The 54,516-nt window shown below is 71.6% G+C and carries 51 protein-coding genes; 32 read left to right on the top strand and 19 right to left on the bottom strand.

Annotated features, from left to right (window positions below; translation table 11 throughout):
* On the top strand, window positions 1–658 hold a 658-nt coding region (locus JGS39_RS04065; protein ID WP_219567297.1), incomplete at its 5' end, for a dioxygenase family protein.
* Between the two features lie 145 nt (window positions 659–803).
* On the opposite strand, the gene JGS39_RS04070 is transcribed toward JGS39_RS04065, so the two are convergent.
* Complete coding sequence (locus tag JGS39_RS04070; RefSeq protein ID WP_219567298.1) at window positions 804–2,513, bottom strand: bifunctional 3'-5' exonuclease/DNA polymerase; 1,710 nt, start codon at window positions 2,511–2,513, stop codon at window positions 804–806.
* A 146-nt stretch (window positions 2,514–2,659) separates the two neighbouring features.
* Between JGS39_RS04070 and JGS39_RS04075 the strand changes: the two genes are divergently transcribed.
* From JGS39_RS04075 to JGS39_RS04085, 3 genes are all read left to right on the top strand, one after another.
* Window positions 2,660–3,571 carry an NADP-dependent oxidoreductase gene (locus tag JGS39_RS04075; protein ID WP_219567299.1) on the top strand — a complete coding sequence of 304 codons (912 nt, stop codon included), beginning with the start codon at window positions 2,660–2,662 and terminating at the stop codon, window positions 3,569–3,571.
* A gap of 83 nt (window positions 3,572–3,654) precedes the next feature.
* A complete protein-coding gene (locus JGS39_RS04080) occupies window positions 3,655–4,830 on the top strand; it encodes a DUF2786 domain-containing protein (protein ID WP_219567300.1) in 1,176 nt (391 codons plus the stop codon).
* Between the two features lie 126 nt (window positions 4,831–4,956).
* Complete coding sequence (locus JGS39_RS04085) at window positions 4,957–7,104, top strand: FUSC family protein (protein ID WP_219567302.1); 2,148 nt, start codon at window positions 4,957–4,959, stop codon at window positions 7,102–7,104.
* Window positions 7,105–7,132: 28 nt separating this feature from the next.
* Here the strand turns inward: JGS39_RS04085 and JGS39_RS04090 are convergent, their stop codons facing one another.
* Window positions 7,133–7,624 (bottom strand): hypothetical protein, encoded by a 492-nt coding sequence (locus JGS39_RS04090; RefSeq protein WP_219567303.1) that lies wholly within the window; start codon window positions 7,622–7,624, stop codon window positions 7,133–7,135.
* Between the two features lie 251 nt (window positions 7,625–7,875).
* Between JGS39_RS04090 and JGS39_RS04095 the strand changes: the two genes are divergently transcribed.
* Entirely contained in the window at window positions 7,876–8,118 is a 243-nt protein-coding gene (locus JGS39_RS04095) for a DUF397 domain-containing protein (protein WP_219567305.1), read from the top strand.
* Window positions 8,119–8,321: 203 nt separating this feature from the next.
* Here JGS39_RS04095 and JGS39_RS04100 read toward each other — a convergent pair whose 3' ends face one another.
* A complete protein-coding gene (locus tag JGS39_RS04100) occupies window positions 8,322–8,822 on the bottom strand; it encodes an ATP-binding protein (RefSeq protein WP_219567307.1) in 501 nt (166 codons plus the stop codon).
* Between the two features lie 332 nt (window positions 8,823–9,154).
* Here JGS39_RS04100 and JGS39_RS04105 point away from each other — a divergent pair, with 332 nt between their 5' ends.
* From JGS39_RS04105 to JGS39_RS04125, 5 genes are all read left to right on the top strand, one after another.
* Complete coding sequence (locus JGS39_RS04105) at window positions 9,155–10,036, top strand: Sco1979 family transcriptional regulator (RefSeq protein ID WP_219567309.1); 882 nt, start codon at window positions 9,155–9,157, stop codon at window positions 10,034–10,036.
* Between the two features lie 54 nt (window positions 10,037–10,090).
* The gene (locus JGS39_RS04110) at window positions 10,091–11,548 is read left to right on the top strand and encodes an aldehyde dehydrogenase family protein (RefSeq protein ID WP_219567310.1); all 1,458 of its coding nucleotides are present in this window, start codon (window positions 10,091–10,093) and stop codon (window positions 11,546–11,548) included.
* A gap of 73 nt (window positions 11,549–11,621) precedes the next feature.
* Window positions 11,622–12,263, top strand: coding sequence for a PadR family transcriptional regulator (locus tag JGS39_RS04115; RefSeq protein WP_219567312.1), 642 nt, complete (start codon window positions 11,622–11,624; stop codon window positions 12,261–12,263).
* Window positions 12,264–12,337: 74 nt separating this feature from the next.
* On the top strand, window positions 12,338–13,288 hold the full coding sequence (locus tag JGS39_RS04120; RefSeq protein WP_236064398.1) for an ATP-binding cassette domain-containing protein: 951 nt from the start codon (window positions 12,338–12,340) through the stop codon (window positions 13,286–13,288).
* The gene (locus JGS39_RS04125) at window positions 13,285–14,070 is read left to right on the top strand and encodes an ABC transporter permease (protein WP_219567314.1); all 786 of its coding nucleotides are present in this window, start codon (window positions 13,285–13,287) and stop codon (window positions 14,068–14,070) included. Before JGS39_RS04120 ends, JGS39_RS04125 begins: the two co-directional genes overlap by 4 nt.
* Window positions 14,071–14,145: 75 nt before the next feature.
* Here JGS39_RS04125 and gad read toward each other — a convergent pair whose 3' ends face one another.
* Together gad and JGS39_RS04135 are read right to left on the bottom strand one after the other, a co-directional pair.
* Window positions 14,146–15,570 (bottom strand): glutamate decarboxylase, encoded by a 1,425-nt coding sequence (gene gad / locus JGS39_RS04130; protein ID WP_219567315.1) that lies wholly within the window; start codon window positions 15,568–15,570, stop codon window positions 14,146–14,148.
* Between the two features lie 172 nt (window positions 15,571–15,742).
* The gene (locus JGS39_RS04135) at window positions 15,743–17,029 is read right to left on the bottom strand and encodes an ion channel protein (RefSeq protein ID WP_219567317.1); all 1,287 of its coding nucleotides are present in this window, start codon (window positions 17,027–17,029) and stop codon (window positions 15,743–15,745) included.
* A gap of 136 nt (window positions 17,030–17,165) precedes the next feature.
* On the opposite strand from JGS39_RS04135, the gene JGS39_RS04140 reads away from it, so the two are divergent.
* Complete coding sequence (locus JGS39_RS04140) at window positions 17,166–17,924, top strand: MerR family transcriptional regulator (protein WP_219567318.1); 759 nt, start codon at window positions 17,166–17,168, stop codon at window positions 17,922–17,924.
* A 47-nt stretch (window positions 17,925–17,971) separates the two neighbouring features.
* On the opposite strand, the gene JGS39_RS04145 is transcribed toward JGS39_RS04140, so the two are convergent.
* Window positions 17,972–18,337 carry a YbjQ family protein gene (locus JGS39_RS04145; protein ID WP_219567320.1) on the bottom strand — a complete coding sequence of 122 codons (366 nt, stop codon included), beginning with the start codon at window positions 18,335–18,337 and terminating at the stop codon, window positions 17,972–17,974.
* 148 nt (window positions 18,338–18,485) lie between these two features.
* On the opposite strand from JGS39_RS04145, the gene JGS39_RS04150 reads away from it, so the two are divergent.
* Window positions 18,486–19,184, top strand: a complete 699-nt coding sequence (locus JGS39_RS04150; RefSeq protein ID WP_219567322.1) for a DedA family protein — start codon at window positions 18,486–18,488, stop codon at window positions 19,182–19,184.
* A gap of 27 nt (window positions 19,185–19,211) precedes the next feature.
* Here JGS39_RS04150 and JGS39_RS04155 read toward each other — a convergent pair whose 3' ends face one another.
* Both JGS39_RS04155 and JGS39_RS04160 read right to left on the bottom strand, forming a co-directional pair.
* Entirely contained in the window at window positions 19,212–20,906 is a 1,695-nt protein-coding gene (locus JGS39_RS04155; RefSeq protein ID WP_219567324.1) for a threonine/serine exporter family protein, read from the bottom strand.
* 144 nt (window positions 20,907–21,050) lie between these two features.
* A complete protein-coding gene (locus tag JGS39_RS04160; protein ID WP_123525235.1) occupies window positions 21,051–21,545 on the bottom strand; it encodes an inorganic diphosphatase in 495 nt (164 codons plus the stop codon).
* Window positions 21,546–21,631: 86 nt separating this feature from the next.
* Here JGS39_RS04160 and dacB point away from each other — a divergent pair, with 86 nt between their 5' ends.
* The 6 genes from dacB (at window position 21,632) to folE (ending at window position 29,228) form a co-directional block, all read left to right on the top strand.
* Complete coding sequence (dacB, locus tag JGS39_RS04165) at window positions 21,632–23,137, top strand: D-alanyl-D-alanine carboxypeptidase/D-alanyl-D-alanine endopeptidase (protein ID WP_219567325.1); 1,506 nt, start codon at window positions 21,632–21,634, stop codon at window positions 23,135–23,137.
* A 49-nt stretch (window positions 23,138–23,186) separates the two neighbouring features.
* Window positions 23,187–24,320 carry an Rv3626c family coenzyme F420 biosynthesis-associated protein gene (locus JGS39_RS04170; RefSeq protein WP_219567327.1) on the top strand — a complete coding sequence of 378 codons (1,134 nt, stop codon included), beginning with the start codon at window positions 23,187–23,189 and terminating at the stop codon, window positions 24,318–24,320.
* 201 nt (window positions 24,321–24,521) lie between these two features.
* Complete coding sequence (gene tilS / locus JGS39_RS04175) at window positions 24,522–25,613, top strand: tRNA lysidine(34) synthetase TilS (protein WP_219567330.1); 1,092 nt, start codon at window positions 24,522–24,524, stop codon at window positions 25,611–25,613.
* 98 nt (window positions 25,614–25,711) lie between these two features.
* On the top strand, window positions 25,712–26,251 hold the full coding sequence (gene hpt / locus JGS39_RS04180) for a hypoxanthine phosphoribosyltransferase (protein WP_037777945.1): 540 nt from the start codon (window positions 25,712–25,714) through the stop codon (window positions 26,249–26,251).
* 196 nt (window positions 26,252–26,447) lie between these two features.
* Window positions 26,448–28,472 (top strand): ATP-dependent zinc metalloprotease FtsH, encoded by a 2,025-nt coding sequence (gene ftsH, locus JGS39_RS04185; protein ID WP_219567331.1) that lies wholly within the window; start codon window positions 26,448–26,450, stop codon window positions 28,470–28,472.
* 150 nt (window positions 28,473–28,622) lie between these two features.
* Window positions 28,623–29,228, top strand: a complete 606-nt coding sequence (gene folE / locus JGS39_RS04190; RefSeq protein ID WP_219567333.1) for a GTP cyclohydrolase I FolE — start codon at window positions 28,623–28,625, stop codon at window positions 29,226–29,228.
* A 28-nt stretch (window positions 29,229–29,256) separates the two neighbouring features.
* Here the strand turns inward: folE and JGS39_RS04195 are convergent, their stop codons facing one another.
* The 6 genes from JGS39_RS04195 to JGS39_RS04220 all read right to left on the bottom strand — a co-directional run bounded on the left by JGS39_RS04195 (window position 29,257) and on the right by JGS39_RS04220 (window position 34,233).
* A complete protein-coding gene (locus JGS39_RS04195; RefSeq protein ID WP_219567335.1) occupies window positions 29,257–29,739 on the bottom strand; it encodes a DUF3180 domain-containing protein in 483 nt (160 codons plus the stop codon).
* A 103-nt stretch (window positions 29,740–29,842) separates the two neighbouring features.
* Window positions 29,843–30,454, bottom strand: a complete 612-nt coding sequence (folK, locus tag JGS39_RS04200; protein ID WP_219567336.1) for a 2-amino-4-hydroxy-6-hydroxymethyldihydropteridine diphosphokinase — start codon at window positions 30,452–30,454, stop codon at window positions 29,843–29,845.
* Window positions 30,451–30,810 (bottom strand): dihydroneopterin aldolase, encoded by a 360-nt coding sequence (folB, locus tag JGS39_RS04205; RefSeq protein WP_148020000.1) that lies wholly within the window; start codon window positions 30,808–30,810, stop codon window positions 30,451–30,453. The genes folK and folB overlap by 4 nt, the downstream gene beginning before the upstream one ends.
* 211 nt (window positions 30,811–31,021) lie before the next feature.
* The gene (locus JGS39_RS04210) at window positions 31,022–31,504 is read right to left on the bottom strand and encodes a nuclear transport factor 2 family protein (RefSeq protein WP_219567338.1); all 483 of its coding nucleotides are present in this window, start codon (window positions 31,502–31,504) and stop codon (window positions 31,022–31,024) included.
* On the bottom strand, window positions 31,501–32,361 hold the full coding sequence (folP, locus tag JGS39_RS04215) for a dihydropteroate synthase (RefSeq protein ID WP_443052818.1): 861 nt from the start codon (window positions 32,359–32,361) through the stop codon (window positions 31,501–31,503). Before folP ends, JGS39_RS04210 begins: the two co-directional genes overlap by 4 nt.
* Before the next feature lie 30 nt (window positions 32,362–32,391).
* A complete protein-coding gene (locus tag JGS39_RS04220; protein WP_219567340.1) occupies window positions 32,392–34,233 on the bottom strand; it encodes a phosphatidylglycerol lysyltransferase domain-containing protein in 1,842 nt (613 codons plus the stop codon).
* A gap of 140 nt (window positions 34,234–34,373) precedes the next feature.
* Here JGS39_RS04220 and JGS39_RS04225 point away from each other — a divergent pair, with 140 nt between their 5' ends.
* Complete coding sequence (locus JGS39_RS04225) at window positions 34,374–35,495, top strand: alpha/beta hydrolase (RefSeq protein ID WP_219567342.1); 1,122 nt, start codon at window positions 34,374–34,376, stop codon at window positions 35,493–35,495.
* A gap of 308 nt (window positions 35,496–35,803) precedes the next feature.
* Here the strand turns inward: JGS39_RS04225 and JGS39_RS04230 are convergent, their stop codons facing one another.
* Entirely contained in the window at window positions 35,804–36,991 is a 1,188-nt protein-coding gene (locus JGS39_RS04230) for a betaine/proline/choline family ABC transporter ATP-binding protein (protein WP_219567344.1), read from the bottom strand.
* Window positions 36,992–37,119: 128 nt separating this feature from the next.
* Between JGS39_RS04230 and JGS39_RS04235 the strand changes: the two genes are divergently transcribed.
* The 4 genes from JGS39_RS04235 to JGS39_RS04250 all read left to right on the top strand — a co-directional run bounded on the left by JGS39_RS04235 (window position 37,120) and on the right by JGS39_RS04250 (window position 40,700).
* Window positions 37,120–37,839, top strand: a complete 720-nt coding sequence (locus JGS39_RS04235) for an ABC transporter permease (protein ID WP_219567346.1) — start codon at window positions 37,120–37,122, stop codon at window positions 37,837–37,839.
* 2 nt (window positions 37,840–37,841) lie between these two features.
* Window positions 37,842–38,516 carry an ABC transporter permease gene (locus tag JGS39_RS04240; protein ID WP_219567347.1) on the top strand — a complete coding sequence of 225 codons (675 nt, stop codon included), beginning with the start codon at window positions 37,842–37,844 and terminating at the stop codon, window positions 38,514–38,516.
* A 70-nt stretch (window positions 38,517–38,586) separates the two neighbouring features.
* Window positions 38,587–39,564: an ABC transporter substrate-binding protein gene (locus JGS39_RS04245; protein WP_219567348.1), complete on the top strand. Its 978-nt coding sequence runs from the start codon at window positions 38,587–38,589 to the stop codon at window positions 39,562–39,564.
* 101 nt (window positions 39,565–39,665) lie between these two features.
* On the top strand, window positions 39,666–40,700 hold the full coding sequence (locus JGS39_RS04250; protein ID WP_219567350.1) for a hypothetical protein: 1,035 nt from the start codon (window positions 39,666–39,668) through the stop codon (window positions 40,698–40,700).
* Between the two features lie 83 nt (window positions 40,701–40,783).
* Here JGS39_RS04250 and JGS39_RS04255 read toward each other — a convergent pair whose 3' ends face one another.
* Window positions 40,784–41,926: an NADH-quinone oxidoreductase subunit D gene (locus JGS39_RS04255; RefSeq protein WP_219567351.1), complete on the bottom strand. Its 1,143-nt coding sequence runs from the start codon at window positions 41,924–41,926 to the stop codon at window positions 40,784–40,786.
* 56 nt (window positions 41,927–41,982) lie between these two features.
* Window positions 41,983–42,978 carry an SAM-dependent methyltransferase gene (locus JGS39_RS04260; RefSeq protein ID WP_219567353.1) on the bottom strand — a complete coding sequence of 332 codons (996 nt, stop codon included), beginning with the start codon at window positions 42,976–42,978 and terminating at the stop codon, window positions 41,983–41,985.
* Window positions 42,979–43,073: 95 nt separating this feature from the next.
* Here JGS39_RS04260 and JGS39_RS04265 point away from each other — a divergent pair, with 95 nt between their 5' ends.
* The 3 genes from JGS39_RS04265 to JGS39_RS04275 all read left to right on the top strand — a co-directional run bounded on the left by JGS39_RS04265 (window position 43,074) and on the right by JGS39_RS04275 (window position 45,663).
* Entirely contained in the window at window positions 43,074–44,288 is a 1,215-nt protein-coding gene (locus JGS39_RS04265) for a sensor histidine kinase (protein ID WP_219567355.1), read from the top strand.
* Window positions 44,289–44,376: 88 nt separating this feature from the next.
* On the top strand, window positions 44,377–45,051 hold the full coding sequence (locus JGS39_RS04270) for a response regulator (RefSeq protein WP_148020011.1): 675 nt from the start codon (window positions 44,377–44,379) through the stop codon (window positions 45,049–45,051).
* A 3-nt stretch (window positions 45,052–45,054) separates the two neighbouring features.
* Window positions 45,055–45,663: an AAA family ATPase gene (locus JGS39_RS04275; protein ID WP_219567357.1), complete on the top strand. Its 609-nt coding sequence runs from the start codon at window positions 45,055–45,057 to the stop codon at window positions 45,661–45,663.
* Between the two features lie 26 nt (window positions 45,664–45,689).
* Here the strand turns inward: JGS39_RS04275 and JGS39_RS04280 are convergent, their stop codons facing one another.
* Window positions 45,690–46,808: a DUF5937 family protein gene (locus JGS39_RS04280; RefSeq protein ID WP_219567358.1), complete on the bottom strand. Its 1,119-nt coding sequence runs from the start codon at window positions 46,806–46,808 to the stop codon at window positions 45,690–45,692.
* Between the two features lie 80 nt (window positions 46,809–46,888).
* A complete protein-coding gene (locus tag JGS39_RS04285; RefSeq protein ID WP_219567359.1) occupies window positions 46,889–48,106 on the bottom strand; it encodes a threonine aldolase family protein in 1,218 nt (405 codons plus the stop codon).
* Window positions 48,107–48,291: 185 nt separating this feature from the next.
* Between JGS39_RS04285 and JGS39_RS04290 the strand changes: the two genes are divergently transcribed.
* From JGS39_RS04290 to JGS39_RS04315, 6 genes are all read left to right on the top strand, one after another.
* Window positions 48,292–49,239, top strand: a complete 948-nt coding sequence (locus JGS39_RS04290) for a Rossmann-like and DUF2520 domain-containing protein (RefSeq protein ID WP_236063279.1) — start codon at window positions 48,292–48,294, stop codon at window positions 49,237–49,239.
* Window positions 49,236–50,252 carry a pantoate--beta-alanine ligase gene (gene panC / locus JGS39_RS04295; RefSeq protein WP_219567361.1) on the top strand — a complete coding sequence of 339 codons (1,017 nt, stop codon included), beginning with the start codon at window positions 49,236–49,238 and terminating at the stop codon, window positions 50,250–50,252. The genes JGS39_RS04290 and panC overlap by 4 nt, the downstream gene beginning before the upstream one ends.
* On the top strand, window positions 50,249–51,991 hold the full coding sequence (locus JGS39_RS04300; protein ID WP_219567362.1) for an L-aspartate oxidase: 1,743 nt from the start codon (window positions 50,249–50,251) through the stop codon (window positions 51,989–51,991). The genes panC and JGS39_RS04300 overlap by 4 nt, the downstream gene beginning before the upstream one ends.
* A gap of 2 nt (window positions 51,992–51,993) precedes the next feature.
* Complete coding sequence (nadC, locus tag JGS39_RS04305) at window positions 51,994–53,037, top strand: carboxylating nicotinate-nucleotide diphosphorylase (protein WP_219567363.1); 1,044 nt, start codon at window positions 51,994–51,996, stop codon at window positions 53,035–53,037.
* Entirely contained in the window at window positions 53,037–53,834 is a 798-nt protein-coding gene (locus tag JGS39_RS04310) for a type III pantothenate kinase (protein WP_219567364.1), read from the top strand. Before nadC ends, JGS39_RS04310 begins: the two co-directional genes overlap by 1 nt.
* 169 nt (window positions 53,835–54,003) lie before the next feature.
* Window positions 54,004–54,516: hypothetical protein (locus JGS39_RS04315; protein ID WP_219567366.1), on the top strand; the 513-nt coding region annotated here is incomplete at its 3' end.

Below are 54,516 nucleotides of genomic sequence, written 5' to 3' on the forward strand. Positions count from 1 at the left end.
CGACGGCGACGAGCCCACGCACGACCAGATGGAGGGCCCGTACTTCAAGCCCAACTCCCCGCTGCGCACCAGCCTGGTGACCGCCGGCACTCCCGGAGTTCCGCTGACGGTCAGCGGATACGTCTTCGGCCGTGAGTGCCGGCCCGTGCCCGGCGTGCTGCTGGACTTCTGGCAGGCAGACACCAACGGTGCGTACGACATGAGCGGATACGCCTTCCGCGGCCACCAGTTCACCGACCGGTCCGGCGCGTTCACGCTCACGACGATCGTGGCGGGGCTGTATCCCGGCCGCGCCCGGCACATCCATGTGAAGGCCCAGGCGCCCGGTTCGGGCATCCTCACGACCCAGCTGTACTTCCCGGGCGAACCGCGCAACAGCACCGACGCCCTGTACGACCCGGCGCTCCTGATGAACGTCCGGTCCGTGGGGTCCGGCAGGCAGGGGACCTTCGACTTCGTCCTCGACGTCGCCCAGGACCCGATCGATCCGCCGACCGATCCGCCGACCGATCCGGGCGGACGGTGGCGGGCCGGAACGCTCTACAACGCGGGCGACCGCGTCACGTACGGCGGGGTCACCTACCGCTGTCTGCAGGCTCACACCGCCCTGACCGGCTGGGAGCCGTCGAACGTCCCCGCGCTGTGGGAGCGCGGGTAGACGGGCAGACCGGCGGGGTAACACCGCCGCGCGCGCACGCCCCGGGCCTCTTCCCGGGGTGTGCGGCGCGCCGGGCCCGGGCCGGAGCCTTCCGGCCCGGGCCGCTTCCCTTTCACGCGCGAACCCCGCTGCGGGCCGGTCCGGTTCACTTCGCGTCCGAATACCGTTCCACCACCGCCGTGGTGAACGGGAAGCGGACCGGCGTGTCACCGAAGGCGGTCCGCCCGGCCAGTTCACCTGCCGCCCGGATCGCCTCCACCACGGTCCCGGCCTCCTCCAGGGGGCAGTGCACGATCACCTCGTCGTGCTGGAAGAAGACCAGCTCCGCCCGGAGCCCGGCCGCCGCGATCGACTGACGCAGCGCGGCCAGGAGCAGCAGTGCCCAGTCGGCCGCACTGCCCTGCACCACGAAGTTGCGGGTGAAGCGGCCCCGCGCACGGGCGTTGGAGGAGGCGTAACCCGGAGTGAATCCGCCGTCCGCCGCCTCAGGTCCGTCCGGCGGCGGTTCGTCGCTCTCCTGCGGGATGCCGGCCTCTCCGTCGTCCCCGCTGCCCGCGGCGGGCGGGCTGGTCCGGCCCAGCCAGGTTCGTACGAGACGGCCCTCCTCGCCCGCCTTCGCCGCGTCGTCCACATAGGCGACCGCGTGCGGGAACCTCCGGCGCAGGGCGGCCAGGTTCTTCAGCCCGTCCCCGGACGTCTGGCCGTAGACCGCGCCGAGCAGCGCGATCTTGGCGTGGTCGCGGTCGCCGTGGAAGGCACGGTCGGACAGGGCGGTGTACAGGTCGCCGTCATGGCCGGCCACCTCCATCAGGCCCCGGTCGCGGGAGATCGCGGCCAGCACCCTCGGCTCCATCTGGTCGGCGTCCGCGACGACGAGGCGCCAGCCCTCGTCGGCGACCACGGCCCGCCGGATCACCTTCGGGATCTGCAGCGCCCCGCCGCCGTTGGTCGTCCAGCGGCCGCTGACCGTGCCGCCGGGCTGGTACTCGGGGCGGAAGCGGCCGTCGCGGACCCAGTCCTGGAGCCAGCTCCAGCCGTGTGCCGTCCAGATCCGGTACAGCTTCTTGTACTGGACGAGCGGACGCACCGCCGGATGGTCCAGCTCCTCCAGCTCCCAGCGGCGGGTCGACCGCACCTTGATGCCCGCCTGGGCGAAGGCCTTCACCACATCGGCGGGAAGGTCCGGGCGGACCCTGCGGCCGAACGCGGCGGACACCTCGTCCGCGAGCTCGGCCAGCTTCCGGGGCTCGCCGCCGCCCGCGTACCGCTCGCCCAGGAGCTCGTGCAGCACCTCGCGGTGGACGTCGGCCCGCCAGGGCAGGCCCGAGCGGTTCATCTCGGCGGCGACCAGCATGCCGGCGGACTCGGCGGCCGTCAGCAGACTCATCCGGCCCGGCCGGTCCGTGGCGTCGTGCCGGGCGAGTTGGTCCGCGTACACCTGGAGCAGGGCGTCGAAGGGCAGTTCGGTCCCCGACTGGGGCTCGAACAGGGAGGACTGGGAGCCCGGTACGGCGGAGCGCGGCGGCGGATCGGGCGGCACCGGGCCGCGCAGCAGACGGGCGTGGGCGGCTGCGGCGGAGCGGGGCTCGCCGAGCCGTCCCTCGTGCCCCAGCAGGAGGGATTCGGCGACCTCGATGTCGTAACAGCGCGCGACCGGGACCCCGGCGGCCAGCAGCCGTGGGTAGACCTCGGCCGACGAACGCCACACCCAGCGGGTGACACCGGGCCGCGAGCGGACGGCTTCGGCGAGGTCCGGTTCGGTGACGGCCGGGGCGGTGGGACGGCCGGTGCGGTCCAGCGGGGCGAGGCGCGCGCCACCGCTCTCCGTGACGGCCACTGCCCAGCGTTCGGTCATGGATTCGAGTCTGGCACCCGGCACTGACAGCGAGGCGGAGCGCGCGCGGGCGGGGACGCTGGAAGGATGGGCCGGGCCCGGGCAGGAAGGATTTTTCGGGACACGTCCCGGTCCGGATCCGTTGCGACGAGGAGGCAGACGACACGATGGAAGCGATCGTTTTCGAGGAGTTCGGCGGACCCGAGGTACTGCACCCCGCCCGGGTCGAGGACCCGCATCCCGGTCCCGGGCAGGTGCGGGTGAAGGTCCGGGCCGCCGCGGTCAACCCGATGGACTACAAGATCCGGCGCGGCTGGATGGAGGACGTGTTCCCGACCTCGCTCCCGGCGATTCCCGGCGTCGAGTTCGCCGGTGTGGTCGACGTGACCGGTGAAGGAGTCACCGACGTCGCGGTGGGCGACGAGGTGTTGGGCTGGAGCGCAACCGGTTCCTACGCCGAGTACGCCCTGGCCGACGCCGCTCTCGTCGCCCCCAAGCCCCCGGAGCTGAGCTGGCCGGACGCGGCCGCCCTGACCATCGCGACGAACACCGCCCAGCGCGTCCTGGACGAACTCGGCGTGGAGGCGGGGGAGACCCTGCTGCTGCACGGGGCCGCCGGAGCCGTCGGATCGGCCGCGGTCCAGCTGGCGGCGGCCCGCGGCGCGACGGTGATCGGCACGGCGTCCACGGCCAACCACGACTACCTGCGGGTGCTCGGTGCTACCCCGGTGGAGTACGGGGACGGGCTGGTCGGCCGGGTGCGCGCACTCGCCCCCCAGGGGGTGGACGCGGTCTTCGACGCGGCGGGACGCGGGGCGCTCCCGGACTCCATCGAGCTGCGCGGCGGCACCACGGACCGGATCGTCACCATCGCCGATCCGGAAGCGGGCACGTACGGCGTGGCCTTCTCCGGCGGTGGCTCGCGGTCCGGGAAACAGCTGGCCGAGCACGCCCGCCGCGCGGCCGCGGGCGAGCTGAGGGTGCCCGTCGCCGAGACGTTCCCGCTCGACGAGGCGGTCAGGGCGCAGGAGCTGAGCGAGGCGGGGCACGTGCGCGGAAAGGTCGTGCTGCTGCCGTGAGGAGGGCGGGCGCGGCGCTCGGAAAAAGTTGTCCACAGGGTGTGGATGAATTCCGGTGAGTCCGCCATGCCTACCCTGACCTCATGGAACCGGTGATCGACCAGGCCTTCGCGGCAGCCCTGTACTCGGACGACGACTCCGGCCTCGACACCGGCGCATCCCTCCTCGCCGCCGACCCGGCCTCCGACGCGGAGCTGCTGCGCCGGGGCGAGGAGTTCGTCCGGCGCGCCTGGGACCGCGGCTGGCTGCCCGCCGACCTCGTGCGCCTGGTCCGCCGCGAACTGGACGAGCACGCGGCCGGCCTGGCCGCCGGGCTGATCGGCTCGGAGGTCCGGCGCTACGAGGTGCTCCCGCCCCGCTGGCAGGCCCAGCTGGACGAGCTGCCCGCCCCGCCGCCGACGGGGCGGCCGGACCGCTTCTCGTACGCCTCCGCACTCCTGGCGCTCCACCGGCTGCTGCTCCGGCTGCCCGCGATCGAACCCGTCGGGCCGCCGCCCGGCGCGTTGCGCGACGCCCTGCACCTGCCGCCCGCGCACGACGAACCGCGCATGCTGACCCGGATCCGGGCGCTGCTGGCCAAGGCCGAGGCGACGGGCTTTCCCGAGGAGGCGGAGGCGCTCACCACCAAGGCGCAGGAGCTGATGGCCCGGCACAGCATCGACGAGGCCCTGCTGGCGGCCCGTACGCACAGCGGCAGTGCGCCCGGCGCCTGCCGGATCGGGCTGGACGCCCCGTACGAGACGGCCAAGGCGATCCTGCTCGACGCCGTCGCCTCGGCGAACCGCTGCCGGGCCGTGTGGAACAGCGACCTCGGCTTCTCGACGGTGGTCGGCTTCGAGCCGGACCTGGAGGCCGTGGAACTGCTCCACACCTCGCTGCTGGTGCAGGGCACGGCGGCGATGACCCGCGCCGAAGCGGGCCAGCGGGCCGGCGGCCGCAAACGGACCAAGACCTTCCGGCAGTCCTTCCTGATGGCCTACGCGCAGCGGCTGGGTGCCCGGCTGGCCGACGGCACCGCCCGCGCCACCGCCGAGGCCGCAGCCGAGGGCGCGGTCCCCGGCGCGTCGGCCCCCGGGGCCGGTCTGCTGCCGGTGCTGGCCGCCCGGGACGTGGCGGTCACCGGCGCCGCCGAGAAGATGTTCCCCGAGACGACGACCACCCGGGTCCGCGGCGCCACGGACCTGGACGGCTGGACCCACGGGACGGCCGCGGCGGACCGGGCCCGGATGGGCGGGAGTACCCCGGAGATCCCCGGCTGACGGCGGCCCCGGCGACCCGGCCGCCTCTCGGCGGTGCTGCCCCGGCGGCGCCTCCGGCCGGTCCGCGAGCCGGAAATCGGAACCCGGCAACTCGGGCATATCGGGAAATCCGGTTAGGCTCTGGGCATGAGCTGGCTCCGGGCGCTGAGGGAGACCGCGCGCTCGGGGCTGACGATCGAGAGGACGCGTCTCGAACCGCTGATCGCCATCCGTGGCGCGGCCGGTCTCGCCCTGGTGATCGGGGTGAGCCTCGCGCTCTTCGGTCCCGTGGTCGCCGCCAGCTCCGCGTTCGGCGCCTACCAGGCGGCGATCGCCACCTTCCAGCGCAGCTGGAGGCCCCGGCCGGTACTCGCCCTGGTCTCCGGCTTCAGCCTCGGCGTGTCGACGTTCCTCGGCTATGTCACCGGCTCCCATCTCCCGCTCTTCCTGGTCCTGCTGGTGCTCTGGACCTTCCTGGCCGGGCTGGCCTGGGCGGCGGGACCGACGGGCGGCATCATCGCCGCGTCCAACGTCGCGATCATGCTGGTGACGGTCACGCTGCCCACTTCCGTCGCCGAGGCGGCCCTCCACGCCCTGATGATCACCTTCGGCGGGGTGGTCCAGGCGGCGCTCATCGTGATGTTCCCGGTCCGCAGATGGGGCGCCCAGCGCGACGCCCTGGCCGACGCGCTGGCCGCCGAGGCCGACTACGCCCGCAGACTGCGCCACGACCCGGTCGCCCACTTTGACCCGGTCCCCCTGATGGAGGCACGCAGAGCCGCCGCCGTCACCGCCCGCCAGGCCCGGCGCCGCCCCGCCGAACTGCACGGCTCACGCGGCGCCGCCGAGCGGATCAGGCCCGTCCTCGCCTCACTCGCGGACCCGGCGATGGGCGTCCCGTCCGAGGGCCCCGAACGCGACCGGGTCCGCGAGCTCCTCGCCGCCGCCGGCTCCCTGCTCGACGCGGCCGCGCGGGCCATCCGCCACGGCGACCCGGTACGCCTGCCCGCCCCCGCCGTCGCCGCGCTGAAGACCCCCGACACCGGCGCGCTGCTCACCGGGCCCCCGCTCCGCGCCGCCGACCGGCTGGCCGCCCTGCTCTCCCACGTCATCGAGGCCGCCGAGGGCGACGGTACGAAGGAGGAACGGGCCGGGGCCGCGGAGGCCGCCGACGCTATCGAGGCCGGGCGGGGCGGCCGGCTTCCCGCCGAGCACCACCGGCGGCCCACCCTGCTGCGGCTGGTCCCGGTCGTGATCGCTTCGATGCGCCGCGAGCTGTACCGCGGCTCCCCGATCCTGCGGCACGCGATCCGGATCTCCGTCGTCGCCGCCGCCGGCTACCTGCTGGGTCTGGTGCTGCCGTACGGCCACGGCTACTGGGTGCCGATGGCTGCCGTCATGGTGATGCGGCCGGAGTTCTCCCGGACGTACGAACGGTCCGTGGCGCGCTTCGGCGGCACCGTCGTAGGGGTGTTCGTCGCCAGCGTGATCGTCCAGGCGTCCCACCCCCGCGCCGGGCTGTCCGCCGTGCTCGCCGTGGTCTGCGCCCTGCTGATGTACCTGCTGATGCGCACCGGCTACGCCGTCGGCCAGGCCTGCGTCGCCGCGTACGTGGTCTTCCTGCTCGGCATGGCGGGCGACGACCTCTCGCAGACCGTGCTCGAACGGGTCCTGCTGACCCTTCTCGGCGGTGTCCTGGCGATGATCTCGTACGCCGTCTACCCGGCATGGGAGACCCCGCGGCTGCGCGGCCGACTCGGCGACTGGCTGAAGGAGGACGGCCGGTACGCCGCCTCGGTCGTCGACCAGTACGCGGATCCGGCCGACCGCGGCCATGACGACGTCCGCCAGGCCCTGCTGGCCACCCGGAACGCCCGCGTCGCCTGGCAGGAGGCGGTGGCCACCGCCCAGCACGAACCGGTGCGCCACCGCGGCCTCTCGCACGCCGCGGCCGACGACACCCAGCACGCGCTGGCCCAGCTCGGCCGGGTCGCGATGCTGATGGAGGCGCACCTGCCGGAAGGCGGTGCCACTCCCGTACCGGCGGCCGCTCCGCTGGCCGACGCGCTGCGCCGGGCCACCGAACAGGGTGCCAAGGCGGTGCGGGAGCGGCGGGTGCCGGACTGGACGGCGGTGCGGGAGGCGCTGGCGCAGTGGGACGAGGAGGAGCGGCTGCGCGAAGGAGGGTCGGACCCGGTCGTGCGGAACGGGGCCGACCTCCTGCTCAAAGCCCTGGAGGAGTTCTCCGAGGGCCTGGAGAGCGGCTCGTCGAGTTCCCGCGCCTCCCGCGACTGAGTGAAGGCCGGGCCCCGGCGCCCGCGGGTCAGGGGGTCGGCAGGTCGGGCAGGCCTTCCAGCGAGTCGGCGTCGGTCTTGGCGAGCTTGTCCTTGGTGCCGCCGTCCCACGAGACGACGACGGTCCTGCCGTCGTTGGACTCGATGGCTCCCATGGTCCGGTCGGTGTTGCCGTCGGCGCACGTCAGCGCCAGCATCGGCTTGCCCATGTCCTTGGCGGTCCCCGAGCAGACGTGGGAGTCGGCGACGACCACGGCCTTCCCGGATGCGACGGACAGCACCACGGCCTTGCCGTCCGTCTGCCCGGCCCAGGCGCCCTCCAGCGCCTTGAGGCCGCCGGTGGTGTCGTCGGTTCCGGCGGTGGCGTCGTCGCCGGCGCTGCCGGCGGGTGCGGGGGTGGCGGTGGAACCGGAGCTCTTGTCCGCGCCCTCCTTGTCGCTGTCGCTGCTGCACCCGGTCAGGGCGAGAGCGGTCAGAAGTCCGGTGGCGACGACGGCGCCGGTACGTACGCGTTTGTACATGCTGAATTCCCCCTGGTAGACGAATGACCGTCCAAGCTACCAGCCGGTCACCATCGCGGCGGAGCGGTCAACTCCCGGAATCGGGAGCGGAACAGCTCTCTCGTTCGTCTTTCTTCTGCAGAGAGCTGTAACCGAGGGAACACCGCGCGTGCACGTGCATCTGCCCATGCATCCGCTCATGCACCAGAAATTGAACACAGCTATGATCCGAGACAGTTGACACTTGCACTTTGCAACTCGGGGAGCGTCCTGTGCACCACGTGTACAACGGCATGGCGGCCACAGAGCTTCGCGGAGTCGTCTGGCAGAAGAGCAGGCACAGCAACTCCCAGGGTTCCTGCGTGGAGTTCGCGAAGCTGCCCGACGGCGATGTGGCGATGCGCAATTCGCGCCACCCCGACGGGCCGGCGCTGGTCTATACGCCCGCGGAGATAGAGGCTCTGCTGCTCGGCGTGAAGGACGGCGAGTTCGACCACCTCATAGCGGAGGTGTGAGCGCTTTCTGCGGAGCGGAGGCCTGAGTGCCCTCTGTGCCGCGGGCACCCGAGTTTCTGTTCGAGCGCCTTCTGCGCTGCGGACGCCCGAGTGCTTCCTGTTCCGGTGCCCGCTGTGACGCGGACGCCCGAATGCCTTCTGCCGGCGCGTCATGCGGGTTTCGCGCGCGGTGTTTTCGCCCGTACGCCGTACCTGTTCCGGTGTCAGGCGGGTTCGGACAGCCGGAAGAGCGCCCAGACGACCTTTCCGCGCGGCGCCGGTCCGGTGGCGGCACTCCCCGTCGTCAGTACGGGTGAAGGGTGCCAGCCCCAGCAGTCGCTGAAGGAGTCCACCAGGAAGAGCCCGCGGCCCGACTCCGCGGAGTCCTCCGCCTCGGACGCGACGGGGCTTGCCTGGCTGGGATCGCGCACCGCGCACACCAGCCGCGAGGTCCAGCGCATCAGGTGCAGGCGGACCGGCGGGTCCTGGGGCTCGCGCGGCGCGTCGGTGGGCAGGGCGTGCCGCAGGGCGTTGGTGACCAGCTCGGACACGACCAGGGCGACATCGTCAAAGCGCTCGTTCAGGCCCCAGCAGCTCAGGGTCGCCCGGGTGAACTGCCTTGCCCCGCCGACGGCTTCGTAGCGGGCGGGCAGGGCGCAGGTGGCTGATCCGGAGACGTCGGAGGGGTCGATTGGGGGAAGCCCCTGCCGTAACGGCTCGAGCATCGTCGATCCATTCGTCCCCATGCGAGGCACTCCCGGGAATCGCGGCTGTATCGGTACTGCGGGTACGCGGGTACAGCGGCACAACACGAACGAGCACGCAGGTGCGCGAGGCCCATGGTTCCGAATGCGCAGAGCAGATGCAAGGGCAGATGCACGTGCACGCGCCTGACCTGTCCGATACCGTGCCGGTTCTTGCTCATTTCTTCCTGTGTGCAGTTTCGGGACCTTCGGGAAGTCTTCTCATTTCCGTAATCGAATGAGTACGGGCTGAAGCGTTTTGATGGCAGAATCCGGCTCTTGGGGTTCGGGGGGACCCCGATGCCCAGGAAGCGATGGGGAGGGTTGGACCGGTGGCGGCAGGCGAGTCGAGTGGATCCGTGGTGCGGCGCATCCTGCTGGGCTCGCAGCTGAGGCGGCTGCGGGACTCACGCGGCATCACGCGCGAGGCGGCCGGCTACTCCATCCGGGCTTCCGAATCGAAGATCAGCCGCATGGAGTTGGGACGGGTGAGCTTCAAGGCCAGGGACGTCGAGGACCTGCTCACGCTCTACGGAGTCACGGACGAGGCGGAGCGCGACTCCCTGCTCGGCCTGGCGCGTGAGGCCAACGTGGCAGGCTGGTGGCACAGTTACGGGGATGTGCTGCCCGGCTGGTTCCAGACGTACATCGGTCTGGAAGGCGCCGCCTCGGACATCCGGATCTATGAAGTCCAGTTCGTGCACGGCCTGTTGCAGACCGAGGATTATGCGCACGCGGTCGTCTCGCGGGGTATGCGAGGTGCTCCCGCCGCCGAGATCGACCGCCGGGTCGCGCTCCGGCTGGAACGCCAGAAGGCCCTCGTGTCCGAACGGGCCCCCAGCTTCCACGCCGTACTGGACGAGGCCGCGCTGCGCCGCCCGTACGGCGGGCGGGAAGTGATGCGCACCCAATTGCGCCATCTGATCGAAATGTCGGAACGGCCCAACATCACGCTCCAGGTGATGCCTTTCAGTTTCGGCGGGCACGCGGGTGAGAGCGGTTCCTTTACGATGCTGCGATTCCCGGAATCCGATCTGTCGGACATTGTCTATTTGGAGCAGCTGACAAGTGCGCTCTATCTGGACAAGGCCGAAGAAGTCGCCCAGTACGAAAAGGCGATGGTCCGGCTCCACGACGAGAGCCCGGGGCCGGAGGAGAGCCGGGATCTGCTGCGTGGTCTTCTCCAACTCTCCTGACATTTCAGTACCATGACGTACCGACAGGAGTCTGCACCTGCAGTAAGGGATCGCATGTCCTTCTTCCACGAGCTGGCTGCCCAGTACATCGACGGTGAATGGCGCACCGGCACCGGCTCGTGGGACATCATCGATTTCAATCCCTACAACGGGGAGAAGCTCGCCGCCATCACCGTCGCCACCGCGGACGAGGTCGATGCCGCCTACCGCGCCGCCGAGCGCGCCCAGCGGGAGTGGGCCGACACAAGTCCGTACGAACGCCGGGGCGTTCTGGAGCGGGCCGTGCGGATCACCGAGGAGCTGGCCGACGACATCGTCGAGGCGGTCATCGACGAACTGGGCGGCACCCGGGCCAAGGCGCTGTACGAGCTGAGCGCCGCCCAGGACTTCCTGCGCGAGGCGGCCCATCAGGCGCTGCATCCCGAGGGCCGGATCCTGCCTTCCCCGGTGGACGGCAAGGAGAACCGCCTCTACCGGCTCCCGGTGGGCGTCATCGGCGTCATCAGCCCCTTCAACTTCCCCTTCCTGGTGACGATGAAGTCCGTAGCCCCGGCCCTGGCGCTCGGCAACGCGGTCGTCATCAAGCCCAACCAGAACGCGCCGGTGACCGGCGGCGGGCTGATCGCGCGGATCTTCGAGCGGGCCGGGCTTCCGCCCGGGCTGCTCAACGTCGTCGTCACCGACATAGCCGAGATAGGCGACGCGTTCATCGAGCACCCCGTCCCCAAGGTGATCTCGTTCGCCGGGTCGGACCGCGTGGGCCGTCATGTCGCCGCCACGGCGGGCGCGCTCTTCAAGCGCACCATCCTCGAACTCAGCGGCAACAGCGCCCTGGTGGTGCTCGACGACGCGGACATCGACTACGCCGTCGACTCCGCCGTCTTCAGCCGCTTCGTCTACCAGGGCCAGGTCTGCATGGCCGCCAACCGGATCCTGGTGGACCGCGCCGTCGCCCCCGAGTTCACCGAGAAGTTCGTCGCCCGGGTGGCCGCGCTCCGGGCCGGCGACCCGCGCGACCCGGAGACGCAGATCGGCCCGGTCATCAACACCTTCCAGGCCGACGCGCTGACCGCCCTCGTCGACCAGGCGCTCGCGGAGGGAGCCACGGCGCCGGTCCGGGGCCGCACCCGCGGCAACCTCGTCGAGCCCACCGTGCTCACCGGGCTTCCGGACGGCTCGCCGCTGCTCTCCCAGGAGATCTTCGGCCCGGTGGCGCTGCTGATCGAGTTCGACGGCGAGGAGGAGGCCGTACGGATCGCCGACGACAGCCCCTACGGGCTCAGCGGCGCCGTGCACACCGCCGACGCCGAGCGCGGAGTGCGCTTCGCCCAGCGGATCGACAGCGGCATGTTCCACGTCAATGACGCGACCGTCCAGGACGATCCGCTGGTCGCCTTCGGCGGCGAGAAGGACTCCGGCAACGGCCGGCTGAACGGCGAGGCGACGATCGAGGCCTTCACCACCCAGAAGTGGATATCGATCCAGCACGGCCGGAGCCACTTCCCGCTCTGACGCCGGAGCCCTGACCCGTTTCCCGGCCACCGCACCGATACTCTCGTCAAAGTTGAGTAGAGAGGTGGGTGGGATGTCAGCGATCCGGTTGTTGGTCCTGTGCGCCGTGCGGCAGCACGGCCGGGCACACGGCTATCAGATCCGCAACGACCTGGAGTACTGGGGCGCGCACGAGTGGTCCAACGCCAAGCCGGGGTCGATCTACCACGCACTGAAGCAGATGGCGAAGCAGGGCGTTCTGCTCGCCCACGAGGTCGCACCGAGCACGGTGGGCGGCCCGCCGCGCACCGAGTACGAGATCACCGAGCAGGGCGACGAGGAGTACTTCACGCTGCTGCGTGCGGCGCTGACCTCGTACGACCAGAAGCTGGACGTGCTGTCGGCCGGCCTGGGCGGGATCGTCGACCTGGAACGGGCCGAGGCGGTGGCCCTGCTCAAGGAGCGGGTGGCGGGCCTCACCCGGTGGCGGACCTCGGTCACCGAGTACTACACGCCCGAGGAGGGGCCCGAGTCGATCGGGCACATCGGCGAGATCATGAACATGTGGGTGCACTCGGCGGACTCGGGCGCGCAATGGACCCGGGGGCTGATCGAGCGCATCGAGGGCGGGGCGTACACCTTCGCGGGTGAGGGTGATCCGTTCGTCGGCGTGCTGGCCGAGGGCGAGGAGAACCCGTACGCGACCGGGGTCGCCGACCCGGGGGACACCCACTAATCAAGTTTGACGAATGCGAGACGGTCCGCTAACTTTCCCGTTCTAGTCAAGTTTGACTAATAGGGGGTGTGGCGATGTCCGACGACGCGATCGTCGTCGAAGGAGTGCACAAGCGCTACGGCACGAAGCGCGTGCTGGACGGCCTCGACCTCACGGTCGCCCGCTCCGGCGTGCACGCGGTGCTCGGTCCCAACGGGGCGGGAAAGACCACGGCGGTCCGCATCCTGTCGACGCTGTTGCGGTACGACGAGGGCCGTGTCGAGGTGGCGGGGCACGATGTGCGGCAGCGGCCGGGCGATGTCCGGCGCCGGATCGGACTGCTCGGCCAGAACGCGGCGGTGGACGAGCAGCTCGGCGGGCGGCAGAACCTGGAGATGTTCGGGCGGCTGTACCACCTGGGCGCACGCCGGGCGGGAGCCAGGGCGGACGAGCTGCTGGACCGGTTCGGCCTCGCGGACACCGGCCGCAAGGCGGTCGCGGAGTACAGCGGCGGCATGCGGCGGCGGCTCGACCTGGCCGCCTCGCTGATCACGGATCCGGAGGTGCTCTTCCTCGACGAGCCGACGACCGGTCTCGACCCGCGCGGCCGGGCCGAGGTGTGGGCGGCGGTGCGGGCCCTGGTGGGCGGCGGCACGACCGTACTGCTGACCACCCAGTACCTGGAGGAGGCCGACCGGCTCGCGGACCGGATCTCGCTGATCGACGGCGGGCGGGTCGCCGCCGAGGGCACGGCCGACGAACTGAAGGCGCGGGTGGGCGGCGACCGGATCGACATCGTCGTCCGCGACGGCGCGCAACTGGAGCGGGCGGCCGCCCTGCTCACGGGCGGAACGGTGACGGACCCGGACCGGCGGCTGATCGGCGCACCCGCGGGGGACCGGATGGCGACGCTCTCGCGGACCGTACGGGTCCTGGAGGAGGCCGGTATCGAGGCGGAGGACATCGTGGTGCGCCGGCCGACGCTGGACGAGGTGTTCCTGTCCCTGACGGGGAGCAGGCAGGACGACGTGGAGGTGGCGGTATGAGTACGGCGGGCTGGGCGGCAGTCGATTCCTGGACCATGACCCGGCGCGAACTGGCGCACTGGGCACGGCAGCCGGTGCAGGTCGTCGTGGGGCTGGTCTTCCCCGTGATGCTGCTGCTGATGTTCAACTACCTGGTCGGCGGCGGCCGGGGGGTCGACGGTGACACCACCGAGTATCTGGTGCCCGGGATGCTCGCCCTCACCATGGCCTTCGGCCTGGAGTCGACGATGCTCGCGGTCACCCAGGACCTCAACAAGGGGGTCGTCGACCGGTTCCGCTCGATGCCGATGGCCTCCGGCGCGGTACTGGTCGGGCGGGCCGTCGCGGACATGCTCCAGTCGGTGGCCGCGCTGGCCGTCATGACCGGTGTGGGGTACGCGATCGGCTGGCGCCCGCACCACGGGCCGCTCGCCGCGCTGGGGGCCCTGGGGCTGCTCCTGCTGCTGCGGTTCGCGATGCTGTGGCTCGGCATCCTTCTTGCGCTGGTGGCGGGGCGGCCGGAGATGGTGCAGGCGGTGCAGATCCTCGTCTGGCCGGTCGGCTTCCTGTCGAACGTCTTCGCGGTGCCGGAGTCGATGCCGGGATGGCTGGGCGCGGTCGTCGAATGGAACCCGATGTCGGCGACGGCCACGGCGGTGCGCGATCTGTTCGGCAACCCGGGCGGGGGTGCGGGCTCCTGGGCCGCCGACCATGCCGGACTGCTGGCGGTCGTGTGGCCGTTGGCGCTGCTGGCGGTGTTCTTCCCGCTGGCGGTACGGCGGTTCGCGCGGCTCGGCCGCTGACGGCGGCGTACGGCTCCGGCCCCCGTCCGGTGTTCACGGGCGGGGGCCGGGGCGTGCCGGGCGGGGCGCGGCCTCTCAGTGGTGGAACGACGTCGCCGGGCCGTGCTCGGCGCTCAGCGGGTGGTCCTGGCCGCGCAGCTCCGGCAGCAGCAGGCGCAGGTCCTCCAGCAACAGCTCCGCCAGGTCGGACGAGAACCCGTTGCGGCACACGATCCGGAGCACGGAGAGGTCCTCGCGGTTGGCCGGGAAGGTGTACGCGGGCACCAGCCAGCCGCGTTCACGGAGCCGGCGCGACACGTCGAAGACGTCGTACGCCGTCACCTCCGGCTTGGTCGTCAGCGCGAAGACGGGCAGTTGGTCGCCCAGGGTGAGCAGGCGGAAGTCGCCCAGTTCCTCGATCTTCCTCGCCAGTCCCGTCGCCACGTCCCGCGACGCCTGCTGTACGGCCCGGTAGCCCTCCCGGCCCAGCCGCAGGAAGGTGTAGTACTGCGCCACGACCTGGGCGCCCGGCCGGGAGAAGTTCAGCGCGAAGGTGGGCATGTCGCCGCCCAGGTAGTTGACGCGGAAGACCAGTTCCTCGGGCAGTTCGGCGGGCGAGCGCCACAGGGCCCAGCCGACGCCCGGGTAGACCAGGCCGTACTTGTGCCCGGACGTGTTGATCGAGGAGACCCGGGGGAGGCGGAAGTCCCACACCAGGTCCTCGTCCAGGAACGGCGCCACCATCGCGCCGGACGCCCCGTCGACGTGGACGGGGATGTCGAGGCCGGTGCGCTCCTGGAGGGCGTCGAGGGCGGCGCAGAGCTCGGCGATGGGTTCGTAGCTGCCGTCGAAGGTGGAGCCGAGGATGCCGACGACCCCGATGGTGTTCTCGTCGCAGAGGTCGGCGGCGGCCTGCGGGTCGAGGTGGAAGCGGTCGCCCTCCATCGGGACGAGGCGCGGCTCGACCTCCCAGAACGTGCAGAACTTGTCCCAGCAGACCTGCACGTTGACGCCCATGACCAGGTTGGGCCGGGCGGTCGCCGGATAGCGGTCGGCGTTCTTGGCCGCCCAGCGGCGTTTGAGCGCCATGGCGGCCAGCATGCAGGCCTCGCTGGACCCGGTCGTGGAACAGCCGACGGTCGTGGCGGGGTCGGGAGCGTTCCAGAGGTCGGCGAGCATCGCCACGCAGCGTCGTTCCAGTTCCGCGGTACGCGGGTACTCGTCCTTGTCGATCATGTTCTTGTCGCGGCACTCGCCCATCAGCACACCGGCCTGGGGCTCCATCCAGGTGGTGACGAAGGTGGCGAGGTTGAGCCGTGAATTGCCGTCGAGCATCAGCTCGTCGTGGACGAGGCCGTAGGCGGTGGCGGGCGGCAGCGGTCCGTCCGGCAGCTTGTGCCGGGGCGGGGCGGACTCCATCCCTGCGGTCGGGTCGGCCTCCCCGAAGAACGGGTTGAGCGCGAGCCGGCGTCGTGGGTCGGACGGTTCGGTGCTGTGTGCGGAGCCCTTGTGGAGAGCCATCGCAGACCTGCCCTTCTCGGCTGTCGGCGGCATGACGGAATGAATCCGGCTATACGGACAATGTCTGACGATACGGATGGCGGAGGCGTCCGGCACGCCGGAAGGGCGCCCGACCGGCCGCGCCGCCCGGATGGGCGCCGCGGCCGTCCGGTCGAGCGCCGCGCCGCCCGTCTCAGCGCAGCGGCGTGCCGTCCGCGCGCAGTTGCATCAGCGGCCGCCCGGTGACCAGCAGCCAGGCCGGCAGGGTGGCGACGCAGAGCAGGGGGAGCAGGGCCATGTCGGAGGCCAGTACCGCCGCGGTGAACAGGCTGAGCCAGCCCTGCCGGGTGATGGCGAGCAGGATGCCGAGCACCCCGCACGTCACCGCGAGGGCCACCGGCACCCCGTCGACCAGGGCGTGCGCGCACAGGCCGAGCGCGACGCCGCAGAACACCGCCGGGAAGATCCGGCCGCCCCGGAAGCCGCAGGCGGCCGCGACCAGCAGAGCCGCGGTCTTGACCACCGCCATGCCGCCGAACCCGCCCGCCGACCAGCCGTCCGGATCGGCGGCCAGCACCTTCACCTCGTCCAGTCCCTTGAACAGGGTGAGGTGGCCGCCCAGCGCCCCGAGCAGGCCGAGCAGCAGCCCGCCCGCCGTCATGGCCAGGACCGGGTGGCGCAGGGCGCGGAAGGCGCGGTGCACGTACGGGAGCGCGTACACCGCCGCCAGCCCGAGCACCGCGCCCGCGGAGGCGATCACGACGGCGGAGAGCAGGTCGCCCCAGTGGGCTCCGGTGTAGTCGGGCAGCGACAGGTCGAAGCTGGGATGAGCGGCCAGCGTCATGGTGAGCGCCCCCGCGGCGCCGGCCGCGAGCGGCCCGAAGAGGCGGTCCCACAGGCCGCCCTTGCCCGGGGCTGCGGTGAGCGTCTCGGTGAGGATCAGCGCGGCGGCGACCGGGGTGCCGAAGAGTGCGCCGATGGTGCCCGCGGCGGCGAGCGCGAGCCACAGCTCGGCCGGCGCGCCCGGTGCGAACCGGCGGCCCGCCCAGCAGGCCAGCGCGATGTTGGCGGCGGTGATCGGGTTCTCCGGGCCCAGACTGACCCCGCCCGCCAGGGCCAGCACCGTCACGATCAGGAGTCCCGGCAGCACGGCGGGCGGCAGGGGCGGGTCGACCAGCCCCGTGGTCGCCGGGTCGGGTCCGGCGTGGCCCGGGACCGTCCGGATGGTCAGGCCGGTCACCAGGCCGATCGCGGTGAGCATCACGATCATCCACAGCGAGGAGTACCGGCCGATCGACAGGGCGTCGGGCAGCGTCTCCCAGAGGACGTCCTGCAACTGCTCCGCGAGCAGGCTGACGCCGAGCAGGACGAGGGCCGAGACCACGCCGACGGCCAGCGCGGGCACGATGAGCATCAGCAGGCGGCGCGCGGGGGCCGGTTCGGCGGAGGCGGGGGAACCGGCTGCGGATTCGGTGGCCATCGGCTCACCATACCGACGCAAAAGATCTATAACCCCTCAAATGGGTCAGCGTCCGCGGTATTTCGGGCTTGCACCTCACGTCACGTCAGGGCCGAGGCTCGGGCACGTACCGACCACACGGAAGGAGCGGGGAGCCATGGAGCACTCCGTGGGACAGGTCGCCGGGTATGCCGGGGTCACGGTGCGCACGCTGCACCACTACGACGGCATCGGACTGCTCTCGCCCAGCGGGCGCAGTCACGCGGGCCACCGGCGTTACAACGACGCCGACCTCGACCGGCTGCAGCAGATCCTGTTCTACCGGGAGCTCGGCTTCCCGCTCGACGAGATCGCCGCACTGCTCGACGACCCGGACGCGGACCCGCAGGAGCATCTGCGCCGCCAGCACGCGCTGCTGTCGCACCGGATCGCCGAACTGCAGCGGATGGCCACGGCCGTCGAGACAGCCATGGAGGCACGGAAGATGGGCATCAACCTCACGCCCGAGGAGAAGTTCGAGGTCTTCGGTGACAAGGACCCGGAGAGTTACGCGGAGGAGGCCGAACGCCGCTGGGGCGGCAGCGACACCTACGCCGAGTCGCAGCGCCGGGCCGCCCGCTACACCAAGGAGGACTGGCAGCGGATGAAGGCCGAGGTCTCCTCCTGGGGCGAGCGCTACGACGCGCTCATGGAGGACGGCGAGCCGGCCACCGGCGAGCGCGCGATGGACCTCGCGGAGGAGCACCGGCTCCACATCACGACCTGGTTCTACGACTGCACGACGGAGATCCACCGGGGACTCGGCGAGATGTACGTCGCCGATCCGCAGTTCAAGGCGTTCTACGACGCGATGCGGCCGGGGCTGGCCGAGCACCTGCGCGACGCGATCGAGGCCAACGCGGAGCGCCGGGAGTAGCCCGGGCCACGCGTACGGGGGTGGGGTGCCCCACCCCCGTAAGCCGCTCAGCTTCTGCTGATCACCGCCGCGGTGCCGTACGCACAGACCTCCGTGCCCACGTCCGCCGCCTCGCTCACATCGAAGCGCATCATCAGCACCGCGTTGGCACCGCGGGCCCTCGCCTGTTCCACCAGCCGTTCCATTGCCTGGTTGCGGGTCTCGACGAGCGTCTTGGTCAGTCCCTTCAGCTCGCCGCCGATCATGGACTTCAGTCCGGCACCGATCTGGCTGCCGAGGTGACGGGACCTGACCGTCAGACCGAAGACCTCGCCGATGACCTGCGTCACCTGGTGGCCGGGTACGTCATTGGTGGTGACGACCAGCACATCGGACTGTGCCGTCTGACCGCCGCCGTAATCCTCAATGCCCATGGTGTGGCACCTCCTGGGACCGAGTTTTGCCCCGGTTCATCCTGTGTGCATCTCCACGGGGGCCAGTGGAACCGGGAGGGCGGCTGCGGCGTTGATAGCTTTGGGCGGCCACGCAGCCGCCATCGACCACATCCTGGAGCCCGGACCCTTGAATACGCTTGCGCTCGGACCGAGCTGGCTGGACCCGGACCACCTCATCGGACAGTTCGGGCTGATCGGTGTGCTGGTCATCGTCTTCGCCGAGTCCGGGCTGCTGATCGGGTTCTTCCTGCCCGGCGACTCGCTCCTGTTCACCACGGGTCTGCTGGTGACGACGGACAAGCTGGACACCCCGCTGTGGCTGGTCTGCGTCCTGGTCGCGCTGGCGGCGATCATCGGCGACCAGGTGGGCTACCTCTTCGGCCGCAAGGTCGGCCCCTCCCTCTTCAACCGCCCGGACTCCCGCCTCTTCAAGCAGGAGAACGTCGAGAAGGCCCACGAGTTCTTCGAGAAGTACGGGCCGAAGTCGCTGATCCTGGCCCGCTTCGTGCCCATCGTGCGGACGTTCACGCCGATCATCGCCGGTGTCAGCCGGATGAACTACCGCTCGTTCATCACGTTCAACATCATCGGCGGAATCCTGTGGGGCGTCGGCGTGACGCTCCTCGGCGCGGGGCTGGGCCAGATCGAGTTCGTCCACAAGAACATCGAGGCGATGCTGGTCCTGATCGTGCTGATCTCGGTCGTGCCGATCGGCATCGAGTTCCTGCGCGCCCGCAGCAAGTCGAAGAAGGAAGCCGCGTCGGGCGAGGACGAGCACCAGGACCCGGCCGCCGGCGGCCGCCGCGGCCGCCACGCCAAGCGCTGACACCGCTCCCGGGCCAGTAGGCCTCCGTCAGAAGCCGCGCGTCCGCTTGGCCGCGCGGCGGTTCGCTCCGCCGACCGCACCCGGCACCCGCATGAACAGCCGGGAGATCTCGCTTCCCAGATTCACCCCGATCGCGATGGCCAGCGCCGTCGCCACCGCGGTCGACAGGGAGGCGAGCCCCCGGTCCAGCTCGTTCTGCGCGACGCCCAGCAGCCCGAAGTACGTGGCCGAGCCGGGCAGCAGCGGACCGATCGCGGCCGTGATGAACGGCAGCGACGAGGTGTAGCGGTAGCGCGAGAACAGCTGCCCGAACAGCCCGACGAGACCGGCAGCCGCGGCGGTGGCCGCGACCGCGGAGAGATTGCCCGTCCGCGCCATCGCCCCGTAGATGACCCAGGCCACGCCGCCGTTGAGGGTTACCGCCAGCACCGTGGACCGCTCCTGCTGGAGCAGGATCGCGAAGGCCAGCGTCAGCACCATCGACGCCAGGATCTGCGTCACCGGACGGTCGTGGGAGATCAGCCGCGCCTCCGGGTCCAGCTCGGCACCCAGCTGAAGCCCCCCGTAGAGAGCCAGCAGCACCCCGGCGACGATCGCGATGAAGAAGTACATGACCTCCAGCAGTCGCGCCGACGCGGTGATGTAGTAGCCGGTCAGGCCGTCCTGCACACCCGCGACCAGCGCCCGCCCCGGCAGCAGCGCGAACAGCCCACCGGTGATCACCGCCGACGGCCGTACGTCCGACCAGTGGGTGAGGGTCAGTGCCACGCCCATCGCGGCGGGCGGCATCGCCGCCACGACGAACTGGTAGAACTCCGGCAGCCCGCGTCCGGCACAGAGCCAGGCCAGCCGGTCACCGAGCATCGCGCCGAGCGCGGCGATGAGGAACACCAGCGGCCCACCGCCGACCAGCACCGAGGCCGCGCCCGCCAGCCCGCCGGCGGCCATGGTGAGCACCCAGCCGGGGTACGGATGCCGGTTGCGGCGGATCTCCGCGAGGCGCCGGTAGGCCTCCTCCAGAGAGACCTCGCCCTCCACGGTCGTGATGTCGTCGATGAGCCGGAAGACCGCGGCCAGCCGGGTGTAGTCGGTGCCGCGGCGGCGGACGGTCCGGCTCGCCGTCACCGGGTCCTCGACCAGCGAGGGCTGATGCGAGATCGACAGCAGCGTGAAGGTGACGGTCGGCTCGCAGCGGTCGAGCCCGTAGCTGCGGGTCACCGCGAACATGGCCGCCTCGACGTCCTCGGCCCCCTCACCACCGGCGAGCAGCAGCTCCCCGATACGCAGGGTCAGGTCGAGCACGCGCGGCACCGCGGGGCCCGCGTCGTCGTGCCGCTGGACCGGTTCCGGCGCCGGGCGGTCGGCCACGGGCATCCGCAGCATCGTGCGCATCCGGTCCTGCCAAGGGGCCTCCTTGGTCAGCCGGATCATCGGGATGCCGTGCGCGGGCGTGAAGGCGGGCGGGGAGTTCCGGGCGTCGTAGGTGCTCGGCGGAGCGAAAGCGGAACCGATCGTGTCCGATCCGGAAGCGGAACCCGTCCCCTGGCCGGCCGGCGGACCCTGTGGCTCGGGTGTCAGCCCCGACGGCAAGGAGAACTCCGACGTCGGATGGTCCTCGTCCGACGGGCCTGCGGACCTCCCGACCCCGGCGGGCTGGGAGAAAGCGCTGCGCGCCTCGTCGGACTGGGGCTTCTGGTCATCGGGACCGCCCGGTTCCGCCACTACTCGACCTCGTTCCTCGTCGGCTGCGCGTCTTCGGCCGCAATCCTGCCCAGTATGGCCACGCCTATGGGCGGTCATGCGAACGGGCGGCACACCCGTGAAGGTGTGCCGCCCGGCAGCTTGCTCAGAACCGCAAGCGGAACGTCAGTGCGCGCCGCCCTGCGCCTCAAGGCGCTTGTACGAGTTCTCGATCTCGGCCTCGGCCTCGACCCGGCCGACCCAGTCGGCGCCCTCGACGGACTTGCCGGGCTCCAGGTCCTTGTAGACCTCGAAGAAGTGCTGGATCTCCAGGCGGTCGAACTCCGACACGTGGTGGATGTCGCGCAGGTGCTCCACCCGGGGGTCGGAGGCCGGCACGCACAGCAGCTTGTCGTCGCCGCCGGCTTCGTCCGTCATCCGGAACATGCCGATCGCGCGGCACTTGATGAGGCAGCCGGGGAAGGTCGGCTCCTCCAGGATGACCAGCGCGTCCAGCGGGTCGCCGTCCTCGCCGAGGGTGTTCTCGACGAAGCCGTAGTCGGCCGGGTAGCTGGTCGAGGTGAAGAGTCGACGGTCCAGGCGGATCCGACCGGTCTCGTGGTCCACCTCGTACTTGTTCCGCGAACCCTTAGGGATCTCGATAACGACGTCGAACTCCACGAGTGGCTCCTCCATGATCAACACATACGACTGATGGTTAAGTGTCCCCCACGGAGTTGTGTGCTCGCGAAAGGGGCTGGTCAACGGTGGCCGAGCCGGTGAAAAGACCGTCGATCAATCCATTCTCCGCACAGACCAGGGCGGCTCTCGCGGACCGGCTGGGCATGCGCGGCGGACTGAGCGACCGGCAGTTCACGGCCGTCTCCGCTGCCCTGGGCCTGGCGCTCGCAGCCGGCGCCGTCTTCGCCGCCGGTCCCTGGGACTCGGGTCAGCGTAAGGCCGAGCAGGACTGGGCGGCTGCCCCGGCCCGTACAGGTGGCGCAGATCACGAGCCCGCCGCCCCCGACGGACCTGCCCCGGCGCCCAGCGCCCCGGCCGTACTCGCGGCACTCGGCACCGGTGCCGACAAGCCCGCGCCGGATACCGCCGCCGCCCCGGACGGAGCAGCGGCCGGACTCCGCGCCGTACTGGATCCGCTGCTGAGGAACGCGGCGCTCGGTACCCGGCGCAGTGCCGTCGTCATCGACACGGCCACCGGCAAGCGGCTGTACGGGCTGGGGGCCGACACCCCCATGACGCCCGCGTCCACCGTCAAGATCGCCACCACGGTCGCGGCCCTGACCGCGCTCGGCCCGGACCACCGCATCGCCACGACCGTCGGCGCCTCCGCCGATCTGCGTACCGTGACGCTGGTCGGCGGCGGGGACCCCACCCTCGACCGGGCGGCCCTGCGCTCCCTGGCCGCCGACACGGCCCGTGCCCTCAAGGACGGCGGGGTCCGCTCGGTGCGGCTGCGGTACGACACCTCCGGCTACTCGGGACCCGCACTCCACCCGATCGGCCCCAACGAGAACATCGCGCCCGTGAGCGCCCTGATGATGGACGAGGGACGGCTCGACGACACCTCCAGCGGACCCGCGCCGCGCAGCGAGGACCCGGCCCGCGATGCCGCCGACGCCTTCGGTGAACTGCTGGACGAGGCCGGGATCGGCATCGGGGACGGCGCCGCCCCCGGCCGGGCGGCCGCGAAGTCCCGGCCCGTCGCCAGGCACCTGTCCGCCCCGCTGTCCGCCCTCGTCGAGCGCGCGCTGACCAACAGCGACAACGACATCGCCGAGGCACTCGCCCGGCAGACCGCGCTCGCCACGGGCGAACCGGCCGACTTCAACGGCGGGCGACGGGCCGTCAGCGCACAGCTGAAGAAGCTGGGTCTGCCGCTGAAGGGCGTGACCGTCGCCGACGGCAGCGGGCTCAACCGCAAGGACAAGGTCACCGCCGCCCTGCTCGCCGGGCTCCTGGCCCGCGCGGCCGACCAGGGCCACCCGGAACTCCGACCCGTCCTCACCGGTCTCCCGGTCGCCGGCTTCAGCGGAACACTCAGCGACCGCTACACCACGAAATCCGGCGGCACCGGCCTGATCCGCGCCAAGACCGGCACCCTCACCGGCGTCAACAGCCTCTCCGGCACGGTCGTCGACCCCCACGGCCGGCTGCTCGCCTTCGCCTTCCTCGCGTCGGGCACCACCGCCCCGTCCGAGGCCCAGTCCGCCCTCGACGCGCTCGCCACGGCACTGGCCGCCGGCAGGCGATGAGCCGGTCAACACCTCACCCGAACAAGGGCCGAGCACGTACGGTTGACGCATGACGAGCATCGGTGGTGCCGGGATGGTCGACTGGAATCTCGCGGTCGCGACAGCGACCCGGCTTGTGCGGCCGGGTCCCGAGATCAGCCGCGAGGAGGCCCGCGAGGTCGTCGCGGAGCTGCGCAGGCATGCGAAGGCCGCGGAGGAACACGTCCGTTCCTTCACCCGGATGATCCCGGAGGGGACCGAACCGGAGGACACCCCGGTCCTGGTCGTCGACCGGGCGGGCTGGATCAAGGCGAACGTCGCGGGCTTCCGGGAACTGCTGCGCCCCCTCCTGGAGAAGATGGAGGAGCGGCGCGGCGGCGGTGCGGGCGGCGCCGTGCTCGGCGCGGTCGGCTCCAAGGTGACCGGTGTGGAGGTGGGGATGCTGCTGTCGTTCCTGGCCTCCCGGGTCCTCGGCCAGTACGAGACGTTCGCCCCCGCCACCCGTGAGCTCCCGGCCTCGGCCGACGGCGGCGGCAGGCTCCTGCTGGTCGCCCCGAACATCGTCCACGTCGAGCGGGAGCTGGAGGTGGACCCGCACGACTTCCGCCTCTGGGTCGCCCTCCACGAGGAGACGCACCGCACGCAGTTCACCGCGGTGCCCTGGCTCCGCGACCATCTGCAGGGCGAGATCCAGTCATTTCTCGACGAGACCGACGTCGACCCGATGACCGTGCTCGAACGGCTCCGCGAGGCCGCCCAGTCGCTGGCCGGCGGCCGGCCCGAGGGCGAGGAGGGCGAGGACGGCGGCCGCAGCCTCGTCGAGATCGTCCAGACGCCCGCCCAGCGCGAGATCCTCGGCCGGCTCACCGCGGTGATGTCCCTGCTCGAGGGACACGCCGACTACGTGATGGACGGCGTCGGCCCCGAGGTCGTGTCCTCCGTCGGCGAGATCCGGGAGAAGTTCCAGCAGCGCAGGGCGCGCGGCGCGAGCCGTCTCGACCAGGCGCTGCGCAAGCTCCTGGGGCTCGACGCCAAGCTGCGCCAGTACCGCGACGGCGAGCGGTTCGTGCGCGCCGTGGTCGACGAGGTCGGGATGGACGGCTTCAACCGGGTCTGGACCTCGCCCAACACCCTCCCGACCAAGGCGGAGATCGCCAGACCGGAGGACTGGATCGCGCGGGTGCACCGTAAGGCAGAGTCATGATCACGGCTCGCGCACAAGCCCGGGACCCGAGGGCAACGCGCCGGTAATCACCCATCCGAGGGACCGTAGGGGCATGGGAAGGCGTGCAATGCTCGATGAACGGGTTTGCTCTGTCACCATCGACGCACTCTGAGTGACGGCACTTTTCTCCGTCCCGCCACTCGGAGGCACCTCTCCAGAACTTCACGAAGGGCACCGGACATGGGTCCCCATCCTGCGGTCGCGGCGATACGCCTGGCGGTCCGCCGCGTACTCCACGACGTACTCACCGAATTCGCCGAACAGACCGAACGCACCGGGCGCGCCCCGAACGCCCCGCATCCCGAGCTCGCCGAGGCCGGGGCGGGCAGGCGGCGCCCCGCACTCCCCGAACGCACCGATACCCCCCTGGTACTGGTCGCGTGTTCCGGCGGCGCCGATTCCATGGCGCTCGCCTCCGCCCTCGCCTTCGAGGCCCGGAAACTCGCCGTCCGGGCCGGTGGCATCACCGTCGACCACGGCCTCCAGAACGGCTCCGACACCCGCGCCACCGAGGTCGCCGGCCGCCTCACCGCCATGGACCTCGACCCGGTCGAGGCCGTCGCCGTGCGGGTCGGCCATGACGGCGGGCCCGAGGCCGCCGCCCGCGACGCCCGCTACGCAGCCCTGGACGCCGCCGCCGAACGCCACGGCGCCGCCGCCGTCCTGCTCGGCCACACCCGCGACGACCAGGCGGAGACGGTGCTGCTGGGCCTCGCCCGCGGTTCCGGCATCCGCTCCCTCTCCGGCATGGCCGCCGCGTCCGGGCCGGCCGGCCGCTACCGGCGCCCCTTCCTCCAGCTCGACCGGCAGACCGCCCGCACGGCCTGCCTGGCTCAGTCCCTGCCCGTCTGGGACGACCCGCACAACATCGACCCCGCCTACACCCGCTCCCGGCTGCGCCACGAGGGCCTGCCCGCCCTGGAGAAGGCGCTGGGCAAAGGAGTCGTCGAGGCGCTGGCCCGTACGGCGCAGCTCTCCCGCGACGACGCCGACGCCCTGGACACCTGGGCCGCCGAGGCCGGACGTGATGTACGCGACGACGCGGGCCGGCTGGAGTGCGCCAAGCTGCACGTGCTGCCTCCCGCCGTCCGCCGCCGCATCCTGCGCCGCGCGGCCATAGAGGCGGGCTCCCCGGCCGGGTCCCTCTTCGCCCGGCACATCGAGGAAGTCGACCGCCTCATCACCGGCTGGCGCGGCCAGCAGGCCATCAACCTCCCCGGCCGCGTCGAAGCCCTGCGCCAGGGTGGCAGACTGGTGATTCGGCAGAGCTGACGTACAAGCGGCTGACATGCAGGCGAGCGGCCGCGCAGGCCCGGGCACCGTCCCGGACCCGGCAGGCAAAGAAAGAGACGCGGGTGAACGAGAAGGACATGGGCACCGACCTTCAGTCGGTGCTCCTCACCAAGGAAGAGATCGACGCGAAGCTCGTCGAACTGGCCGCCAAGATCGACGCGGAGTACGCGGGCAAGGACCTGCTCCTCGTCGGAGTCCTCAAGGGCGCGGTGATGGTCATGGCGGACCTGGCGCGCGCGCTGTCCACCCCCGTCACCATGGACTGGATGGCCGTCTCGTCGTACGGCGCGGGCACCCAGTCCTCCGGTGTCGTCCGGATCCTCAAGGACCTCGACACCGACATCAAGGGCAAGCACGTCCTGATCGTCGAGGACATCATCGACTCGGGTCTGACGCTGTCCTGGCTGATGTCGAACCTGGGTTCGCGCGAGCCCGCGTCGCTGGAGATCTGCACCCTGCTGCGCAAGCCGGACGCGGCGAAGGTCGCGCTCGACTGCAAGTGGGTCGGGTTCGACATCCCCAACGAGTTCGTCGTCGGTTACGGGCTGGACTACGCGGAGAAGTACCGCAACCTGCCCTTCGTCGGCACCCTCGCCCCGCACGTGTACGGCGGCTGACGGCGACACCGGCGAACCCGCCCCGGCGGCGGGGAACCCTCACCGATTTCCCGCCGTTGAGCCTTCGAAGGCGGGTTTGACAGACGTCACCGACGGTCGTCGGTGACAATGCTGGGGTACCGTCCGAAGAACAGTCTTTACTCACAGCAGCATTTACCTACGGGCAGGAGGGACGGGGCGACTTCGCTCCGTATGGATGGACGTGAAGCGATACTTCCGTGGGCCGGTCATGTGGATCGTGCTGGCCGTCCTCGCCGTGGTCGTGTTGATGAATGTCGTCGGCTCGGGTGGCGGCTACAAGACGGTGGACACCGGCAAGGTGATCCAGGCGATCAGTAAGAACCAGGTGGATGAGGCCAAGCTCACCACCGGTGACGATCACATCATCAAGATCGAGCTGAAAAAGGACCAGAAGCTCTCGGGCGAGTCCGGCAGCAAGTTCCAGGCGAGCTACATCGGCAACCAGGGCGTTCAGCTCGCCGATACGCTGCAGAAGAAGTTCGAGAGCGGTGACATCGAGAACGGGTACACCGTCTCGCCGTCGAAGCAGTCCCCGTTCGTCTCGATCCTCTTCTCGCTGCTGCCGTTCGTCCTCATCGTGGTCGTCTTCCTGTTTCTGATGAACCAGATGCAGGGTGGCGGCTCCAAGGTCATGCAGTTCGGCAAGTCCAAGGCCAAGCTGATCACCAAGGACACCCCGAAGACGACGTTCGCCGATGTGGCGGGCTCGGACGAGGCGGTCGAGGAACTCCACGAGATCAAGGAGTTCCTGCAGGAGCCGGCGAAGTTCCAGGCCGTCGGCGCCAAGATCCCCAAGGGTGTCCTGCTGTACGGACCTCCCGGTACGGGCAAGACGCTGCTCGCACGCGCCGTCGCCGGCGAAGCGGGCGTCCCGTTCTACTCGATCTCCGGTTCCGACTTCGTCGAGATGTTCGTCGGTGTCGGTGCCTCCCGTGTCCGTGACCTCTTCGAGCAGGCCAAGGCGAACGCCCCGGCGATCGTCTTCGTCGACGAGATCGACGCTGTCGGCCGGCACCGCGGTGCCGGTATGGGCGGCGGCCACGACGAGCGCGAGCAGACGCTGAACCAGCTGCTCGTGGAGATGGACGGCTTCGACGTGAAGGGTGGCGTCATCCTGATCGCCGCCACGAACCGTCCGGACATCCTCGACCCGGCGCTGCTGCGCCCGGGCCGTTTCGACCGGCAGATCGCGGTCGACCGGCCGGACATGCTGGGCCGTCTGGAGATCCTCAAGGTCCACCAGAAGGGCAAGCCGGTCGCACCGGACGTCGATCTCGGCGCCGTTGCCCGTCGTACGCCCGGTTTCACCGGTGCCGACCTGTCGAACGTGCTGAACGAGGCGGCGCTCCTCACGGCGCGCGGCAATCTGAAGCTGATCGACAACAACATGCTCGACGAGGCCATCGACCGCGTCGTGGCGGGTCCGCAGAAGCGGACCCGGATCATGTCCGAGAAGGAGAAGAAGATCACCGCGTACCACGAGGGCGGACACGCCCTGGTCGCGGCGGCCTCACCTCAGGCGGACCCGGTCCACAAGATCACGATCCTCTCCCGCGGCCGCGCCCTCGGTTACACGATGGTGCTCCCGGAGGAGGACAAGTACTCCACGACGCGCAACGAGATGCTCGACCAGCTGGCTTACATGCTGGGCGGGCGCGCGGCCGAGGAGCTGGTCTTCCACGACCCGACGACCGGCGCTGCGAACGACATCGAGAAGGCCACGGCAACGGCCCGCGCGATGGTCACGCAGTACGGCATGACGGAGCGGCTCGGCGCGATCAAGTTCGGTGGCGACAACACCGAGCCGTTCGTGGGCCGCGAGATGGGCCACCAGCGCGACTACTCGGAAGAGGTCGCCGCGCTGGTCGACGAAGAGGTCAAGAAGCTCATCGAGACCGCGCACAACGACGCGTGGGAGATCCTGGTCGAGAACCGCGACGTTCTGGACGCCCTGGTTCTCCAGCTCCTTGAGAAGGAGACCCTCGGCAAGGCGGAGATCGCCGAGATCTTCGCTCCGATCGTCAAGCGTCCGGCCCGTCCGGCGTGGACCGGCTCCGCCCGGCGCACGCCGTCCACCCGGCCGCCGGTGCTCTCCCCGAAGGAGCTCGCCCTCACCAACGGCGCCACCACGGCGAACGGCTCGGTCACGGACACGGTTCCGGTGACCGAGGCGATCCCCGAGGAGCGTCCCGAGAGCTAGACACCGACCCCGGTGTGGCCCCTGTCACGGGGGCTTCACCGGGCCCGGAATGGATGCCGCGTCCCCCAGGTTTTAGCCTGTGGGGGCGCGGCTTTTCCGTATACCTGCGCGGATGTCCACGCAGTGACAGCTCTGAGGAACGAGGCACAGATGACCGACCCGGTGACGCTGGACGGCCAGGGTTCGATTGGCGAGTTCGACGAGAAGCGGGCCGAGGCGGCCGTACGCGAGCTGCTCATCGCCGTCGGGGAGGACCCGGACCGGGAGGGGCTGCGGGAGACGCCGGGACGGGTGGCACGGGCGTACAAGGAGATATTCGCGGGCCTGTACCAGGAGCCCGAGGACGTCCTGACGACCACGTTCGACCTGGGCCACGACGAGATGGTCCTGGTCAAGGACATCGAGGTGTTCAGCACCTGTGAACACCATCTGGTGCCGTTCCGCGGCGTGGCGCACGTCGGGTACATCCCGGCGACCAGCGGCAAGATCACCGGCCTGTCGAAGCTGGCCCGGCTGGTGGACGTCTACGCCCGCCGGCCGCAGGTCCAGGAGCGGCTCACCACGCAGATCGCCGAGTCCCTGATGACGATCCTGGAGCCGCGCGGCGTCATCGTCGTCGTGGAGTGCGAGCACATGTGCATGTCGATGCGCGGGATCCGCAAGCCCGGCGCGAAGACACTGACCTCGGCGGTGCGCGGACAGCTCCGCGACCCCGCGACGCGCGCCGAGGCCATGAGCCTGATCATGGCGCGCTGACGCGCCTGCCGGGACGGGAACGGGCGGCCTACGCCGCCGCCGCGTTCTTGTTGTCGTCCTCGTCGTCGGGCAGCTTGCAGACACGTTCCAGGAACAGGGCCGCCGCGATCACCGCGATGCCCGCCAGGACCGCGAAGCCCGCGTAGATGGCCTGGTCGCGGCGGGGCGGGATGTCGAGGGAGCCGAGCAGGAAGACGCCGGTGCCGCCGTACATCCCGGCGACCAGGGCGACGACGAGGGCGCTGGCCTGGCCGAAGACCACGGCACGGGCCGCCATCAGGGGCTCGACGCCCTTCGCGCCCGGCCGGCGCTCGCGCTGGGCGCGCAGCCGGGCGCGGATGGAGAGCGCCGTCGCCAGCAGGACCACGGCGATCACCGCGAGCACGATGGGTGCGAACAGCGGGACGCTCGGCAGGGTGCCGAAGGAGTCCCAGAGGCGGGCGCCGCCCCAGGACAGCACCCCGGCCGCGGCGAAGAGGCCGGCCAGTACTCCGAGCCGTAGTTGCTTCACCGGGTGAGCCGCCCTTCGCCGCCTGTGGATGTCCAGACCCGTGGATGGTCAGGCCTGGAGGTCCTGGCCTGTGGATGTCCTGCTGTCTCTTCGAGCCTAACGACTACTCGGGCAGCCGGAGTTCCAGGTCCGCCCGGGGCAGTACGCCGTCGCGTCCCACACCGGCCAGCAGGGCGGCGACCGGGCCGGCGCCCGGCAGTTGGGCCTCGGGGTCCACGTCGTGCCACGGGGCGAGCACGAAGGCGCGCTCGCGGGCCCGGGGGTGGGGGAGGGTGAGCTCCGGGTCGTCGGAGACGACGTCGGCGTACGCGACGATGTCCACGTCGATGGTGCGCGGCCCCCAGCGCTCCGCGCGTACCCGGTCGAAGGCCTCCTCGATGGCCTGGCCGCGCTCCAGGAGGGAGGACGGGGGCAGCGTCGTCTTCACGACGACGACCGCGTTGAAGTACGACGGCTGGGAGCCGGGGTCGACGCCCCACGGCTCCGTCTCGTACACGGGGGAGACGGCCTTGACCCGGAGGCCCGGCGTGTCCTCCAGGGCGTCGATGGCGCCCTGGAGGGTCTCCAGGCGGTTGCCCAGGTTGGAGCCGAGGGAGATCACGGCACGTTTGGGGTTGGAGAGGGTCATGTCCGCGGCGTCCACCTGCTCGACCACGGAGGCGGGAACCGGCTGTACGGTCGGGTCGCTCTGCCCCTCGGTAGAAAATGCAGTCATGCTCGGCTCCGGGTGATGGTGATGGTGACGTCGTCGAAGGGGACGGTGATGGGCGCATCCGGCTTGTGGACCACGACCTCCACCTCCTCGACGCCTTCGTGCTTGAGGCACTGCTGGGCGATGCGCTCCGCGAGCGTCTCGATCAGATCGACCGGTTCGCCCTGGACCACGGCCACGACCTCTTCGGCGACCACGCCGTAGTGCACGGTCCTGGTGAGGTCGTCCGCGGCTGCCGCGGGGCGGGTGTCGAGGCCGAGCACCAGGTCCACGATGAACGTCTGTCCCTCTTCCCGTTCCCGGGGAAAGACGCCATGGTGCCCACGGGCCTTGAGGCCGCGCAGCGCGACACGATCCACGCGAATCACTCCTGCTGTTGTTGTCGAAGGGGCACGGAACCACGTGCGGGCGGCCGCATACCCATTTCCGAATCTACCTGCGAGCGCCGACAGTCCTCCCCCGCGGGGGCTATGGACACGGCGGTACGGGACTGGTAGCCGCAGATACCCCGATGTGCCCGGTTCCAACCCCGTCGAGCTGCCTTTCGGGCCATACCGGCGTTGTACCCACTCAGGACGAGGAGTCTTCGTCCTCTTCCTCACCGGTTTCGGCCAGTACGGGCGAGCCGTGGTGGGACCAGAGCTTCCAGCCGTCCGGAGTGCGGCGGAACACGTTGGTCGCGACGACCAGTTGGCCGACGAGAGGTCCCAGGGAGCTGCCCTCCTCGGCGGGGCCGCCGCTGAGGATGTTCTCGGTGCAGGTCACCAGAGCGGTGTCGCCCGTCATGGAGACCCCGACGTCGGTCAGGAAGAACTGGATGTACTCGGTGTTCGCCATGATCAGGGCGTAGCTGCGCAGCACCTCGCCGCGTCCCGTGAGCACCGGCCAGCCGGGGTGGACGCAGGAGACGGTGAGGTCTTCCCCGGGCAGCCAGAGCCCGGTCAGCTCGTCCAGGTCGCCGCGCTCCATGGCCTCGTAGAAGGCGGTGTTGGCCCGCTCGACCGCCTCGATGTCGTCGGCGGCGGAGGTCTGCTCGTCCTGCGGCTCGTTCACGCGGCTCCCTCGACCGCGCGGGCGACCCGGACGGCGTCGGCGGTGGCCCGTACCTCGTGGACCCGGACGGCCCAGGCACCGGCCCGGGCGGAGAGCGCGGAGACCGCGGCGGTGGCCGCGTCGCGCTCGCGGGCGGGCGGCGGGGCCGCACCCTCACCGGCCAGTACGTGCCCCAGGAACCGCTTCCGCGACGCGGCGACCAGCAGCGGGCGGCCGAGGCCGTGCAGCGAGTCCAGCCGGGCGATGAGCGACAGGTCGTGGGCGGCGTCCTTGGCGAAGCCGAGGCCCGGGTCGATCACGATCCGTTCGGGGGCGACACCCCCGGCGACCACGGCGTCCATCCGGACCCGCAGCTCCTCGACGACCTCGGCCACGACGTCCCCGTACACCGCCCTGCTGTTCATGGACTCGCTGAAGCCGCGCCAGTGCATGACGACGAACGGCACCGCGGCGGCGGCGACGACCGGGACCATGTCCGGGTCGGCGAGCCCGCCGCTCACGTCGTTGACCAGGACCGCTCCCGCGGCGACGGCCTGCTCGGCGACCCGGGCCCGCATCGTGTCGACGGAGACCGTGACCCCCTCCGAGGCCAGGCCGCGGACCACCGGGACCACCCGCCGCAGCTCCTCCGACTCGTCCACCCGGCTCGCACCGGGGCGGGTCGACTCGCCGCCGACGTCGACCAGGTCGGCGCCCTCGCCGACCAGGTCGAGGCCGTGCTTGACGGCCGCCGTGGTGTCGAACCAGCGGCCCCCGTCGGAGAAGGAGTCCGGGGTCACGTTCACGACACCCATGACCGCGCAGCGGTCCCACTCCGGCAGGCCCTGCACCGTGCCTCGTCCATGCAACGTACTCATACGACCAGCGTAGGCCCGTACGGGGACCGGTCACGCCGGACGGACACCGTGCTCCCCCGCGGAGGCCCGCACGTGCGGGCACGGACGCCGCCCGCGCACCGGCAGCCGGCGGGCCAGCGGGCGGGGGAGCGCGAAGCTGACGAAGCCCTCCGCCTGCATGGCCGCCAGGGAGATCCGGGGCAGGTCGCGGGCGGTGCGGTAGACCACGAACCGGGGCTCCCAGCGGGGCCGGAACTTGGCGTTGAACTTGTACAGGGACTCGATCTGGAACCAGCGCGACAGGAAGACCAGCAGCCCGCGCCAGACCCGCAGCACCGGCCCGGCACCCAGCTTCTCGCCGCGGGCCAGGGCGGAGCGGAACATCGCGAAGTTCAGCGAGACACGCGTGATGCCGAGCCGGGGCGCGGCCTCGAGGGAGGCGACGATCAGCAGCTCGTTCATCCCCGGGTCCGCGGCACGGTCGCGGCGCATCAGGTCGAGTGACATCCCGTCGGTGCCCCACGGGACGAAGTGGAGCACGGCCTTCAGATCGCCGTACGGGGACTCCGCGTCCTGCTCCCCGGCCTTGTGGGCGGTGGCGACGAAGCAGTCCCGGTCGGCGCCGTCGCCGATCCGGCCGAGTGCCATGGAGAAGCCGCGCTCGGTGTCCGTGCCGCGCCAGTCGGCGGCGGCCCGCCGGATGCGGGCCAGTTCGGTCTCGCCGATGTCGGCCACGCGCCGGACCCGCGTCTCGTACCCACCGCGCTCAATGCGCTTCACCATCTGGCGCACGTTGCGCATCGCGCGTCCGGCGAGCGAGAAATCCGCTACGTCCACCACCGCCTCGTCGCCGAGTTCCAGGGCGTCGAGTCCGGTCTCGCGGGTCCAGACCTCGCCGCCGGTCTCGCTGCAGCCCATCACCGCGGGGGTCCAGGAGTGCGCCCTGGCCTCGTCCATGAAGCGTTCGATGGCGCCGGGCCAGGCCTCCACGTCGCCGATCGGGTCGCCGCTGGCCAGCATCACCCCGGACACCACGCGGTAGCAGACGGCGGCCTTGCCGCTGGGGGAGAAGACCACGGCCTTGTCGCGGCGGAGCGCGAAGTGGCCCAGCGAGTCGCGACGGCCGTGCCGCTCGAGCAGGGCACGCAGCTGTGCCTCGTCGTCCTCGGTCAGACGGGCGGCCGGGTGCTCGGGCCGGAAGGCGAGGTAGATCGTGGTGACGGCGGTCAGCAGGCCGAGCGCGCCCAGCGAGTAGGCCACGGTCCAGGAGGTGTCGCCGGCGTAGTCGACCGGGCCCTCGAAGCCGAACAGCCCGTACAGCACGTGCTGGAGCCGGTCCGCGATGCTGGGGTTCCCGACCAGGCGGCCCGGGTGGACGCTCACGATGACCAGGCCGAGCCCGAGCGAACCCGCGCCGAGCAGGACGAAGTTCGCCAGTGCCCTCCAACGGCTGCGCGGGTCGGGGAGCGCGGCGAATTCACTCCGGTGGCGCACCAGCAGGTAACACAGCGCCAACGAGACGACGGCGCCCAGGACCGAGTGCCGGTAGGTGAACTGGGCCACCGCACCGGCCGGGAGCAGGACGACGGCGGCCCGCCAGGCCCGGCGCTTGTGCCGCTTCAGGCCGTGGGCCAGGAGCAGCAGCAGGACGCCCGCGCTCAGCGAGAGCGCGGCGGCGAAGGGGCCGAGGGCGCCGGGGAGGACCTCGGCGAGGGTGTGCATCCGGCTGTGCCGGAAGCGCGGGAAGACGCCCGCGGCGACGTCGATCAGGCCGACGGCGGTGCAGGCGGCGCCGACGAGTGCCGGCACGGTCTCGGGTCGCGGTCCGTGTACGAACTTGCGTACACCATTCGGAACCGATCCCGATTTATCCCCATCTAGCGTGACAGACATCGCTTCCCGTGGTTCCGCGAGAGATTCTTGGAGTCCGTCGGCCGGAGCCCTGCGGACGATGTGCGACCTCTAGGACGAGGCTTCCGGCCCGCGGGTTCACCCGGCACCCGGAAATTTCCTGACAAGAAAGTTCTACCGCCATGGGCCTTACCGGCAACGCAGTGCTGATCCTGGCGATCACGCTGGCCGTCGCGCTGTTCGCCGTCACGATCTGGTGCTGGCCGAGGCTCGCCCGGCGCAGCGTCCCCACGGTGTTCGGCAGGGTCGGGCTGTTGCTGGCGACCCAGGTGGCGGTCTTCGTCTCCGTCGGCCTGATGGCCAACAACTCGTTCCTCTTCTACGGCTCCTGGGCCGATCTGTTCGGTCAGAAGCAGGATCTGGGTGTGGTGACCGACCATGCCCAGGGGACCCTGGCGGAGAAGAACATCGTCCGGGTGGGGACGCGGCGGCCCGATGTGCCGGGGGGCTCCCGTCCCGCCTCGGCCGGGCGGATCGACAAGGTCGTGATCGCCGGGCGGAGCTCGGGGATCACGACCTCGGCCTATGTGTACCTGCCGCCGGAGTACTTCCAGGACGCGTACGCCCGGCGGAAGTTCCCGGCGGTCGTGGTGCTCACCGGCTACCCGGGCACCGCGGAGAACCTCATCAAGGGGCTCGACTACCCGAAGACATCACTCGGACGGGTGCGGGCGGGCCGCTCCCAGCCGATGATCCTGGTGATGCTGCGGCCGACCGTGGCGCCGCCGCGGGACACCGAGTGCGTGGACATAGAGGGCGGCCCGAAGACCGAGACGTTCTTCGCGGACGACCTGCAGGCCGCCGTCGCGGCGGCGTACCGGGTCGGTCGGCACGCCCGGAACTGGGGGATCATCGGCAACTCGACCGGTGGATACTGCGCCCTGAAGATCGGCCTGCACCATCCGGGACGCTTCACGGCGAGCGCGGGGCTCTCCGCGTACTACAAGGCGGCCGAGGATCCGACGACCGGTGACCTCTTCCACGGTGACCGGCGGGCGCGCGAGCGTGCCGATCTGCTGTGGTCCCTGGACCACCTGCCGCAGCCCGAATCGTCCTTCCTGGTGACGACGTCGCGCCAGGGCGAGGCGAACTACGCCGCGACGCGGAAGTTCGTGGCCAAGGTGAAGCGGCCCGCGCGGGTCTCGTCGATCGTGCTGGACAGCGGCGGGCACAACTTCAACACCTGGCGCCGGGAGATCCCCGCGGCCCTGGAGTGGATGAGCGGCCGGCTCAGCGAGAGCTGACCGCAGGCGGCGCGACGGGCCGCCTGTCCCGGCCCCCGGCTGGGTGGGGGCTGAGCGCAGGAGGTGCGCCGCCTCGGTCCCCGGCTGGGTGGGAGCTGAGACGGGAGGCGCTGCGCCGGGTCGCCTCGGTTTCCGACTCGCTGGGTGCCGAGCCGGGCGCCGGCCGCCTCGGTCCCCGGCTGGGTGGGGGCTGAGACAGGAGGTGCTGCGCCGGGCCGCCTCGGTTTCGGGCTCGGTGGGTGCCGAGCCGGGCGCCGGCCGCCTCGGTCCCCGGCTGGGTGCTGAGCCGGGTGGCGCGACGGGCCGCCTCAGTCCCCCGCGGTGTTCGCGACGACCGCCACGCTCTCGACGGCCACTTCGGCGCGCGGTACGGCCCGGTCGTCGGCGCTGATCGAGCGCCGCAGCGCCTCGTGGAGCCGGGCCGGGGTGAGCACCCCGAGGAACCGTCCCTCGCTCTGTTCGTCGATGACCGCGATCCAGCCGGCGTCGTGCTGGAGCATGGTGGCGAACGCCTGCTTGAGCGGGGCGCCGACGGGCAGCCAGGCCTCCATCCGGCGGGCGTGTTCGCGGACCGTGCCCTTGGCGCCGCTCAGTGCGTCACCCGCCGGGATCCAGCCGTGCAGCCGGCCGTCGCCGTCCAGCACCACGGCCCAGCGTGCCCCTTCCGCGCGCAGCCGCCCGGTCGCCCGGTCCAGCGGGTCGTCGAGGTGGACGACCGGCGGCCGGTCCAGGTCGCTCTCCTCCACGGGGGTGACCGAGAGCCGCTTGAGCCCGCGGTCCGCGCCGACGAAGTCGGCGACGTAGTCGGTGGCGGGGGCGCCGAGCACGGTGGCCGGTGAGTCGAACTGCTCGACCGAGCCCTGCCCGTAGACGGCGATACGGTCGCCGAGGCGGACGGCCTCCTCGATGTCGTGCGTCACGAACAGCACGGTTTTACGGACCTGGGCCTGAAGCCGCAGGAATTCGTTCTGCAGCCGTTCCCTGACGACGGGGTCGACCGCGCCGAAAGGCTCGTCCATCAGCAGCACCGGCGGGTCCGCCGCCAATGCCCGCGCCACGCCGACGCGTTGGCGCTGACCACCGGACAGCTGTTCCGGATAGCGGTCGCCATAAACGGAGGGGTCGAGTCCGACCAGGTCGAGGAGTTCCGCGGCGCGGGCCCGGCCCTTTCCCCGTTTCCAGCCGAGGAGATGGGGGACGGTCGCGGTGTTCTCCAGCACGGTCCGGTGCGGAAACAGACCGACCTGCTGGATCACATAGCCGATACGGCGCCGCAGCTGGACGGGGTCGATGGCGGATATGTCGTCCCCGTCGAGGAATATCCGGCCCTCGGTCGGTTCGATCAGCCGGTTCACCATCTTCATGGTGGTCGTCTTGCCACAGCCCGACGGCCCGACGAGCGTGACGAGTTCACCTTCGGCGACCTCGAAGGAAAGGTCGTCGACGGCGGTGGTGCCGTCCGCATACCGCTTGGTGACGTGCTCGAAACGGATCATGGTTCCCCATTGTCGCGCGTGTTCTGTGAAGGACGTGTTGCTGGAATACAACGGCCTCGGCGATTGTCAGTGGTCGAGGATAGGCTCGCCGGACATCAGTACGAGAGGCGATCGGGAGGTGGGGACGGATGGCCGGACAGAACTGCCTGGTGACGAACGACTGGATCTGCGGTGAGTATCTCCGCTCCCGCAGCCAGGAGTTGACGGATGCGACGGTGCAGCACATCTGGATCACCGCCGTCTCGGTGGCGATCGGGGTGGCCGTGGCCTTTCCGCTGGCGCTGCTCGCCCGTCGCGGTCGGCACTTCGCCGGACCCGTGCTCGGGCTGACCACGGTGCTCTACACGGTGCCGTCGCTCGCGATGTTCTCGCTCCTGCTGCCGCTGTTCGGGCTCTCCGCGGCGCTCGTCGTCACCGGGCTCGTGCTGTATTCGCTGACGATTCTCGTACGGAACATCCTGGCCGGTCTCCAGGCGGTTCCGCAGGAGGCGAAGGAAGCCGCCAGGGGCATGGGCTACGGGCCGGTGCGACTTCTGTGGGAGGTCGAACTCCCACTGGCGATGCCTGCGTTGATGGCCGGGATACGGATCGCCACGGTGTCCACGATCGCGCTGACCACCGTCGGATCGATCGTCGGCCGCGGTGGCCTGGGCAACCTCATCGAGGACGCCCTGCCGAGCTTCTTCAAGGCCCAGGTGCTGGCAGCCTCGGTGCTCTGTGTACTGCTCGCGGTGGTCGCGGATCTGCTGCTGCTCGGTGTCCAGCGGCTGCTGACCCCCTGGACCCGAATACCGGCCGCCCGTGACGCCGACGCCGTGGGCGCACCCGTTCCGGCGAAGGCGGTCTGACCGTGGGAGTTCTCGGCGAGGCCTGGACCTGGCTCACCACCGGTACCAACTGGTCGGGGGAGAGCGGGGTGGCCCACCGGCTCGGCGAGCATCTGTACGTCAGTGGGGTGGCGCTCGCCCTGTCCTGCGCCATCGCCCTGCCCATCGCCCTGTATCTGGGACACATCGGGAAGGGCGGCGCGCTCGCCGTCAACATCTCCAACGTGGGGCGGGCGATACCGGTCTTCGCGGTGCTGGCCCTCTTCATGGTCTCGCCGCTGCGCAACGCGGGATACATACCGACGATCATCGCCCTGGTGCTCTTCGCCGTGCCGCCGCTGCTGACCAACGCCTACGTCGGGATGACGGAGGTGGACCGTTCGGTGGCGGAGGCCGCGCGGGGGATGGGCATGTCGGGCGGCCAGCTCTTCCTCCGGGTCGAACTCCCGCTGGCCTACCCGATGATCATGACCGGGCTGCGTTCGGCGGCGGTGCAGGTCGTGGCCACCGCGACGATCGCCGCGATGGTCGGCCAGGGCGGTCTCGGCCGGATCATCACCGCGGGCTTCAACACGTACAACACCCCGCAGGTGGTCGCGGGCGCCCTGCTGGTCGCCGTACTGGCACTGCTGGTGGAGACGGCACTGGTCGGTGTCGACCGGCTGCTGTCACCGCTGCGCCGCCGCCGGACCGCATGAGCGTCCGGACGGCCCACTCAACCGATAACGCATATCGCATATGGCCTCGTTGCCGTGGACGGAGAACAGTATGAGCAGGACCTCGCGCCTGGCCGGTGCGGTCATCGGCATCGTCGCGCTCGCGGGCTCGCTCGCCGCCTGCGGCGGCGACAGCCTGGAGAAGGACAAGGGCGGATCCGACGCGGACAAGGGCTCGGGGAAGAAGGGCTCGCTGGTCGTCGGCGCCGCCGCCTTCACCGAGTCCAAGGTGCTCGCGGAGCTGTACGCCGGCGTTCTGTCGGAGGCCGGATACAGCACGTCGGTCACCACGGTGAAGAACCGCGAACTCTACGAACCGTCCCTGGAGAAGGGCGAGATCGACGTCGTTCCGGAATACGCGGCGACGATCGCGGAATTCCTCAACGCCAAGGTGAACGGGGCGAAGGCGGCCGGGGCGAAGCCGGTCGCCTCGGGCGACACCGCGGCCACGGTCGCCGCCCTGGAGAAGCTCGCCACTCCGCGCGGGCTGAAGGTGCTGCCGGCCGGTGCGGCCGTCGATCAGAACGCCTTCGCGGTCACCAAGGAATTCGCCGACAAGAACAAGCTCAGGACGCTCTCGGATCTCGGCGCCTCCAAGATCAAGGTGAAGATCGCGGCGGGCGACGAGTGCGAGGTGCGGCCGTTCTGCGCACCCGGGCTGAAGAAGACGTACGGCATCGACGTCACCGGCATCGACCCCAAGGGAGTCGGCACCCCGCAGTCCAAGCAGGCGGTCAAGGACGGCAAGGACCAGCTGGTCCTGACCACGACCACGGACGCGGTGCTGGACACCTTCGGTCTGGTCTTCCTGGAGGACGACAAGAAGCTGCAGAACGCGGACAACGTGCTGCCCGTCCTCAATGCCGAGGACGCGGGCGCCCAGGACATCGCGGACGCGCTCGGCAAGCTCACCGACGCGCTCACGACACAGGATCTGGCGGAACTGAACCGCAAGGTCGACGCCGAGCGCGCCAAGCCCGCCGATGTCGCCAGGGAATACCTGGAGACGAAAGGTCTGATCAAGAAGTAGCAAGGGCGGAATGAGCGATTCAGGGGCCGTCAGGTAACTGCCGGGGAACAGATTGCCGGGCGGCCCCCCAAGCGGACCGTACGCACGGTAAATTTCAGGCCATGCCACGTGGACGCCATCGTCATTCGCCACCTCTGCACAGAATCCTTCCGCCTTCGGCCGTCGCCGGAGCGGCGGTCCTCTGTGCCGCGGGAGCCTGGCTGCTCGCCGAGCCGCTGGTCCTGCGCGGACTGGTCGCCGCCGCGGCGGCCGCCGCCGTCACCGGCGCGTATCTGATGCGCAGCTGGGACCGGGAGGCGGGCCGTCGCGTCGCGGAGCTGACGCGCGCCCGCGCCGGCGACGAATGGCGTGCCGAGGAACGCGTGGCGGAGCTGGAGACCGATCTGGAGGAGTCGCGCGAACTGCGCGCCCGTCTGGAGACGAAGCTGCGTCGCAAGCGCGTGGAGCTCGCCGGGCTGCGGGGCGAGCACGCCGCGCTGCTGCGGCGGTACGCCAACGCGGAGACCGAGCGCGCCAGTGTCCTGGAGAGCCGTCGGCAGCTCGCGCTGGAGGCGTCCGCGCCGCCCCGCGAACTGCCCGCCGCGCGCAGCACGCCCACCCCGTCCGCGTATCTGCGGGCCGCTCAGGCCCTCGACGACCTCTCGCGCAACGGGGCGCTCCAGGAGGCCCGGCGCACCGCCGAGCAGGCCAGGGCGCGCGATCTCGCCGAGCGGGCCAGGGAAGCGGAGGAGCCGCAGGGGAAGCACGCGGCGGCCGCGGACCAGCGGGCAACCGCCGGGCAGGCGGGTGCCGAGCAGCACCGTCGCCCGCAGGCCGCCCTGCCCGCGAGCCGCCCGGACCGGGCGCTGCCCGCCCCGCGCGCGGTTCAGGCCGCCAGCGCGGTCGTTCCGTACGCGGCCTCGCGCCGCCATCTGGTGCCGCAGGGCAGCTTCGACTTCTTCGGTACGCAGAAGGCGCACGCCGCGATCGAGTCCGTGCAGAACGAGGACCTCGCCGACGTGGTGGGCGAGGAGGCGCTGGCCGCGCACCGCACGGGCGCGGCCGAGAACCGGGCCGTCGGCAAGGTCATCGACCTCACCGCGCACGACGAGACCGAGCAGCTGGACGTGGCGGAACTGCGGAGCGCGATCTCGTAGGACCGGGCGGCGACAGCCGGATCTCGTAGAGCCGGGCAGAGCCGGCCCGGATCTCGTAGGACCGGGCAGAGCCGGCCCGTCGGCTACTTGTCGATGTCGCCGACGACGAAGAACAGTGAACCGAGAATCGCCACCATGTCGGCGACGAGCGTGCCCGGCAGCAGTTCGGTGAGTGCCTGGATGTTGTTGAACGAGGCGGAGCGGAGCTTCAGCCGGTACGGCGTCTTCTCGCCCTTGGAGACCAGGTAGTAGCCGTTGACGCCGAGCGGGTTCTCGGTCCAGGCGTACGTGTGGCCCTCGGGGGCCTTCAGCACCTTGGGCAGCCGCTGGTTGATCGGCCCCGGCGCCAGGTCCGCCATCCGGTCCAGGCAGGCGTCCGCCAGGTCCAGCGCGTTGTGCGTCTGCTCCAGCAGGCACTCGAACCGGGCCAGGCAGTCGCCCTCGGTACGGGTGACGACCTTCAGGGTGTCCTGGAGCTCTCCGTACGCCAGATACGGCTCGTCGCGCCGCAGGTCGAAGTCGACACCCGAGGCGCGGGCGATCGGCCCGGACACCCCGTAGGCGTGCACCGCCTCCGCCGACAGGACGCCCACCCCGCGGGTACGGCCCCGGAAGATCTCGTTGCCGAGCACCAGCTTGTCGTAGACGTCCATCCGGGAACGGACCGACGCGACGGCGTCCCGGGCGCGGCCGAGCCAGCCCGCCGGGAGGTCCTCCTTGAGACCGCCGACCCGGTTGAACATGTAGTGCATCCGGCCGCCGGAGACCTCCTCCATCACGGCCTGGAGTTCCTCGCGCTCCCGGAACGCGTAGAACACCGGGGTGATCCCGCCGAGTTCCAGCGGGTACGAGCCGAGGAACATCAGGTGGTTGAGGACCCGGTTGAGCTCGGCGAGCAGGGTGCGGGTCCACACCGCGCGCTCCGGGACCTCCATGCCGAGCATTCGCTCGACGGCCATCACGACGCCCAGTTCGTTGGAGAACGCCGACAGCCAGTCGTGGCGGTTGGCGAGCATCACGATCTGCCGGTAGTCGCGGGCCTCGAAGAGCTTCTCCGCGCCGCGGTGCATATAGCCGATGACCGGTTCGGCGTGCTGGATGCGTTCGCCGTCCAGGACGATGCGCAGACGGAGCACGCCATGGGTGGAGGGGTGCTGGGGGCCGATGTTGAGCACCATGTCGGTGCTTTCCGCTGCGCCGCCGATGCCGACTGTCGTCTCCGTCATGCCGACAGTATTGCCTGCGGCCCGGCTTCCCGGGGCTCCGCCCCGGACCCCGCTCCTCAACCGCCGGAGGGGCTGGACGGGGCCCGGACACGTTGTGTCAGCCAGCCGAAGTCGCCCAGTCCGCCCCGGGCCGTGAGTTCCGCGGCCTCGCCCGCCGAGGCCAGGGCCCGCACGTAACCCGCCGGGTCACTCGACGCGAGCGACAGCGGCGGGCGTTCACCACTGATGCCCAGCTGCCGCAGCGCTTCGCGCTGCGTGCGGATCTCCGCGCCCGGCCCGCCCGCCGCCGCGCACGCGTCCAGGGCCACGTGCGAGGTGAGGTCGCAGCTGCCGTCCGGCACCGGCGGCACCTCGCGCCCCGCCCGGAAGCCGGTCAGCGTGCCGAACGGCGGCCGCTCCTCCCGTCCGTGGCAGTAGTCCACCGCCACCGCGAGCCCGCCGGACAGTGCGGCCACCGCGTCCGCCCACGCCTCGTCGCGCGGGCGGCCGATCTCCGCCCGGCTGCCCGGCCCCGCCGAGGGCCACCAGCGGCGCAGCCACTCCGCGTCCGCCCCGCTCACCGGTTCGCCCAGCCGCTCCGCACCGTCCGCCGTCCGCACCAGGACGTACCGCTCGACGCCGTCCGGGTCCGTCTCGGCGACCGGCACCGGCACGTTGTCCAGCCACTCGTTGGCGAACAGCAGCCCGCGCACTCCCTGCGGCGGCTTCGCGCGCCACTGGATCCGCGGGTCCAGGCCGTGCGGACGGACTGCGAGCTCCACGGCGTACGCCCGTACCGTGAGGCCGTCCCCGCCTTCGGCCGGCAGCGCGGCGAGCACGCCCGTCAACAGCTCTCCGCGCCCCGCCCCCAGATCCACCAGGTCCACACACGAGGTCCGCAGTTCCCCGGCCGTCCTGACCAGCAGCCGGGCGACGGCCGCGGCGAACAGCGGGGAGGCGTGCACCGACGTGCGGAAATGCCCCGCAGGCCCCTCCTGGCTCCGGTAGAACCCCCCGTCCCCGTACAAAGCGGTCTCGGCCGCCTCCTGCCACCCACGCCACTCATCCGTCACGTTCCCAAGTCTCCACCTTGGGGAGTACGGTCTCCGGACCTGGATCGGCCCTTCGGCTGACCCGTCCCCCCTCGCCCTTCCCTACGCTGGGTTACGTGCAGCGCCTCTACGACTTCATCCGCAGACACCCGACGGGCGTCGACAGCTTCTGGGCTGTCTTCCTCCTCGGGCTCTCCGGCATGACGATCGTGGTCGGCGACGTCGGGCTCGGCGGCCGCGCGGAGCGCATCGCAGCCGTGCCGGTCGTCGTCGGCCTCTGCGTCGTCGTGGCGCTGCGCCGGCGCGCACCCGAGAAGATGCTGCTGCTCGCCATCGCGATGGGCGTGGCCCAGCTGGCGTTCGGGGTCAGACCGACCGTCGCCAACTTCGCCATGCTGGTGATCACCTTCACCGTGGCCACCGTCGGCGAACGCTGGGCCTCCCGGCTCGCCCTGGCGTGCAGTCTGTGCGCGGCCACGCTCTCCCAGCTCCGCTGGCCGGAGCGGGAGGACATGCCGCGCAGCTGGGTGGAGTCGGTCTTCCTCGTCGTCGTGATGACGGTGCCGTTCGTGCTGGCCTGGGTGCTCGGCGACTCGATGCGGACCCGGCGGGCCTATTTCGACCAGCTGGAGGAGCGCGCGGCCCGGTTGGAGCGGGAGCGCGAGGCGCAGTCGAAGGTAGCGGTGGCGGCCGAGCGTGCCCGTATCGCCCGCGAGCTCCACGACGTCGTCGCGCACAACGTCTCGGTGATGGTGGTGCAGGCGGACGGTGCCGCCTATGTGATGGACGCGGCCCCCGACCAGGCCCGGCAGGCGCTGGAGACGATCTCCAGCACCGGCCGGCAGGCGCTCGCGGAGATGCGCCGGCTGCTGGGCGTGCTGCGCACGGGCGACGCCCCGGAGACGGGGGAGTACGTCCCGCAGCCGGACGTCGAGCAGATCGAGGATCTGATCGAGAAGGTCAGAGCGGCCGGTCTGGCCGTCGACTTCAGGGTCGAGGGCACCCCGCGCTCGCTGCCCAGCGGAGTCGAGCTGACGGCGTACCGCATCGTGCAGGAGGCGCTGACCAACACACGCAAGCACGGCGGTCCGAACGCCGGGGCCAGTGTGCGGCTGGTCTACTTCGACGACGGGCTCGGCCTGCTGGTGGAGGACGACGGCCGGGGCGCGGCGCACGAACTGTACGAGGACGGCGGCGCCGACGGCGCCGGCCACGGCATGATCGGTATGCGCGAACGGGTCGGCATGGTCGGCGGCACACTGGATGCCGGACCGCGCCCCGGCGGCGGATTCCGGATCAGCGCGCTGCTGCCGCTCAAGGCCGCGAACTAGGGCCTTCCGGGACCTCCGGGGCCTTCGGGACCCCCGGGTCTGCCGATACGCCGGAACCGACCGCAGGACGAACAGGAGACAGGGACCCATGGCGATCCGCGTGATGCTCGTCGACGACCAGGCGCTGCTGCGTACAGGCTTCCGGATGGTGCTCGCCGCGCAGCCGGACATGGAGGTCGTCGCCGAGGCCGGCGACGGCGCGGAGGCGATCGAGAACCTCCGCGCCACCGCCGTCGACGTGGTGCTCATGGATGTGCGGATGCCCCGGCTGGACGGGGTCGAGGCCACCCGCCGCATCTGCGCGCAGCCCGATGCGCCCAAGGTGCTCATCCTGACGACGTTCGACCTCGACGAGTACGCCTTCTCGGGGCTGAAGGCAGGGGCCAGCGGCTTCATGCTCAAGGACGTGCCGCCCGGCGAACTGCTGGCCGCGATCCGTTCCGTGCACAGCGGCGATGCCGTCGTCGCCCCGTCCACCACCCGCCGGCTGCTCGACCGTTTCTCGCCGATGCTGCCCAGCAGCACGGCCGAGCCGCAGCACAAGGACGTCGCCAAGCTCACCGAACGCGAACGCGAGGTGATGCTGCTGGTCGCCCAGGGCCTGTCGAACGGCGAGATCGCGGGGCGGCTGGTGCTCTCCGAGGCGACCGTGAAGACGCATGTCGGCCGGATCCTGACCAAGCTGGGCCTGCGCGACCGGGTGCAGGTCGTGGTCCTCGCCTACGAGACCGGGCTGGTGCGCGCCGGAGGCGGGGCGGGCTGACCGATGGGCGCGCTCCTCTGGATCAACGGCCCGTTCGGCGGCGGAAAGACACAGACGGCGTACGAGCTCCGGCGACGGCTGCCCGGAAGCGTGGTCTGCGATCCGGAGCACGTCGGCTTCGGACTGCACCGGACACTGCCGCCCGCGCTGCGCGGCGACTTCCAGGACCTGCCGGCCTGGCGGCAGGGGGTGCACGACATGCTCGCTCTCGCCCTGAGCGGGCATCCCGGCACGGTCATCGCCCCGATGACCCTGGTCGACCCCGGCTACTTCGCGGAGATCGTCGGGCGGCTGCGCGAGGACGGGCGGACGGTGCATCACTTCGCCCTGCTCGCCGAGCGCGAGACGGTGCTGGGGCGGCTGCGGGAACGCGGCCTCGGGCGCGGACTCAAGCGTGAGAGCTTCGCCGTCGCGAAGCTGGACCACTGCCTGGAGCGGCTCGAAGCCCCGGAGTTCGCCGAGCAGATCCGGACCGACCGACTGACGGTCCCGCAGGTCGCCGACCGGATCGCCGCGTCGGCGGGCCTCACCCTGCTGCCGGACACGGACAGCGCGCTGCGGCACCGGGTGCGGCGGGCCTGGACGGGGATCCGGCACATCCGGTTCGACTGAGACGGGCGTCCGGCACCGCCCCGGGCTCAGCGCAGGATCCCCTCCAGGAAGTCGCTGCCGAGCCGCGCCACCACGGTCAGGTCCAGCTGGTGCAGTACGTACCGGCCGCGGCGTCGCGTCGTGACCAGGCCCGCCTTCTTGAGGACGGTGAGATGGCGGGAGACCTCGGGGGCGGTGATCCCGTTCGTGTCGGCGAGTTCGCCGGTCGTGTACGGCGAGCGGGCGATGTTGCGGCACAGACGCATCCGCAGCGGGTGGGCCAGGGCCTCCATGCGGAGCTGGAGCAGTTCCACCGAGGCGGGCGAGGGCAGCTCGGGCCGGTGCACGGGGTAGTGGATCACCGGGCGCCAGCCCGGGGCGTGCAGCACCATCAGATGCGGCCAGCCGAGGCTGGTCGGGATGAGGGTGAGTCCGGCGCCGACGGCGGGGTCGGTGGCGTCGGTCGAGCCCTCGGTCAGCTTGTCGACGCTGATCCGCGCACCGTCCTCGTCGACGGAGAGGGCGGGCGAGACGGCCCGCACGGCCTCGGCGGTCCCCTTGTGCCGCAGCAGATCCGTCTTGTGCCGTGCGTCGGCCACCAGCGGGACCCGCACCCGCTGCCAGGTGTCCGCGAAGAACGCCTGGTCGCAGTCCTCGAAGAGGCGCCGGATCCAGCGGCGTACCGGGGCGGGGTCGGCCAGCAGCCGCTGGGTGAACTCCACCTGCTGCGGGCCGCGCGCCGCCGCCATGTCCAGGGCCCGGGCCCGCATGCCGGGATCGCGGAGCGGGGAGGCCGCGCCGGTCCCGTACAGGTTCGCGCAGGTGAACTCCAGGGCCGCGGACACGAACCGCTCGTCGTCCAGCCGGTCCAGGATGTCCAGGTCCTCGGCGAGGTCGGCGCCCGTCCTGCCGTTGCCGCCGATGACACCGGCGAAGGGCATGAAGATGTCCGAGAACGTGTTCCGCCACAGGAAGTCCGCTTCGTGCAGCCGGTCGGCCAGGTCCGGTTCCAGGGACGTGGTGGTGGCCGTCGCCCAGCCGTGCATCCCGGGGTGGTGCCCCGGCTCGGAGAGCGCGTGCAGGGCGACCCCCAGCTCGACGAGGGGCGAGGTCTCGAAGACGACGTGCCGGGGGTCGAGGCCCGCGATGCCGATGGTTACGCTCACCCGTCCATGGTGCGGGGTGAGCGGGACGGTCCGGACCCCGATTGACGGCCGGCGTCAATCGGCGGCCCGCCGGGCGTGCCTCACTGCTCCCGCGCCACCCGCTCCAGGAACTCCGCCGCCGCCGCGCGGACGTCGGCGGCCGTCCACTCCAGCCCCGCCTCCGACACCGTGACCTCGGTGAACGACACCCCGGGCGGGCCCGTGGCAGCCGGGTGCCACAGGCGGAAGAGGGCCACGCCCGTCTCCTCCACCTGGCGCAGCGACGCCTCCTCCAGCACGTCCGCCGGGTAGGGCAGCCAGACCTGGAACTGGTGGGTGTGCGGTGGTTCCGGATGCACCCGGAACCACCCGGCACCGGCCTCGGTGAACCCCTCGGCCAGTGCCGCCGCGACCACCTTCGCCTGGGCCACGTACGACGGCAGCTTCGGCAGCTCCCGGTCCAGGCCGATCAGCGCGGCGATGGCCGCCGGGTACTGCTGGAAGAGCTGGCCGCCGTACCGGTGCCGCCAGGTCCGGGCCTCCTCGATCAGCGAGGCGGAGCCTGCGAGCGCCGCCCCGGAGATTCCGCCGAGGGTCTTGTAGAACGACACGTACACACTGTCGGCGAGCGCCGCGATCTCCGGCAGTTCCCGCCCGAAGCGGTCGGCGCACTCCCACAGCCGCGCCCCGTCGAAGTGGACGACCGCGTCGCGTTCGCGTGCCGCCGCCACCACGGCCTCCAGCTCCTCCCACGTGGGCAGGACGAAGCCCGCGTCGCGCAGCGGCAGCTCCAGCATCAGGGTGCCGAACGGCTCGGCGAAGTCGCGGATCTCGTCCGCCGTGGGCAGCCGTGGCTCGTTCGTCGGGTGGACCGTACGCAGCCCGCTGACCGAGGACAGGGCGCCGCGCTCGTGCACCTCGGGGTGGGCGAGCGGGTGCAGGGCCACCGCCGGGTTGCCGGTGCGCCCGGCCCAGCAGCGCAGCGCGACCTGCTGCGCCATCGTCCCGGTCGGGAAGAACGCGGCGGCCTCGGTGCCCAGCAGTCCGGCGATCCGCCGCTCCAGCTCGGCGACGACGCCGTTGCCGTAGATGTCGGCGGGCCGGTCGAGATCGGTGACCGTGGCCGCGCCCGCCGTCAGCGACGCCAGCTGTTCGCCGAGCGGGCGGTCCAGCGGCGACCGGGACAGGAGCCTTCGGGCCTGCCGCCACGCGGCGGTGCGGCGCAGCCGCTGCGGGTCGGGCTCCTCGTCCCCGTATCCGCGGGGGGTCCGCGGCCCGTCCGTCGCCTCGTCGTGCACCTGCTCGTCTCTGTCTGCCATGGGACGATCATCACGCAGAACGCAGCCCCTGCCCACAGGATATGGACGCCGCGTCCCGCCGTGGCCGGGACTGTCCACAGCCTGTGGACAGCCGGAGGTCCGGGCGATGTGCTGGCGTAGCATGCAGAGGAATCGTCCGGTACCCCCCGCGGACTGGAACGGAAGGCCACCGCCGAGTGAATACAATGAATCCCCAGGAGCCCCTCGACGCGAGGGACCGTCCCGCCCGGCTCACCGTCGGCGTCGTGGGCGCGGGCCGCGTCGGCCCCGCTCTCGCCGCCTCCCTGGCGCTGGCCGGGCACCGCCCGGTCGCCGTGTCGGGCGTCTCCGACGCCTCGGTGCGCCGCGCCGCCACCCTGCTTCCCGATGTCCCGCTGGTACCGCCCGCCGAGGTCCTCGCGCGCGCGGAACTGGTCCTGCTGACGGTCCCCGACGACGCCCTGCCGGGGCTCGTCGAGGGCCTCGCCGAGACCGGTGCGGTCCGCCCCGGCCAGCTGATCGTCCACACCTCGGGGCGGTACGGGACGAAGGTGCTGGATCCCGCGCTGCGGGCCGGCGCCCTGCCGTTGGCCCTGCACCCGGCGATGACGTTCACCGGCACCTCCGTGGACGTCCAGCGGCTGGCCGGCTGCTCCTTCGGGGTCACCGCCCCCGAGCAGCTGCGGCTCGCCGCCGAGGCGCTGGTCATCGAGATGGGCGGCGAGCCCGAGTGGATCGCCGAGGAGTCCCGCCCGCTCTACCACGCGGCGCTCGCCCTCGGCGCGAACCACCTGGTCACCCTGGTCGCCCAGTCGATGGAGCTGCTGCGCACGGCGGGGGTCACCGCCCCCGACCGGATGCTCGGCCCGCTCCTCGGCGCCGCCCTGGACAACGCCCTGCGCTCCGGTGACGCCGCCCTGACCGGCCCGGTCGCCCGCGGCGACGCGGGCACGGTCGCCGCGCACATCGGCGAGCTGCGCACCCACGCCCCGCGGACGGTGGCCGGTTACGTCGCGATGGCCCGCGCCACCGCCGACCGCGCGCTCTCCCACGGCATGCTCAAGCCGGAGCTGGCCGAGGACCTGCTCGACGTCCTGGCCGACGGCTCGGGCGCCCCCGGCAGCGCCGGAACCGGACCGGAGGAGTCCCGATGACCGCATCCGCCGCCACGCTGCTGCGTACCGCCGCCGAACTGGCGGGTTACGCCCCCGAAGGGGACCGGGCCGAGCGTGCCGTCGTCATGACGATGGGCGCCCTGCACGAGGGGCACGCCTCCCTTATCCAAACCGCGCGTGCGGTTGTCGGAGCGGGCGGCCAGGTCGTCGTCACCGTCTTCGTCAACCCGCTCCAGTTCGGTGAGAGCGCCGACCTGGACCGCTACCCGCGCACCCTGGACGCGGATCTCGCCGTGGCCGGCGGGGCCGGCGCCGACGTGGTCTTCGCGCCGTCCGTCGACGAGGTCTACCCCGGCGGCGAACCCCAGGTCCGGATCTCCGCGGGCCCGATGGGCGAGCGACTCGAAGGCGCCTCCCGCCCCGGACACTTCGACGGCATGCTCACGGTCGTCGCCAAGCTGCTCCACCTGACCCGCCCCGATGTCGCGTTCTTCGGGCAGAAGGACGCCCAGCAGCTGGCGCTGATCCGCCGCATGGTGCGCGATCTGAACTTCCCCGTGGAGATCGTGGGCGTGGAGACGGCCCGGGAGGCCGACGGCCTCGCGCTCTCCAGCCGCAACCGCTTCCTCGACGCGTACGAGCGCCACACCGCGCTCGCCCTGTCACGGGCCCTGTTCGCGGCCCGTGACCGGCTCGCCGCCCAGCAGGCGCTGCACGCCCGCGCGCAGACGACGGGTGCGACGGAGGGCCGGGCCGCCGGGCTCAACCGGCTCGGCGAGGCCAGGCTGGCGGCCGACGCCCAGGCCGTCGCCCGGGCGAGGCCGGACGGGGGACCCGCCGCCGTGCGCGCCGCAGCCCGCGCGATCCTGGAAGACGCGTCGGCCGAGCAGCCTCCGCTCGCCCTCGACTATCTGGCACTCGTGGACCCGGCGGACTTCACAGAGATCCCCGACGACCGCACCGCGGGCGACGCGATCCTCGCCGTCGCCGCACGGGTGGGCACCACCCGCCTCATCGACAACATCCCGCTGACCTTCGGAGCCACCGCGTGACCGGAATACGGCTGACCGCCCCCGCCCCTGGCTGGTCCATCGACGCCGACGTCGTGGTGGTCGGCTCCGGTGTGGCCGGACTCACCACCGCGCTGCGCTGCGCCGCCGCGGGCCTCTCCACCGTCGTCGTCACCAAGGCCCGCCTCGACGACGGCTCCACCCGCTGGGCCCAGGGCGGCGTCGCCGCCGCCCTGGGAGAGGGGGACACTCCGGAACAGCATCTGGACGACACCCTGGTCGCGGGCGCCGGCCTGTGCGACGAGGCGGCGGTCCGCACCCTCGTCACCGAGGGCCCCGACGCCGTACGCCGGCTGATCGGCACCGGCGCCCACTTCGACACCGCGGACGACGGCACCATCGCGCTGGGCCGCGAGGGCGGCCACCACCGCCGTCGCATCGCCCACGCGGGCGGCGACGCGACGGGCGCGGAGATCTCCCGCGCCCTGGTCGAAGCGGTCCGCGAAGCCGCCCTGCACACCGTCGAGAACGCCCTCGTGCTCGACCTGCTCACCGACGCCGAAGGCCGCACCGCGGGCGTCACCCTGCACGTCATGGGCGAGGGCCAGCACGACGGGGTCGGCGCGGTCCACGCCCCCGCGGTCATCCTCGCCACCGGCGGCATGGGCCAGGTCTTCTCCGCCACCACCAATCCGCCGGTCGCCACCGGCGACGGCGTGGCACTCGCGCTGCGGGCGGGCGCGGAGGTCTCGGACCTCGAATTCGTCCAGTTCCACCCCACGGTCCTCTTCCTCGGCGCCGGTGCCGAGGGCCAGCAGCCGCTCGTCTCGGAAGCGGTACGGGGCGAGGGCGCCCATCTCGTCGACGCACACGGCACGCGCTTCATGCTCGGGCAGCACGAGCTGGCCGAGCTCGCCCCGCGCGACATCGTCGCCAAGGCCATCACCCGCCAGATGCAGCTGCACGGCACCGAGCACATGTACCTCGACGCCCGCCACTTCGGCGCCAAGATGTGGGAGCAGCACTTCCCCACCATCCTGGCGGCCTGCCGGACCCATGGCATCGACCCGGTCACCGAGCCGATCCCGGTCGCCCCGGCCGCGCACCACGCCTCCGGCGGCATCCGCACCGACCTGCGGGGACGTACGACCGTGCCCGGTCTGTACGCCTGCGGCGAGGTCGCCTGCACCGGGGTGCACGGCGCGAACCGGCTGGCGTCCAACTCGCTCCTGGAAGGCCTCGTCTTCGCCGAGCGCATCGCGGCCGACATCGTCGCCGACCGGCCCCGGTCCGCCGCCGCCACCGTCGCCGTCGCCGACGACCCCGCGCCCTCCCCGCTGCTGCCTCCCGAGGCCCGGAGCACGATCCAGCGCATCATGACCCGCGGTGCCGGCGTCGTGCGTTCCGCCGACAGCCTCGCCCGGGCCGCCGAGGAGCTGGAGGACCTGCACCGCAGCGCGTTCCTGAAGGCCGGGGCCGCCGAGCCGAAGGACGCGGTGCCCGGGGTCGAGGCCTGGGAGGTCACCAACCTGCTCCTCGTCTCCCGGGTCCTGGTCGCCGCCGCCCGGCAGCGCGAGGAGACCCGCGGCTGCCACTGGCGCGAGGACCGGCCCGAGCGCGACGACGAGAACTGGCGCCGCCACCTCGTCGTGAGGCTCACCCCGGACCGGCAGCTCGTCCTCCGTCGGACGGATACCGAGGCGTTCGGGCCCGTACAGCCGTCCGGGGCAGCAGACTGCGCAGCGACAGGCACCACCCACCCCACTCCCGAGGAGCCGTAACCGTGAGCACGCCCGAAGAGAATCCGCGCCCCACACCCGTGGACGTACCGCTGATCCAGATCGGCGCGCCCGCATCCGCCGCGGGCGGCTGCGGTGACGGCTGCGGCTGTGGCGGGGAGGACGGCTACGACCTGGACGCCCTGGAGTGCGGCCTGGACCCCGCGCTCGCACAGCTCCTCGCCGACGCCGGCCTGGACCCGGTCACCGTCGAGGACGTCGCGCACGTCGCCATCGAGGAGGACCTCGACGGCGGAGTGGACGTCACGACCGTCGCCACCGTCCCCGAGGACGCGGTGGCCACCGGTGACTTCACCGCCCGTGAGGCAGGCGTCGTGGCCGGTCTGCGGGTCGCCGAGGCCGTGCTCTCCATCGTCTGTACGGACGAGTTCGAGGTCGAGCGGCACGTCGAGGACGGCGACCGCGTCGCCCCCGGCCAGAAGCTGCTGACCGTCACCACCCGCACCCGTGACCTGCTCACCGGGGAGCGCAGCGCGCTCAACCTGCTGTGCCGGCTCTCCGGCATCGCCACCGCCACCCGCGCCTGGGCCGACGTGCTGGAGGGCACGAAGGCCGAGGTCCGCGACACCCGCAAGACGACTCCGGGCCTGCGCGCCCTGGAGAAGTACGCGGTGCGCTGCGGCGGCGGCGTCAACCACCGCATGTCGCTGTCCGACGCCGCACTGGTCAAGGACAACCACGTGATCGCGGCGGGCGGGGTCGCCGAGGCGTTCAAGCGGGTCAGGGAGGAGTTCCCGGACCTTGCGATCGAGGTCGAGGTCGACACGATGGAGCAGGTCACCGAGGTCCTGGACGCCGGTGCCGATCTGATCCTGCTGGACAACTTCACCCCGTCGCAGACCGCCGAAGCGGTCGAGCTGGTCGGCGGCCGCGCGATCCTGGAGTCCTCGGGCCGGCTGTCCCTGGAATCCGCCCGCGCTTACGCGGAGGCCGGTGTGGACTACCTGGCCGTCGGCGCGCTCACCCACTCCTCGCCGATCCTCGATATCGGCCTGGACTTCCGCGACACCGACGGGGCCGGCGTCTGATGCTGCTCACCATCGACGTCGGCAACACCCACACGGTCCTCGGGCTGTTCGACGGTGAGGAAATCGTCGAGCACTGGCGCATCTCCACCGACTCCCGCCGCACCGCGGACGAGCTCGCGGTGCTGCTCCAGGGCCTGATGGGCATGCACCCGCTGCTGGGCATGGAGCTGGGCGACGGCATCGAGGGCATCGCGATCTGCTCCACCGTTCCGGCCGTCCTGCACGAACTGCGCGAGGTGACCCGCCGCTACTACGGCGACGTCCCCGCCGTCCTCGTCGAGCCGGGCATCAAGACCGGTGTGCCGATCCTGATGGACAACCCGAAGGAGGTCGGCGCGGACCGCATCATCAACGCGGTCGCCGCCGTCGACCTGTACGGCGGCCCGGCGATCGTCGTCGACTTCGGCACCGCCACCACCTTCGACGCGGTCTCCGCCCGAGGCGAGTACACCGGCGGCGTCATCGCGCCCGGCATCGAGATCTCGGTCGAGGCGCTCGGGGTGAAGGGCGCCCAGCTGCGCAAGATCGAGCTGGCCCGGCCGCGCAGCGTGATCGGGAAGAACACCGTCGAGGCCATGCAGGCGGGCATCATCTACGGCTTCGCCGGCCAGGTCGACGGTGTCGTCGGACGCATGAAGAAGGAGCTGGCCGCCGACCCCGACGACGTCACCGTCATCGCGACGGGTGGCCTTGCTCCGATGGTGCTGGGCGAGTCCTCCGTCATCGACGAGCACGAGCCCTGGCTCACTCTCATCGGACTGCGGTTGGTGTACGAGCGCAACGTGGCGCGCCTGTAGTGCCCGTCCGGGCAAGCCTTGCCCCGTCGCGGCACGCGGCCCTGACCGGGGGGTTCCCGGCGCGGTGGCCCACCGGAGCCGCCGCGCCGCCGACGGCCAGTTAAACGGATTTTGTCCATTTAGCACGTATTGTCGCGCTATGCCCACGCCCTACGGATCACGCGGCGGTATGGCGTTCAGCGCGGACGAGCTGCGAGTGCTCCGCCGTGCCCTCGCCATCGCCCTCCACCCCGCGCCCCTGCCCGACGAGGACGTCCAGGACTGCCTGCGGCTAGCGGGCGCCGTCGACGAGGCGGTCGGTGAGGCCGGACGACTGCGCGCCTTCCTCCTCGCCGACCTCGTCCGCTACCGAAACGCCCTCCCCGGCTCCCTCAGCGGTTACCTGGAGCGCCTCCAGGACGCCCTGGCCGCCGGGTACGACCCCCGCCCCGAGGATCTCGCCGCCCTGCGCGCCCTGCGTGGCGGGCCGGTCGCCGCGGCGCTCCTGGAGCGGTGTCAGGTGCTCGCCGAGCGTTCCGTGCGGGCCCGTCTCGCCGGACGTGCGGTCCCCGCCACGGCGCCCGCGCCGCGCAGCCGGCTGCTCGCGCTGCCCGGCGGCCGTGCCGCGGAGCCCGAGAAGCCGAAGGCCCCGGCGGCCCCGGCCCGTCCGGCCGTGCCGTCCGATCGTCCGGCGCCCAAGCCC

Origin of the sequence: Streptomyces poriferorum (genome assembly GCF_019399235.1) — a bacterium.
Taxonomy (GTDB): Bacteria; Actinomycetota; Actinomycetes; order Streptomycetales; family Streptomycetaceae; genus Streptomyces; species Streptomyces poriferorum.

What these genes read in the sequence shown, in the direction of transcription:
- JGS39_RS04070 (WP_219567298.1), bottom strand. Translation starts at nt 2,513, where the DNA reads ATGACCGAACGCTGGGCAGTGGCCGTCACGGAGAGCGGTGGCGCGCGC.
- JGS39_RS04075 (WP_219567299.1), top strand. Translation starts at nt 2,660, where the DNA reads ATGGAAGCGATCGTTTTCGAGGAGTTCGGCGGACCCGAGGTACTGCAC.
- JGS39_RS04080 (WP_219567300.1), top strand. Translation starts at nt 3,655, where the DNA reads ATGGAACCGGTGATCGACCAGGCCTTCGCGGCAGCCCTGTACTCGGAC.
- JGS39_RS04085 (WP_219567302.1), top strand. Translation starts at nt 4,957, where the DNA reads ATGAGCTGGCTCCGGGCGCTGAGGGAGACCGCGCGCTCGGGGCTGACG.
- JGS39_RS04090 (WP_219567303.1), bottom strand. Translation starts at nt 7,624, where the DNA reads ATGTACAAACGCGTACGTACCGGCGCCGTCGTCGCCACCGGACTTCTG.
- JGS39_RS04100 (WP_219567307.1), bottom strand. Translation starts at nt 8,822, where the DNA reads ATGCTCGAGCCGTTACGGCAGGGGCTTCCCCCAATCGACCCCTCCGAC.
- JGS39_RS04105 (WP_219567309.1), top strand. Translation starts at nt 9,155, where the DNA reads ATGGGGAGGGTTGGACCGGTGGCGGCAGGCGAGTCGAGTGGATCCGTG.
- JGS39_RS04110 (WP_219567310.1), top strand. Translation starts at nt 10,091, where the DNA reads ATGTCCTTCTTCCACGAGCTGGCTGCCCAGTACATCGACGGTGAATGG.
- JGS39_RS04115 (WP_219567312.1), top strand. Translation starts at nt 11,622, where the DNA reads ATGTCAGCGATCCGGTTGTTGGTCCTGTGCGCCGTGCGGCAGCACGGC.
- JGS39_RS04120 (WP_236064398.1), top strand. Translation starts at nt 12,338, where the DNA reads ATGTCCGACGACGCGATCGTCGTCGAAGGAGTGCACAAGCGCTACGGC.
- JGS39_RS04125 (WP_219567314.1), top strand. Translation starts at nt 13,285, where the DNA reads ATGAGTACGGCGGGCTGGGCGGCAGTCGATTCCTGGACCATGACCCGG.
- gad (WP_219567315.1), bottom strand. Translation starts at nt 15,570, where the DNA reads ATGGCTCTCCACAAGGGCTCCGCACACAGCACCGAACCGTCCGACCCA.
- JGS39_RS04135 (WP_219567317.1), bottom strand. Translation starts at nt 17,029, where the DNA reads ATGGCCACCGAATCCGCAGCCGGTTCCCCCGCCTCCGCCGAACCGGCC.
- JGS39_RS04140 (WP_219567318.1), top strand. Translation starts at nt 17,166, where the DNA reads ATGGAGCACTCCGTGGGACAGGTCGCCGGGTATGCCGGGGTCACGGTG.
- JGS39_RS04145 (WP_219567320.1), bottom strand. Translation starts at nt 18,337, where the DNA reads ATGGGCATTGAGGATTACGGCGGCGGTCAGACGGCACAGTCCGATGTG.
- JGS39_RS04170 (WP_219567327.1), top strand. Translation starts at nt 23,187, where the DNA reads ATGACGAGCATCGGTGGTGCCGGGATGGTCGACTGGAATCTCGCGGTC.
- tilS (WP_219567330.1), top strand. Translation starts at nt 24,522, where the DNA reads ATGGGTCCCCATCCTGCGGTCGCGGCGATACGCCTGGCGGTCCGCCGC.
- hpt (WP_037777945.1), top strand. Translation starts at nt 25,712, where the DNA reads ATGGGCACCGACCTTCAGTCGGTGCTCCTCACCAAGGAAGAGATCGAC.
- ftsH (WP_219567331.1), top strand. Translation starts at nt 26,448, where the DNA reads ATGGACGTGAAGCGATACTTCCGTGGGCCGGTCATGTGGATCGTGCTG.
- folE (WP_219567333.1), top strand. Translation starts at nt 28,623, where the DNA reads ATGACCGACCCGGTGACGCTGGACGGCCAGGGTTCGATTGGCGAGTTC.
- folK (WP_219567336.1), bottom strand. Translation starts at nt 30,454, where the DNA reads ATGACTGCATTTTCTACCGAGGGGCAGAGCGACCCGACCGTACAGCCG.
- folP (WP_443052818.1), bottom strand. Translation starts at nt 32,361, where the DNA reads ATGAGTACGTTGCATGGACGAGGCACGGTGCAGGGCCTGCCGGAGTGG.
- JGS39_RS04220 (WP_219567340.1), bottom strand. Translation starts at nt 34,233, where the DNA reads ATGTCTGTCACGCTAGATGGGGATAAATCGGGATCGGTTCCGAATGGT.
- JGS39_RS04225 (WP_219567342.1), top strand. Translation starts at nt 34,374, where the DNA reads ATGGGCCTTACCGGCAACGCAGTGCTGATCCTGGCGATCACGCTGGCC.
- JGS39_RS04230 (WP_219567344.1), bottom strand. Translation starts at nt 36,991, where the DNA reads ATGATCCGTTTCGAGCACGTCACCAAGCGGTATGCGGACGGCACCACC.
- JGS39_RS04235 (WP_219567346.1), top strand. Translation starts at nt 37,120, where the DNA reads ATGGCCGGACAGAACTGCCTGGTGACGAACGACTGGATCTGCGGTGAG.
- JGS39_RS04245 (WP_219567348.1), top strand. Translation starts at nt 38,587, where the DNA reads ATGAGCAGGACCTCGCGCCTGGCCGGTGCGGTCATCGGCATCGTCGCG.
- JGS39_RS04250 (WP_219567350.1), top strand. Translation starts at nt 39,666, where the DNA reads ATGCCACGTGGACGCCATCGTCATTCGCCACCTCTGCACAGAATCCTT.
- JGS39_RS04255 (WP_219567351.1), bottom strand. Translation starts at nt 41,926, where the DNA reads ATGACGGAGACGACAGTCGGCATCGGCGGCGCAGCGGAAAGCACCGAC.
- JGS39_RS04270 (WP_148020011.1), top strand. Translation starts at nt 44,377, where the DNA reads ATGGCGATCCGCGTGATGCTCGTCGACGACCAGGCGCTGCTGCGTACA.
- JGS39_RS04275 (WP_219567357.1), top strand. Translation starts at nt 45,055, where the DNA reads ATGGGCGCGCTCCTCTGGATCAACGGCCCGTTCGGCGGCGGAAAGACA.
- JGS39_RS04285 (WP_219567359.1), bottom strand. Translation starts at nt 48,106, where the DNA reads ATGGCAGACAGAGACGAGCAGGTGCACGACGAGGCGACGGACGGGCCG.
- JGS39_RS04290 (WP_236063279.1), top strand. Translation starts at nt 48,292, where the DNA reads ATGAATCCCCAGGAGCCCCTCGACGCGAGGGACCGTCCCGCCCGGCTC.
- panC (WP_219567361.1), top strand. Translation starts at nt 49,236, where the DNA reads ATGACCGCATCCGCCGCCACGCTGCTGCGTACCGCCGCCGAACTGGCG.
- JGS39_RS04310 (WP_219567364.1), top strand. Translation starts at nt 53,037, where the DNA reads ATGCTGCTCACCATCGACGTCGGCAACACCCACACGGTCCTCGGGCTG.